At 48.2% G+C, this 57,671-nt stretch carries 51 protein-coding genes, 1 tRNA gene and 1 other annotated feature (1 of these 53 running past the window's edge); of the genes, 9 read left to right on the top strand and 43 right to left on the bottom strand.

All coding sequences use genetic code 11. From position 1 onward, the window contains the following. Positions 1 to 949: the 5' portion of an MATE family efflux transporter gene (locus tag FYJ51_RS02385; RefSeq protein ID WP_154502788.1), read on the bottom strand. 422 nt of this gene lie to the left of the window's left edge; only the first 949 of its 1,371 coding nucleotides appear in the window; the start codon lies at positions 947 to 949; the stop codon falls past the left edge of the window. After that, complete coding sequence (locus tag FYJ51_RS02380) at positions 946 to 1,605, bottom strand: HAD-IA family hydrolase (protein WP_167836450.1); 660 nt, start codon at positions 1,603 to 1,605, stop codon at positions 946 to 948. Before FYJ51_RS02380 ends, FYJ51_RS02385 begins: the two co-directional genes overlap by 4 nt. A gap of 106 nt (positions 1,606 to 1,711) precedes the next feature. Here FYJ51_RS02380 and FYJ51_RS02375 point away from each other — a divergent pair, with 106 nt between their 5' ends. Then, complete coding sequence (locus FYJ51_RS02375) at positions 1,712 to 2,263, top strand: hypothetical protein (RefSeq protein ID WP_135358151.1); 552 nt, start codon at positions 1,712 to 1,714, stop codon at positions 2,261 to 2,263. Between the two features lie 36 nt (positions 2,264 to 2,299). Here FYJ51_RS02375 and FYJ51_RS02370 read toward each other — a convergent pair whose 3' ends face one another. Continuing rightward, positions 2,300 to 3,589 (bottom strand): glucose-6-phosphate isomerase, encoded by a 1,290-nt coding sequence (locus FYJ51_RS02370; RefSeq protein ID WP_154502785.1) that lies wholly within the window; start codon positions 3,587 to 3,589, stop codon positions 2,300 to 2,302. Beyond that, on the bottom strand, positions 3,583 to 3,954 hold the full coding sequence (locus FYJ51_RS02365; RefSeq protein ID WP_105303046.1) for a CvfD/Ygs/GSP13 family RNA-binding post-transcriptional regulator: 372 nt from the start codon (positions 3,952 to 3,954) through the stop codon (positions 3,583 to 3,585). Before FYJ51_RS02365 ends, FYJ51_RS02370 begins: the two co-directional genes overlap by 7 nt. 75 nt (positions 3,955 to 4,029) lie before the next feature. Here FYJ51_RS02365 and FYJ51_RS02360 point away from each other — a divergent pair, with 75 nt between their 5' ends. From FYJ51_RS02360 to FYJ51_RS02350, 3 genes are all read left to right on the top strand, one after another. Continuing rightward, positions 4,030 to 4,485 (top strand): divergent PAP2 family protein, encoded by a 456-nt coding sequence (locus FYJ51_RS02360; RefSeq protein WP_105303045.1) that lies wholly within the window; start codon positions 4,030 to 4,032, stop codon positions 4,483 to 4,485. A 24-nt stretch (positions 4,486 to 4,509) separates the two neighbouring features. Beyond that, positions 4,510 to 4,860, top strand: coding sequence for a NifU family protein (locus FYJ51_RS02355; RefSeq protein WP_105303044.1), 351 nt, complete (start codon positions 4,510 to 4,512; stop codon positions 4,858 to 4,860). A gap of 235 nt (positions 4,861 to 5,095) precedes the next feature. Beyond that, complete coding sequence (locus FYJ51_RS02350) at positions 5,096 to 7,192, top strand: glutamine synthetase III family protein (RefSeq protein ID WP_154502782.1); 2,097 nt, start codon at positions 5,096 to 5,098, stop codon at positions 7,190 to 7,192. A gap of 67 nt (positions 7,193 to 7,259) precedes the next feature. On the opposite strand, the gene FYJ51_RS02345 is transcribed toward FYJ51_RS02350, so the two are convergent. From FYJ51_RS02345 to FYJ51_RS02270, 16 genes are all read right to left on the bottom strand, one after another. Then, positions 7,260 to 8,354, bottom strand: a complete 1,095-nt coding sequence (locus FYJ51_RS02345) for an aminotransferase class V-fold PLP-dependent enzyme (RefSeq protein ID WP_154502779.1) — start codon at positions 8,352 to 8,354, stop codon at positions 7,260 to 7,262. A gap of 10 nt (positions 8,355 to 8,364) precedes the next feature. Further along, positions 8,365 to 9,339, bottom strand: a complete 975-nt coding sequence (locus FYJ51_RS02340) for an amidase family protein (RefSeq protein WP_154502776.1) — start codon at positions 9,337 to 9,339, stop codon at positions 8,365 to 8,367. Next, entirely contained in the window at positions 9,339 to 10,496 is a 1,158-nt protein-coding gene (locus FYJ51_RS02335) for an alanine racemase (protein ID WP_154502773.1), read from the bottom strand. The genes FYJ51_RS02340 and FYJ51_RS02335 overlap by 1 nt, the downstream gene beginning before the upstream one ends. Positions 10,497 to 10,501: 5 nt before the next feature. Then, positions 10,502 to 11,419: a phosphotriesterase family protein gene (locus FYJ51_RS02330; protein ID WP_105303040.1), complete on the bottom strand. Its 918-nt coding sequence runs from the start codon at positions 11,417 to 11,419 to the stop codon at positions 10,502 to 10,504. Positions 11,420 to 11,496: 77 nt separating this feature from the next. Further along, a complete protein-coding gene (locus FYJ51_RS02325; RefSeq protein WP_105303039.1) occupies positions 11,497 to 11,871 on the bottom strand; it encodes a DUF2620 family protein in 375 nt (124 codons plus the stop codon). 19 nt (positions 11,872 to 11,890) lie between these two features. After that, on the bottom strand, positions 11,891 to 13,231 hold the full coding sequence (locus FYJ51_RS02320; RefSeq protein ID WP_105303038.1) for a YhfT family protein: 1,341 nt from the start codon (positions 13,229 to 13,231) through the stop codon (positions 11,891 to 11,893). A gap of 33 nt (positions 13,232 to 13,264) precedes the next feature. Further along, positions 13,265 to 13,609 carry a PRD domain-containing protein gene (locus FYJ51_RS02315; protein ID WP_205946126.1) on the bottom strand — a complete coding sequence of 115 codons (345 nt, stop codon included), beginning with the start codon at positions 13,607 to 13,609 and terminating at the stop codon, positions 13,265 to 13,267. Positions 13,610 to 13,656: 47 nt separating this feature from the next. Further along, on the bottom strand, positions 13,657 to 14,022 hold the full coding sequence (locus FYJ51_RS02310) for a hypothetical protein (protein WP_154502767.1): 366 nt from the start codon (positions 14,020 to 14,022) through the stop codon (positions 13,657 to 13,659). A gap of 150 nt (positions 14,023 to 14,172) precedes the next feature. After that, positions 14,173 to 15,267 carry a dipeptide epimerase gene (locus tag FYJ51_RS02305; protein ID WP_154502764.1) on the bottom strand — a complete coding sequence of 365 codons (1,095 nt, stop codon included), beginning with the start codon at positions 15,265 to 15,267 and terminating at the stop codon, positions 14,173 to 14,175. Further along, positions 15,264 to 16,499 (bottom strand): phosphopentomutase, encoded by a 1,236-nt coding sequence (locus FYJ51_RS02300; protein WP_105303034.1) that lies wholly within the window; start codon positions 16,497 to 16,499, stop codon positions 15,264 to 15,266. The genes FYJ51_RS02305 and FYJ51_RS02300 overlap by 4 nt, the downstream gene beginning before the upstream one ends. 160 nt (positions 16,500 to 16,659) lie before the next feature. After that, a complete protein-coding gene (gene yhfZ / locus FYJ51_RS02295) occupies positions 16,660 to 17,583 on the bottom strand; it encodes a GntR family transcriptional regulator YhfZ (RefSeq protein ID WP_154502761.1) in 924 nt (307 codons plus the stop codon). 14 nt (positions 17,584 to 17,597) lie between these two features. Beyond that, on the bottom strand, positions 17,598 to 18,383 hold the full coding sequence (locus FYJ51_RS02290) for a tyrosine-protein phosphatase (protein WP_154502758.1): 786 nt from the start codon (positions 18,381 to 18,383) through the stop codon (positions 17,598 to 17,600). A 9-nt stretch (positions 18,384 to 18,392) separates the two neighbouring features. Further along, a complete protein-coding gene (locus FYJ51_RS02285; protein WP_154502755.1) occupies positions 18,393 to 19,163 on the bottom strand; it encodes a hypothetical protein in 771 nt (256 codons plus the stop codon). Then, positions 19,160 to 19,633: a metallophosphoesterase family protein gene (locus FYJ51_RS02280; RefSeq protein WP_105303030.1), complete on the bottom strand. Its 474-nt coding sequence runs from the start codon at positions 19,631 to 19,633 to the stop codon at positions 19,160 to 19,162. Before FYJ51_RS02280 ends, FYJ51_RS02285 begins: the two co-directional genes overlap by 4 nt. Next, complete coding sequence (locus FYJ51_RS02275) at positions 19,618 to 20,358, bottom strand: YwaF family protein (protein ID WP_235897202.1); 741 nt, start codon at positions 20,356 to 20,358, stop codon at positions 19,618 to 19,620. The genes FYJ51_RS02280 and FYJ51_RS02275 overlap by 16 nt, the downstream gene beginning before the upstream one ends. A 31-nt stretch (positions 20,359 to 20,389) precedes the next feature. After that, positions 20,390 to 21,526, bottom strand: a complete 1,137-nt coding sequence (locus FYJ51_RS02270) for an AI-2E family transporter (RefSeq protein ID WP_154502751.1) — start codon at positions 21,524 to 21,526, stop codon at positions 20,390 to 20,392. Between the two features lie 278 nt (positions 21,527 to 21,804). Between FYJ51_RS02270 and metK the strand changes: the two genes are divergently transcribed. From metK to FYJ51_RS02255, 3 genes are all read left to right on the top strand, one after another. Next, positions 21,805 to 22,896: a methionine adenosyltransferase gene (gene metK, locus FYJ51_RS02265; protein ID WP_154502749.1), complete on the top strand. Its 1,092-nt coding sequence runs from the start codon at positions 21,805 to 21,807 to the stop codon at positions 22,894 to 22,896. Positions 22,897 to 22,956: 60 nt separating this feature from the next. Next, positions 22,957 to 23,757 (top strand): endonuclease/exonuclease/phosphatase family protein, encoded by an 801-nt coding sequence (locus FYJ51_RS02260; protein WP_154502747.1) that lies wholly within the window; start codon positions 22,957 to 22,959, stop codon positions 23,755 to 23,757. A 134-nt stretch (positions 23,758 to 23,891) separates the two neighbouring features. Beyond that, positions 23,892 to 24,575, top strand: a complete 684-nt coding sequence (locus FYJ51_RS02255; protein ID WP_105303022.1) for a TetR/AcrR family transcriptional regulator — start codon at positions 23,892 to 23,894, stop codon at positions 24,573 to 24,575. A 10-nt stretch (positions 24,576 to 24,585) separates the two neighbouring features. Here the strand turns inward: FYJ51_RS02255 and FYJ51_RS02250 are convergent, their stop codons facing one another. The 13 genes from FYJ51_RS02250 to FYJ51_RS02185 all read right to left on the bottom strand — a co-directional run bounded on the left by FYJ51_RS02250 (position 24,586) and on the right by FYJ51_RS02185 (position 42,386). Next, positions 24,586 to 24,984 (bottom strand): PaaI family thioesterase, encoded by a 399-nt coding sequence (locus FYJ51_RS02250; protein ID WP_105303021.1) that lies wholly within the window; start codon positions 24,982 to 24,984, stop codon positions 24,586 to 24,588. A 23-nt stretch (positions 24,985 to 25,007) separates the two neighbouring features. Beyond that, complete coding sequence (locus tag FYJ51_RS02245) at positions 25,008 to 26,606, bottom strand: acyl CoA:acetate/3-ketoacid CoA transferase (RefSeq protein WP_154502745.1); 1,599 nt, start codon at positions 26,604 to 26,606, stop codon at positions 25,008 to 25,010. A 1-nt stretch (position 26,607) separates the two neighbouring features. Next, the gene (locus FYJ51_RS02240; protein WP_205946125.1) at positions 26,608 to 28,209 is read right to left on the bottom strand and encodes a class I adenylate-forming enzyme family protein; all 1,602 of its coding nucleotides are present in this window, start codon (positions 28,207 to 28,209) and stop codon (positions 26,608 to 26,610) included. Positions 28,210 to 28,273: 64 nt separating this feature from the next. Further along, on the bottom strand, positions 28,274 to 29,512 hold the full coding sequence (locus FYJ51_RS02235) for an OFA family MFS transporter (protein WP_154502741.1): 1,239 nt from the start codon (positions 29,510 to 29,512) through the stop codon (positions 28,274 to 28,276). Positions 29,513 to 29,612: 100 nt separating this feature from the next. Beyond that, positions 29,613 to 31,994 (bottom strand): FAD binding domain-containing protein, encoded by a 2,382-nt coding sequence (locus FYJ51_RS02230; RefSeq protein WP_105303017.1) that lies wholly within the window; start codon positions 31,992 to 31,994, stop codon positions 29,613 to 29,615. 17 nt (positions 31,995 to 32,011) lie between these two features. Continuing rightward, positions 32,012 to 34,342, bottom strand: coding sequence for a xanthine dehydrogenase family protein molybdopterin-binding subunit (locus FYJ51_RS02225; RefSeq protein WP_154502739.1), 2,331 nt, complete (start codon positions 34,340 to 34,342; stop codon positions 32,012 to 32,014). Between the two features lie 14 nt (positions 34,343 to 34,356). Continuing rightward, positions 34,357 to 34,971 carry a (2Fe-2S)-binding protein gene (locus FYJ51_RS02220; protein ID WP_105303015.1) on the bottom strand — a complete coding sequence of 205 codons (615 nt, stop codon included), beginning with the start codon at positions 34,969 to 34,971 and terminating at the stop codon, positions 34,357 to 34,359. Between the two features lie 448 nt (positions 34,972 to 35,419). Next, on the bottom strand, positions 35,420 to 35,632 hold the full coding sequence (locus FYJ51_RS02215; protein WP_105303014.1) for a hypothetical protein: 213 nt from the start codon (positions 35,630 to 35,632) through the stop codon (positions 35,420 to 35,422). 1,013 nt (positions 35,633 to 36,645) lie between these two features. Then, complete coding sequence (ileS, locus tag FYJ51_RS02205) at positions 36,646 to 39,369, bottom strand: isoleucine--tRNA ligase (protein ID WP_154502735.1); 2,724 nt, start codon at positions 39,367 to 39,369, stop codon at positions 36,646 to 36,648. A 40-nt stretch (positions 39,370 to 39,409) separates the two neighbouring features. Next, positions 39,410 to 39,606 (bottom strand) — a binding site (T-box leader). Then, positions 39,594 to 40,076, bottom strand: coding sequence for a DivIVA domain-containing protein (locus FYJ51_RS02200; RefSeq protein WP_105303011.1), 483 nt, complete (start codon positions 40,074 to 40,076; stop codon positions 39,594 to 39,596). Its footprint overlaps the feature before it by 13 nt. After that, positions 40,073 to 40,804, bottom strand: a complete 732-nt coding sequence (locus FYJ51_RS02195) for a YlmH/Sll1252 family protein (protein ID WP_235897198.1) — start codon at positions 40,802 to 40,804, stop codon at positions 40,073 to 40,075. The genes FYJ51_RS02200 and FYJ51_RS02195 overlap by 4 nt, the downstream gene beginning before the upstream one ends. 16 nt (positions 40,805 to 40,820) lie before the next feature. Beyond that, positions 40,821 to 41,249, bottom strand: a complete 429-nt coding sequence (locus FYJ51_RS02190; RefSeq protein ID WP_105303009.1) for a cell division protein SepF — start codon at positions 41,247 to 41,249, stop codon at positions 40,821 to 40,823. Between the two features lie 81 nt (positions 41,250 to 41,330). After that, the gene (locus tag FYJ51_RS02185; protein ID WP_154502732.1) at positions 41,331 to 42,386 is read right to left on the bottom strand and encodes a M42 family metallopeptidase; all 1,056 of its coding nucleotides are present in this window, start codon (positions 42,384 to 42,386) and stop codon (positions 41,331 to 41,333) included. Between the two features lie 96 nt (positions 42,387 to 42,482). On the opposite strand from FYJ51_RS02185, the gene FYJ51_RS02180 reads away from it, so the two are divergent. Beyond that, positions 42,483 to 42,845 carry a DUF1622 domain-containing protein gene (locus tag FYJ51_RS02180; protein WP_205946124.1) on the top strand — a complete coding sequence of 121 codons (363 nt, stop codon included), beginning with the start codon at positions 42,483 to 42,485 and terminating at the stop codon, positions 42,843 to 42,845. Positions 42,846 to 42,903: 58 nt separating this feature from the next. Here FYJ51_RS02180 and FYJ51_RS02175 read toward each other — a convergent pair whose 3' ends face one another. The 9 genes from FYJ51_RS02175 to FYJ51_RS02135 all read right to left on the bottom strand — a co-directional run bounded on the left by FYJ51_RS02175 (position 42,904) and on the right by FYJ51_RS02135 (position 56,459). After that, complete coding sequence (locus FYJ51_RS02175; RefSeq protein WP_328597260.1) at positions 42,904 to 43,926, bottom strand: ATP-binding cassette domain-containing protein; 1,023 nt, start codon at positions 43,924 to 43,926, stop codon at positions 42,904 to 42,906. Next, the gene (locus FYJ51_RS02170; RefSeq protein ID WP_154502726.1) at positions 43,916 to 44,995 is read right to left on the bottom strand and encodes an ABC transporter ATP-binding protein; all 1,080 of its coding nucleotides are present in this window, start codon (positions 44,993 to 44,995) and stop codon (positions 43,916 to 43,918) included. Before FYJ51_RS02170 ends, FYJ51_RS02175 begins: the two co-directional genes overlap by 11 nt. A 14-nt stretch (positions 44,996 to 45,009) precedes the next feature. Further along, positions 45,010 to 45,945, bottom strand: coding sequence for an oligopeptide ABC transporter permease OppC (oppC, locus tag FYJ51_RS02165; protein ID WP_154502723.1), 936 nt, complete (start codon positions 45,943 to 45,945; stop codon positions 45,010 to 45,012). After that, the gene (locus FYJ51_RS02160; RefSeq protein WP_154502720.1) at positions 45,945 to 47,429 is read right to left on the bottom strand and encodes an ABC transporter permease; all 1,485 of its coding nucleotides are present in this window, start codon (positions 47,427 to 47,429) and stop codon (positions 45,945 to 45,947) included. Before FYJ51_RS02160 ends, oppC begins: the two co-directional genes overlap by 1 nt. 231 nt (positions 47,430 to 47,660) lie before the next feature. Then, positions 47,661 to 49,778, bottom strand: a complete 2,118-nt coding sequence (locus FYJ51_RS02155; RefSeq protein WP_154502717.1) for a peptide ABC transporter substrate-binding protein — start codon at positions 49,776 to 49,778, stop codon at positions 47,661 to 47,663. A 153-nt stretch (positions 49,779 to 49,931) separates the two neighbouring features. After that, positions 49,932 to 51,752 (bottom strand): ABC transporter ATP-binding protein, encoded by a 1,821-nt coding sequence (locus tag FYJ51_RS02150; protein ID WP_154502714.1) that lies wholly within the window; start codon positions 51,750 to 51,752, stop codon positions 49,932 to 49,934. A gap of 2 nt (positions 51,753 to 51,754) precedes the next feature. Beyond that, on the bottom strand, positions 51,755 to 53,521 hold the full coding sequence (locus tag FYJ51_RS02145; protein ID WP_235897197.1) for an ABC transporter ATP-binding protein: 1,767 nt from the start codon (positions 53,519 to 53,521) through the stop codon (positions 51,755 to 51,757). Between the two features lie 143 nt (positions 53,522 to 53,664). After that, positions 53,665 to 54,945 (bottom strand): metallopeptidase TldD-related protein, encoded by a 1,281-nt coding sequence (locus FYJ51_RS02140; protein WP_154502708.1) that lies wholly within the window; start codon positions 54,943 to 54,945, stop codon positions 53,665 to 53,667. After that, on the bottom strand, positions 54,945 to 56,459 hold the full coding sequence (locus FYJ51_RS02135) for a TldD/PmbA family protein (protein WP_235897196.1): 1,515 nt from the start codon (positions 56,457 to 56,459) through the stop codon (positions 54,945 to 54,947). The genes FYJ51_RS02140 and FYJ51_RS02135 overlap by 1 nt, the downstream gene beginning before the upstream one ends. Before the next feature lie 32 nt (positions 56,460 to 56,491). Here FYJ51_RS02135 and FYJ51_RS02130 point away from each other — a divergent pair. Next, positions 56,492 to 56,580 (top strand) — tRNA-Ser (locus tag FYJ51_RS02130). Positions 56,581 to 56,644: 64 nt separating this feature from the next. On the opposite strand, the gene FYJ51_RS13450 is transcribed toward FYJ51_RS02130, so the two are convergent. Continuing rightward, positions 56,645 to 57,454, bottom strand: coding sequence for a hypothetical protein (locus FYJ51_RS13450; protein WP_205946123.1), 810 nt, complete (start codon positions 57,452 to 57,454; stop codon positions 56,645 to 56,647). Positions 57,455 to 57,671 lie beyond the last annotated feature (217 nt).

The following is a 57,671-nucleotide window of genomic DNA, read 5'->3' as shown; positions in this document are numbered from 1 at the left end:
TGCTGTAAAGCTTTGCGCCGAAATTGAAACCGCTGACCGGCTGGAAACCCTGACCGATGCCGATTGCGATGCAGAACAGGAAATTCACAAGGCGAGTACAGATCGAGATTGCCGCAATTGCCGCGTCTCCGTAAATTCCAGCATAGTTGTTCAGCACCATCGTGGAAACAGAATTAAGTCCCTGGCGAGCAAGGGAAGGCAGACCATCCTTGACGATTGTTTCCACCACGGAGAAACGATGAGTGAAATACCAGATGCTGAAACTGCTCTGTGTCTTTTTCTGCAGATACGGAATCAGCAGGATTCCCATCGAAATATACTGGGAAATCGTCGTGGACAGACCTGCTCCGGCAATGCCCATGCCGCATACTCTTACAAAATAGGCATCTCCGAAGATATTCAGAATTCCGCCCGCAGTAAGGCCGATCATCGCATAGAATGCTTTTCCTTCATAACGCAGGATATTATTCATGACGCAGCTTGATGTCATTGCCGGTCCGGCAATGAGAATATAGAACGCATACGTTCTGGAATACGGAAGAATCGTATCTGTGCTGCCCAGCAGTCTCATCAGCGGATCCATCCAGATCAGACCGACTGCCATGAAGATCAGCCCGGCAAGAATAGACAGATAGAAACTTGTGGAAGAAAACTCTCTGGCTTCCTTGATGTTCTTCGATCCGAGTCTTCTGGAAATATTGGAACCAGCTCCATGTCCGAACATGAATCCGAAGGCCTGGAAGATCGCCATGAGCCCGAATACTACCCCGGTTGCACCGCTGGCTGACGTTCCGATCGTTCCGACAAAGTACGTATCAGCCATGTTGTAGATATTCGTCACCATCATTGAGATGATCGTCGGAATACTGAGACCAAGGATCAGCTTTCCCACAGGCGTTTCCGTCATCCGGCGAAATTGTTCTTCTGCCTGCTTCTGATTCGTGCTCATCTGCTGACCCTCGCCCACGCTCTTGTTTCAAGCAGGTTCTTCAGCTCTTCCATTGTCCTTGCAATGCGCTCTGCTTCGCCGAGCGTTTCTTCTGCTCCATAGCCCCAGCTCACGGCAATGCATGGAATATCAATCGCATGAGCCCCGCGGATATCAGACAGCGTATCTCCGACCATGACTTCACGTCCGCTGCTGCCCGTCTGCTGCAGCAGATACCGCAGCACATCTGTTTTGCTTTCGCGGGAATGATCAAGACTCGCCCCGGCAATGCGGATAAAGTAGCGGGAAAGATCAAACCGATCCATAATTTCCTTTGCAAGAACTTCTGGCTTCGAGGTTGCCACATACAGCTGATACCCCTCGTTCTGAAGTTCTGAAAGCAATTCCGGAATGCCCGGATATACCTGATTCAGAAACTTTGACCCGTGTTCATTGTAATCAATCCGATACTGCCGGATCGCTTCATCTATCTGATCAGCCGGAATGCCGAACTGCGGGAACGTGACTGCCAGCGGCGGGCCGACAAACAGCCGCAGATGCTCCTCATCCGGGGCAGGTACCTTCATCTGCTCAAATGCATATTTCACGCTTTTCATGATTCCTTCCCCGGAATCCGTCAGCGTTCCGTCCAGATCAAACAGCACCGCGTCTTTCATGACAAGTCCCCTCTCTTCTGATGCAGAAACGATAATACAGCCCGCCTGAACATGCAAACAGAATTGCACGATTTCAGAAGACTCCCGATATAATAGGAACATGCCAGTGAAAAAGCAATCCCGGAATTTCTGGATCTATGTCCTGCTTGCATTCATTGCTGCAGTCGTTCTCCTGTTTGAGGTTTACTATCACTCAAGCCATACTGTCACCATGCATGCAGCGTGCGGTGCGGAAAATGCGCAGGAAGGAGATACCTATTATGTGTATCACCTCTACGGAAATCAAAGCCACATCAATGAGATCAGACTGGAAATCACAAGAAAAATCTCAGAAGAGGTCAGCAGAGATGAAGCTGCTGCTGCAGAACAGGCTATGGAGATCTCCGGGGAGAAGATCGAAGAAATCCGGAACTCAGAAGCTGTAACTGTTTCTTATGAAGTCACCAGCAAGGAGAAGGACCATCTGCTGCTTGTCACGATCACGATCCTGCCAGAGTATCTGGCTTCTTCTGATTACGATTATCTCAATGCCAACAACCTGATCCTGTTCGGAACCATCAGGTGGAATACCGTTACCATGCAGGAAGCTGCCGGAATCCTTTCTTCGGAAGATTCCCTCAGCTGCACCTTTGATTCCGATCTTTCAGAATACAAATAAAAGAGTTCCGGAATCCGGAACCCTCTGATCATTTCATTATTTCTCGTAGCCAGGCTTGCCGAGCAGATGGAACATATTCTTCTTGTAGATCTCAACACCAGGCTGGTTGAACGGATTGATATCCAGCATGTAGCAGGTCATTGCTGTTGCGATGAAGAAGAAATAGCAGAGATATCCGAAGCTGTATTCCTTCATATCCGGAACCGTGATGATCAGGTTCGGAACATTGCCGGACTCAACATGAGCCTGAAGCGTTCCTTCGCATGCCATCTTGTTAACCCAGTCTAGATTCTTCCCGGCCAGATAATTCATCTGGTCGCCATTCTGCGGATCACTCGGAATCGTGACATCCAGAGTGGGCTTCTCAACCTTGAAGATCGTCTCATACAGGACTTTGCTGCCCTGCTGGATGAACTGGCCCAGGGAATGCAGATCGGTAGAGAACGTTGCAGAATCCGGCAGGATGCCCTTTCCGTCTTTGCCCTCAGACTCACCGAGCAGCTGCTTCCACCACTCGCTGAGCATGCTCAGCTGCGGTTCATAGGTCACGAACATCTCGACATTGTAGCCCTGATTCTGCAGAATTCTTCTCGCAACTGCATAGCGGTATGCGGGATTCTTTTCCAGATCATCGGTATTCAGTTCCTGATAAGCAGCCAGCAGTCCTTCCATGACCTTGCGGATATCGATTCCCATCAGAGCCATCGGAACCAGGCCGACCGGAGTGATGACAGAATAGCGTCCGCCGATATCATCCGGAATCACGAAGGATTCATAGCCTTCCTGATCTGCCAGTGCCTTCAGCGTGCCTCTTGCCTTATCTGTTGTGGCAATAATGCGCTCCTTAGCACCCTCCTTGCCATACTTCTGGTCCATGAACTCTCTCAGCATGCGGAATGCCAGAGCAGTTTCAGTCGTGGTTCCGGACTTGGAGATGACATTGACCACAACATTCTTATCCTTGATGTGGCTGAGTACCTGGCTCATATACGTGCTGGAGAACGTGTTGCCTGCAAAGATGACTTCCTTGCCATTATCCGGATACAGACCATTGATCATCTCGATGGCGGCACGGGCGCCCAGATAAGAACCGCCGATTCCGCATACCACCAGCGTATCGAACTTGCCATCCAGCTTTTCAGCAAGCTTAACGATCCGTTCAAACTCATCCTTGTCATAATTCACTGGCCAGTCAACCCATCCGAGAAAGTCATTCCCGGCACCGGTCTTCTCGTGAATCATCTTGTGAATTCTGCTGACTTCATTCTGATAGGAACCGATATCTTCTTTCAGAAATCCGTGTGAAGCATCAAACTGCATTACCATCTGGTATCTCCTCCTTCTGCTTCTCTGATCCATTCCGGCATCTTTGCCGCAATTGAACTGAATCCCAGTTTCATCGGCGGCAGACTTGCCCGNCGGTTCATTGAACGATGATGTCCCCTCATCCTGGTACGATGCAAAGCTTTCAGAGAAAGCCTGGTCTGATTGGTCTTGGGATCATAATCTATGATCTTGACCTTCACGATATCTCCGACTTTCACGAATCGGCTGATATCGCGCACATATCCATCACTGATTTCTGAAATGTGAATCAGGCCGCTGGTATTCCGATCCAGTGCAACAAATGCACCATAAGGCTGAATGCCAGTGATCTTTCCTTCCACAATCTGTCCGGTCTGATAAGTCATCTTGCGTCCTTTCAACGAAGCCATTGTACCACACTGCATTTTTTCATGTGATATACTTCTCATGAGGTAATTCAGATGATCAAGACGATGTATCCTTTCTGGTCTGCAATTCTGTCGGCTGTGATTGCGCAGGTTCTGAAGCCGATTATTCATTATATTTCAAAGCATGAATGGAAACTCTCCCTGGTCAAAGCCAGCGGGGGCATGCCCAGTTCCCATTCCGCTCTCGTCACAGCCCTTGCGCTGTCCGTAGGCATCCAGGAACACTTCAGCTCCACGATCTTCGCAGTGACATTGACCTTTGCGGTTGTCGTAATCTATGATGCTGCAAATGTCCGCTACTACAGCGGCCAGAACATCAAAGTCACGCAGCAGCTGGTCAAAGATGTTCAGGACAACCTGCACACCAGGTTCCAGAACCCGATTTACAATATCAAGCTCAAAGACGTGCTCGGCCACAAATGGGTAGAAGTCGTTGCCGGCATGTTTCTGGGCGCAATGATTGCATTGCTGTTTCATTTCGGGTTATAAATGTGTGGTGAAAGAGGCAGAGCAATGAGTGAGAGCAAAACTGAGATAGATGAAACGGCAGCAGCGAAAGAATCTGCGCCGGCAGAAACAGCACCATCTCCGGATCTTCTGGAGAGAATCGAGAAAGTGATCAATAAGATCCGTCCGTATATCCAGCAGGATGGCGGCGACGTCCAGCTCGTTGATTATAAAGACGGGGTCGTGACAGTTCGCATGCTTGGCGCATGCGCCGGCTGCATGTCCATTGATTCCACGCTGACCGATGGCATTCAGGCAATCCTGATTGATGAGATTCCGGAAGTCAAAGAAGTCAAGCTGGATACCACATTCACTGGATATGGCGGCTTCGGCGGCGGCGATTATTCCTGGTACTGAACAGAATGCCTGCAGGAAAAACCTGCAGGTTTTTTTCCGGTCTTCCAGATTCTTTTCCCTGTTTCCGTAAAATCCGGAAATTTCCTCGAATTCCGGAAATTTCTCCGAAAAATGTAATAATTTTCCTGTTTTTTTGTAATTATTTGAATTTTTTCTTACATCACATTCCTTTTCTGATTGACTCACAGACCAAGGAAGACTTTAATAATCTGCATAACAGGGAGGAATCGAAATTATGGAAGCACCGTTTGAAGAATTCGGATCACTGGTATTCGGCGAAAAACAGATGCAGGAGCGTCTTCCAAAGCCGGTATATACCGCCTGGAAGAAAACGGTATCCAGCGAAGGGACACTGGACCGGCAGACTGCTGATTCAATTGCACACGCAATGAAACGCTGGGCTCTCGAAAATGGAGCAACCCATTATACTCACTGGTTCCAGCCGCTGACTGGCGCAACTGCTGAAAAGCATGACGCCTTCGTAGAACCAGGACCTGATCATGAACCGATCACGCATTTCTCAGGCAAGAACCTGATCAAAGGTGAGCCTGACGCTTCCAGCTTCCCGAGCGGAGGCTTAAGAGCAACGTTTGAAGCAAGAGGCTATACCTACTGGGATGTAACCTCACCAGCTTTCATCAAAGATGGCGTGCTCTGCATTCCGACTGTATTCGTCTCCTATAATGGCGAATCGCTCGATAAGAAAGATCCGCTTCTGAAGTCCATCAAGGCTCTCAGCGATGCAGCAACCAAGGTCGTCAACCTGCTTGGCGAAAAAGACGTCCGTTCCTGCAAGCCTTATGTAGGACTCGAACAGGAATACTTCCTGATTGACCGCAAGTACTTTGAAGAACGTCCGGATCTGCGCCTGACTGGCAGAACTCTGTTCGGTGCTCCGGCAAGCAAGGGCCAGGAACTCAGCGATCATTACTTCGGATCCATCCCGACCCGTGTTGCGGAATTCATGAAGGATGTCAACAAGGAACTCTGGAAGCTCGGCATCTATGCCAAGACCGAACATAATGAAGTCGCCCCTTCCCAGTTCGAACTTGCCCCGGTATTCTCCGAAGCAAATACAGCTGTCGATGACAACCAGCTCACCATGGACATTCTCCGCAAAACTGCAGAGAAGCATGGACTTGCATGCCTGCTCTATGAAAAGCCATTTGATGGCATCAACGGATCCGGCAAGCATAACAACTGGTCCATTCTGACCGACAATGGATCCAACCTGTTTGCACCTGGTGAAAAGCCAGCTGAAAACATCCGTTTCCTGACCTTCATCTGCGCATTCATCCGGGCAGTTGATGACAATGCTCTGCTGCTCCGCATGAGCGCAAGCTCCGCAGGAAATGATCACCGTCTCGGTGCGAACGAAGCTCCGCCGGCAATCATCTCCGTATATCTCGGCTCTTACATTGAGCAGATCCTCTATGGTCTCTATATGGAGCATCCTTCCCAGAGCAAGAACCGCGAAGCTACACCGACCGAGTTCAACCCGATCAGCGGTCTGTCCTACATTCCGCATGACAACACCGACCGCAACCGTACTTCCCCGGTTGCCTTCACCGGCAACAAGTTCGAGTTCCGCATGCTCGGCTCCTCGATGTCTGCAGCAGTACCGAACATCGTTCTCAACAGCATCATGGCAGAATCTCTGAATGAGATTGCTGAAGAACTCGAAGGCATCAAGTATCTGCAGGATGTCCGTGCAAAGGCACTTGATATCTGCCGCAACATCATCCACGATCATAAGCGCATTCTCTTCTCCGGTGACGGCTATTCCTCCGAATGGGTCAAGGAAGCGAAGCGCCGCGGACTCCCGAATGTACGTTCCTTCGTGGAATCCATCGAAGTCCTCGAAGACAAGAAGACCGTGAAGATGCTGACAGACCTCGGTGTCTATACCGAGAAGGAACTGGCAGCCCGCGAAGAAATCTATCGTGAGCAGTACATCAAGCAGATCGGCATCGAAGTCCGCACGCTGCTCTCCATGACCAGAAAAGATATTCTGCCGGCAATGACTGCAGATCTGAAGTTCTACTCTGACGCTGACGCTGCAGCAGGCAAGGCTGCTCCGGCTTACCTCAAAGCAAGAGTCACAGAGCTCAGCGAGCTCATCGATGAAACCTACAAGGCTTCTGAAATGCTGGAAAAGGACTTCACCGAAGTCAATGCAGCAGGCATCACCAAAGAAGCAGGCAAGAAGATGTACTATGACATCTGCCCTGAAATGGAAAAAGTACGCTCCTTCATCGATAAGTATGAAGTCATCGCTACTCCTGATAACTACAAGCTTCCGACTTACGAAGATATGCTGTTCTCTCTGTAATAATGATTCTTAATGACCTCCCTCCTGAGAAAAGCCGTGCGATCATCCGCACGGCTTTTCCTTGTTATTATTTAACTGATGCTGCTGCCTCTTTCAGAATTCTGATTACTGTATCAGGACCGCTCCTGTTAGGATTGATCCGGATCATCCGCTCTCCTAAAGAAGGATCACTCTTCAGAACAGTACCGCTGCAGCGATAGAACATCGGCGCAAGCTCATACTTTGACTCTGCGCCAACCGGATTCGGAAGTGCTCCGAGCTTTTCAGCTTCCTTCAGTACCGCATGTGCAATTGGCTGATCAAATTCCACCAGAAGCACCTTGGACTGAGAATTTGCAATGAATGCATTCCTCACTTCCGGAACTTCATGATTCTGGAGACGGCGGAGAATTTCTTCGTCGCTTTCCGCCTGCACTGCCAGCAGAACCGGCGCAGTTACAAGTCCTCTGAGAACATCCATTGCTTCATGTCCCTGCGTCTGTGAGCCGCCGGAATAATGCATCTTGCGGATGATGCGGATATACTTCTCACGCCCGACAATGCAGCCGATTCCTTCCGGCCCCTGCAGCTTGAAGGTAGAGAAGCAGGAAAGGTCACTTCCCAGTTCTGCTCCGATGGAATGAACTTTCATCACTGCATAGTTATCATCGGTGACAATCGGAATGTCTTTCTCTTTCCGGATTGCCTTCAGTACTTCCGCAATGTCATAGGAATCATCCAGTTTCTGACGCGAATACTGAACCAATGCAGCATCGATATCCGGATTAGCTTCCATGACTTTGTGAATACTGCCCAGATCATTGAAATCAGCTTCAACCGGAACAAGGCCGAACATTTCAAACGAGGTTGCGGTTGTGGAATAGACCGGTGCTTTATGAACCAGAATCTTTCCCCCAGGATGAATCACCGAAGACAGTGCATAGCGGATTGCATTCGTGCCGCTGCCTCTGACCAGGATGCAGTCTTCGGTATGAAAGAACTCTGCAATTGCCTGTTCTGCCTTCCGGGTTGTAACCGGCATGTTGTTCTGCTGATTTACTCCCAGATCTCCTCGTGAGAGACTTTCTGTTCCCGTGAAATGATGCGTGATGCATTCCACCATGCGGAACTGTTTTTCTTCTGCTTCACGCAGACTGATACTTTCCAGTGGATAGGTTTTCATTTTGCCTCCCTCAGTCGATCTGGTATTCATCCAGGAAATAGTTGTTCAGATTCAGGAAATAGCGTTCAATCAGTTCATCATGAATCTCCGGGAAAGATTCTGCTGCCTCTAGCATGCATGCAATCTTCTCCGGCACGGATTCGCACATCAGAAGCACTGCCATTCCAAGCCCCTTCTGAGGAATCGCCAGCGCAGTTGCCCCGGCAATATTGCAGACCCGGACATATCCTTTGCAGGACTTCTTCTGAATTTCTCTGGTGCGCTCATCGAAATGTCCGAACAGAGAGTCTCCGAATCCTTCCAGATCAATCGGTCCCTCTGTAACAACCATCACATCGCACTTCGAAAGCTGTTCTCTGAGATAAGGGACAAGCTCTGATCTTGGAGCGAGCGGATCCATGACTGAAACCACTTCCGACTCCAGTCCTTCATACTCCTGATCCGAAAGAACTTTTCCGCAATGAGCCCCAGCCTCAATACCGATGGAACAGGATATAGCCTTCAGAAGAATCTCTCTTCTCCTTGCCATGAAACCGATGGAAGAAGGCGCAGTCATTCCATCCGTATTGGGCTTCAGAGGGCCGCACACCCGATCTTTTTCAATCAGTTTAGAAATGAACCCATAAATATTCACGGAGATTGCAGGTGCAAGAACCGAGCCTCCGCCATCATTTCCGATGCCAAGATCATTGATTCCTGCAAATACATTCACTGCAGTTCCGGAACTGGAGCCAGACATCACATGTCCGGAGATCGGATTGATCAGCTGCGTGTCCACAGCCCGGCCGGCTAATTGCGACTTCTTATCGATCGTATGCAGACCGAATCCATACTTCTCAAGCTTGTGCATGAGAGAATTCGGAATCGTCGCAGTATTCTTGATGCCCGTGAGAATCGAATCCGGAGAAGGTTCCAGAACCCGGACGACTGAACCATATGGATTCAGCAATGCCACCCGATGCTGGAGTTCATACGTCTCTTTCATCAGTCTTCGCGCTCTCCGAGATGATTGAACTGCCCGATGATTCTCGGATTTCCCGAAGACAATCCTTCCACCACTGCAACTCTGCTTCTGGTCACAAAGATCTGCGTCCGGAAGCACATGATTGCAGTATCTCCGACTGCTGCATTTCTGCCTAATTCAAAATGATAATCAATAGAATCATTATCAGGTGCAGAAACAGGGATCAGCTGTGCATTCTCAGAAGAAATACCTACCAATGCCGAAGCAAGATGGCCTCTTCTGTAATGTCCACCGCCATAGCAGTATGCATGGTCTTCATAGTTATGAGAAACTTCTGTCACATAAGCATATCCGACCCGCTCCGGCTGATTGCTTGCAGCATGCAGCGGAGTAGTACCGGTCAGACCATGACCTGGCTCTGCATTGTTTCCGCCCAGTTCATGAACAAGACTCATTGATGCACAGCAGTTTGCACTCGGAACATTCACCACATAATCTTTCAGCCCATGTGCCTCAGCAATCGCTCTGGCACGATTCATTGCTTTCATATTTGCGGTCGGGACAATCGCATGCTGTTCTGCATCATAGAGCAATGCAGGAAATACCGTGAGCCCTCCGAAGCAGACATGATCCAGGGAATCAATTTCCTTCAGAACATCTTCCAGACGATCTGAATGGAAGCCAGCAATCTGTCCGCTGTAAAGTTCGCTGTCATCATCGGTGATCCGGATCAGCAGAGGCTGTACCATGTTAAGTCTTTCAGCCGCCTCATTGATTTCACGGATTTTCTCCAGTGAATAAACAGTTACCACACGAGGATGCGAAGCAAGAATCTCAGGCAGTGCAGCCTTAGGCGTCTGAACCAGATGGCCGACATTGCCGATCGGAATCTGGTTTCGGATCATCGTTATTGCCTCGATGAAGTCTACGCATACCGCCCCTTCATACCCGATCTCCATCAGCCGTTTCGCAACGATAGGATTTCTCCCGATCTGCTTCAGCATGAAGAACAGATGTACCTGATTCTTCTGTGCTTCCTCCAGAATCTTCTGAGCATTGTCCGTAATCGTATCAAGATCCAGGAGATAGGTATCCGGAAGAATCAGACCATTCTGATGTGCATAGAACCCATAATCCAGAAGTGCCGGGTTATTTTCTTTCAGTTTTGTCAGAAACATCCGGATCACTTCCAGTTCTTGTTATTCAGAATTCTGGCAGGATTCTCCGTCAGAAACTTATGGAGCACTTCATCCGTGACTCCAGCCTGCTTCATCAGCGGAACGACGGAATTCATCACCGCAGTATATCCCCACTGCCCCGGATAGGTAGAAAAGTAAGTCCGGCGGGAAACATCATTTGAGAATACGAGATGATCCGCATAGCCCTCATCCGCAATGATCTTTGCGTTTGCGGCCCGCTTCTCATCCGGCATATAGGCAGATTTTCCGCATGTATCAAAAGCAATATTCACACCGCGCTTCAGAAGATTGCGATGATATTCCGGATCATCCACTAGATCCTGATGACCGATCACCACTTTATCCGGGTCCATTCCTTCAGAAAGGAGAATATCAACAGTCTCCTGTGCTGTAACCGGACCGGTATGCGTGGATACCGCACAGCCGGTACGCACAGCAGCTCTTCCGGCAGCGATCAGGCACTTTCTTTCTTCCTCCGTGAATCCGTCTTTCGAAGAAGCAATCTCAGCGATGATGCCTGCTTTCACGCCTGTATCTCCGATGCCTTCAGTCAGTTCCTTCACATAGATGTCTGCGATTTCATCCGGAGTGGCATCTCTGAGAAATGCCGGGTGAAACGGCTGCAGATAGAAACCTGTTGAGCAGACAATCTTCAGACCTGTATCTTCGGAAATCTGCTTCAGCTTTGCTGCATCGCGGTCCAGATCAATCGTGGAAACCTCAACTGCCGCTTTCACGCCGAAGCCCATCATCTTCCGGATCTCCGGTTCCACTTCTTCACACGTATCGATACGTGAGAATCCATCATGGCGAACTTTATCCAGGTTGACGATGAAATGCTCATGCATCATTGTCAGTCCAAGATCTTCTTCAGGAATATCTCCCAAAACGGTACGAATCATTTCAAATCCCTCCTGTAGTCAATAAACGGCATCTTCCGGACAAGCAAGCCATCAGATGCCGTTTCTGCTGAATCTGTTTATTCCGGCTTACCGGATGTCTTATCTACAAGTGCCTGTACAATTACCGGGACAACCTTCTCGGTATGTGACTGCACATACCCGAACGCCTTATGATTTCCAGCGTAGATCAGATGCCGGATCTGCTCAGGCTTCGGCATGTTTCCCTGCCGGGTAACAACGAGGCAGTTTCCATAGCCGAGCACTGCAATTGCAGTTGCCAGCGATCCGCCGCCGCCAGTCATGCAGGAGCCAAGATAGAAATCAACTTCTCCCTTCTTTACCTTCCGGGCAGCGATGGAATCAGGATCTTCAAGCACTTCTACTTCCGGGAACTTCTGCTTGATAATGTTCGCAGTTTCCTTGCTGGATAATCCGCAGCATTCAATTTTCATAACATTCTCCTTTCAGGATTCAGGCAGCTAATACGATCCACCCGAATGCGATGAAGATATTATACAGAATACCTACACAAGCTGCAGACAGCGGCCCGATAGCCGTACGCGGAATCTTCTGGCCAAGCAGTTCATTCATCAGATAAGCACCGCCGACCATCATGATGCCGATGCCGCCCCAGGTAGCATTAGCAGCAAGGAATGAGCCGCAGAGAAGAGCAAGATTCAGAGTTTCTACCATTGCATTCCGGATATGATCGCCAGATCTGGAAAGTTCCGGATAACGGGACAGCCATTTGCCAAGCAGGCCGAGCAGCTGGAGTTCAATGAATTCAACTGCAAATCCGAAGATCGGAGCAAGCCACCAAGTCGGTGCAAGACGTCCGACCAGCATGCAGGTTGTAAGACCAACAGCCTGATAGACACCAGTAGAAAGAGCAGTGGAGACAATCAGCGGAATGAAAGCGATGATGACACCGACCATTGCGATATAGAATGCACTGTAATCACCGCCGATGACACACGGAGCAAGAATATACGGCTGATAAGCCATTGCCAGAGTACGGATGCCAAGTGCGTTCAGAGCACCCTGGATGCAGAGATATATCCAGTTGCTCTTGATGCGTTCAGCATTCTTCGAAAAGATGTTTTCCTGCTCTTCATCATTGATGGTTTCCTGGTTCTTGCTTGCCTTGACAGAGTAGACAACCAGGAAGATCATGCCAGCCAGCATAGCGAAGGAATACGGATACAGAGAAATGCTGACAGTGCCGATCGTGAGTTTGCCGATCAGAGAGCATGCAACATAAATCACTGCTTCCCAGATAGCCGTCTGCAGACCCTTCTTAGCTTCGAACTGATTTGCAATTGCAATTGCAGGATACAGAGCGAAGATCGGAAGAACCGGAGTCGTGATCTGAGTCAGATCATTGAGGAAGTTATACGGCAGCGCAGCAAATGCATTGTTGATCATGTTGGTGCCGAATGCAGCCAGGGCACCATATGCAGCACCGAGAATAATTGCTACGAAGCGATTCGGGGACCAGGCGCCGATGATATCAGTTGCAATCAGGATCAGATGTGCAGCGATCAGTCCGGTACCGATCCACTGAGTGAATCCGGCCAGAACCCATCCGACACCCATGCCGGTGACAACCGCCGCAAATTCCGGGCGGGTCATCCGTCCTTCAATGAATTCCGGGAATACCGGGCGGGCGCCATCGTTGAAGTTAGAAATTCCTTTATGAGCAAGAAGACTTGCCCATGCTGAGATCGCGATCAGAATGATTGCCCTGGTAGCTACCGGGAAATCGAAATTCTGAACAATCGTTGATGCTTGCTCTGCAAGTAATGGATACATGGATTATTTTCCCCTTCCTTTGTTATCAGATTCTTAAGCTGTTTCCGGCCACTCCCCGAGGTCTTTCAGTTTCTGAATCAGATTGTTCAGATGCAGAAGCACATAGTTTTTCTCTGTGCTGCTCAGAGGATTGACCATCACTTCCTGCATCTTATTGAGAATCTCCAGTGACTTCTGATAAGTCGGGAGCGCTGCAAGCTCCGCAAGGTTGTCTTCAGTCAGCGGAGGAACCTCCTCTTTTGTTGTATTGCGCATGCATGCCATGCAAAGATGTGCAATAAACGTGTCCGCATTTTCTTCACAGAGTTTCACGCCATACTCCTTCCGGAACATCTGAATGACATTCTTCACATCCTGAACATCCTGATCTTTTATCATATCGGCATCCCGATACATCTGGAGCCTTTCAGAAAAATCTGTTCTGCTCATTTCTTTTTCCTTTCTGTGCTTCTTTTCCGAAGAATCTGATCCCGTTCTTCTTTCGTCATTGCCCGATACGTCAGAGGTTTTCTCCATGCGGTCAGGCGAAGTGCAAGACCGTTAATGTAATTCAAGAGAATAATGGCGGCTGTAACAGAAATGAACATAACCAGAATCTTCCCGTTTTCTGACCAGTCCCACAGTCCGTAGCCCATTGCCGTAGCTATCACAAAAATAAGAAACGCTCCGCTGTGCTTCAGACGTTTTTCAGCTGCATCATCCAGAGTCATCATCTGCTGGCAATGCGGACACGTCTCAATTCTCTTCGGCTTGTCCGTCTGCCACTCAGTACCGCATCTCACACATTTCATATCTCAAAATACATTTTTTTGTATAATTAGATTATACATATCTGGAGTCCCAGAACAAGTACTTGAAGACGCTTTAACCGAAAAAATAACGATATTCCCGAAAAAAATCATAATTTCTTTCAGAAATCACGAATTTCCGCAAAACATGGCTCAGAATTCAGGCACATGCAGTCCATCAATTTTCCGTATTCCTGATCCAGGTTCCCTGCTCAGATAAATTTCCGGTCCTTTGAAAACACTTCCGCCATGTACCGGATCTTCTGCACAGAGTAAAGGACCATCAAGATCAATCTTGGTAATGCATGTTCTGCTGCATGCAAGATGCACAGCTGCATTCACTGAAACCTTGGCCTCAAGCATGCATCCAAGCATGCATGAAGCACCATATTTCTCTGCAAGATCCGTTATTTCCAGCGCATGATGAATTCCACCGGTCTTCATCAGTTTGATATTCACAAGATCCGCACAGTGATTCCGGAAAATATACTCTGCCTGATCTGGCGAAAAGCACGATTCATCCGCAGCAATCGGAATAGGCGAACGTGCCGTAACAAATGCCATTCCATCCAGGTCATCAGCTTTCACCGGCTGTTCTGCCAGTTCCAGATTGATTCCCTTCTTCTGCATTTCTTCCAGAATTGAAACTGCCTGTTCCGGCGTCCATGCCTGATTGGCATCAATCCGGATCGCAATATTGCTTCCGACAGCATTGCGGACAGCTGCCAGTCTCTTGGTATCAAGTTCAGGATCAATCCCTGCTTTTACTTTCAGTGTCCGGAAACCGCGTCTGATTCCTTTTTCTGCATCCTCTGCCATAGTCTCCGGATCATTGACGGAAATCGTGAGATCTGTTTCCAGCATCTCCCGCTTCCTGCCGAGGATCTCAGCAACGGATTTTTCTTTCAGCTGGCCATAGAGATCATACAGAGCAATATCAGCACAGGCTTTGGAACTGGTATGATGTTCCATGCATGCATCAAGCGCCCGGAAGCACCCGGATAAATCCTCAATCTCCCGTTTCATCAGAGCACTTCTGATCGGGCCATTCAGATCCGCGCAGATCGTTTCCAGGGTTTCGCCTGTGATGGCTTTTGTCGGAGGCGCTTCTCCATAGCCGACATTTCCGGTATCGGTATGCAGTTCCAGAATCACATCCGTGAGCTGATCCACTCTGCGAAGGGCCGTGATAAACGGTGTTCTCAGAGGAACATCAAGAAGATATATTTTCAGGTCAGTGATTTTCATTCTTCGTTTCCGGATGCGTAACCGCCGATCAGATTCAGGTAAGACGTGCCATTTTCAGGTGCTGCTGCATGGAAATAATCGCAGCAGGTTGCGCCATTATCCGACATGGTCTTCCGGGTTCCGACATGCGCATTCTTCAATCCCTTCCGGTAAATCAGAAGCGGAACACACTCTCTGGTATGCCGGCTCGTACCAATATCAGGATCATTGCCATGATCTGCCTGAACGATGAGGATATCGTCTTCTCCAAGCAGAGGCAGCAATTCCGCAAGGCCTGCATCTGCCTGCTCAAGAACTTCTTTATAACGCGTGCTGTCCTGCGAATGCCCGGCAAGATCTGTTTCCTGGACGTTCGTGCAGATAAAGCCGCGGTCCATTTTCTTCACCGCATCAATCGTCAGCTGCATGCATTCCGGAGTCGGAACACAGGAGATACTTGTTCCTCCATCATTTGCCACGATATCCGCAACCTTTCCGATCAGAGTAACCGGAACACCTGCCTTCGTCAGAATTGTCGGAGCCTGAACGTTCTTATCAACCCCGTAGCCGAGGTGTCTGCACTGATACCCGTGTTCATAGCTCTTGGATTTGGCACTTGCAATTCCGATGAACTTTCCCTGGCGGATTTCTTCTGCATTGAACAGATCCTGCATGTTATTTCCGGTTCCGCCGAACACAATCACTCTTCCGACCGTAACAACCTGACGGACGAGTTCTGCGATCTCGCATTCCTTTTCAAACGAGATATAGTCAAGCGGTGCCGTGACGTTGTAGCACATACCGAGGTCTGCTTCGAGATTATCCGCAACCGTCACATAATCATCCGCAACAAGATAGCTCAATCCATGATGTGTGATGATCTCAACCTTATGCCCGTGGTCCTTCAGAATCTTTGCGACTGCATTTACGTGAGTCTGAAAAGGATCTACCGTCGGCTTCTTCGGAAGCGTCCCCATGATTTCCTGATGACCCATGAAGGTGTCTGCACCGAAATGCATCAGCTCGCTCTTTCCGTAATTGGCCTCCGGAGAAAACTTCATGAACTCACTTTCACTGCCATATGCATTCATCAGACCCAGTTTTTCCAGAGTAGGAAGCTTCAGATCCGGATGGTCCTTCAGAATACTGCGAAGCGTATTCGCCTTTTCATCGCCCGGTCTTACCACAGCCGCGTCAGGCATTGCTCCGATTCCGAATCCATCCAGCACGATAATGATAAATCTCTGTTTCATACTGATCCCCCATTTCAAGAAACCACTAAATACATAATTTTGTATTTTCATGACGATCATATTGCAGGTTCCATGAATTGTCAATTTTAAATAGTGCCTGGAATCCTTCCGGACCCCAGGCACTGGCTTTCAGAATTATGATTGGACAATTTCTCTTAGATCAGTAGCTCGGTGTCAGCGTGCCATTCTCAACCATTTTCTGCGTTGTGAGCACATCATCCACACTGACCATCTTCTTCAGAATGGAAACCATTTCCTCTCTGGCAGCATTCACGATCATCACTGCATTGGTATCTGAATCATGCATCTCAGAGATTTTGCGGTAATTGATCTTTGCCATCCGGTCTTTCACTTCATCCAGATTCCAGACTGTAGCATCAATTTCACCGCTCATCACTCTTCCCAGAAGAGAATTATATTCAACCGGAACAAGCTGAACCTCTTTATCTCCGCACGCCAGACGGACCATATTCTCCTGGTCAATGGAAGAACGATCGATTCCGATCTTCATTCCATCCTGGATAACATCGGCATCCGGATCATGGAAAATGATCACATGCGAACTGCAGTACGTCCCATTTCCGAATTCCACCACGATCCGCATATCTGGATCTTTCTTCTGGTACTCTTCCGCTGCATATTTCGAAACAATCGCGAAATCATAGCGATTTTCCATCACCATGCTGATCCGGTTCTTTGCACCGCGCATAAAGGATAGCGCAGCAGGAATGCCATACTGGTTCTCAAGACTTGAAATCAGTCCGGTAGCCAATCCTTCATACTTTTTTGAATAGGGCAGCGGCATCGCCCCGACAATTCCATTTACTCCGATAATCTGCAGCAGAAGGACAGTATTTTTCTGTCTCAGAAATGATCCCAGATGCCCCCGGTTCTCGAGGGTGATCGCATCTGAAGACTCCAGCGTCCTCATTCCATTCTGAATCGTTCCCCTGGCAATATTCAGCCGCTCGCTCAGCTCAGAAATTGTTGGTACTCTTTCACCCGACTCATAGCAGAGAAATACCCGTGAGAGCGCAATCGCGGCCTGTCCGTTCTTTGAAAGCAATTTATCGAAGTATTCCATAACAACCTGCCTGACTACATCTTAGCATTAAGAAACCGATTTTGAAAGGCGGTCAGCTGTTCTTCCGTGATTCCATATTGGTCCAGGAAAAAGGCATTCCGATCAGCGTACTCTGCTTTAACCTTTTTCAGCATTGCTCTTCCCATGGACTCTTCAACACCATTCTCCATCTGCAGTTCATGGGCCAGAGAAGGATTCTTCTTCAGCTCTTCTTCATGGTCCATGAATGCATGTTCAATCCGGCTGCGGAATGATACATTAGAGTAGAGATAATCTTCCATCAGTTCATCTTCTCTGATTCCGAGCGCCATCAGCAGCAGAAAGCTCAGAGCACCAGTTCTGTCTTTTCCGGTTGCGCAATGAAACAGCAGCGGCAGATGCCCTCCCTCCTGCAGCAGAATCCAGAGAAACTCGAACGCCTGGTTATGAAACATCATATTCAGATACAGATCCTTCATATGATCTGAAAGATCCTGGTCTCCATGAACCATGCGACGGATCCCTTCCGGAGAATAATCCACTCCGGCATCGTTCACATCACGCATCCCGCTTACCCGGAAATATTCCATCTCATCCGAAGGAATCGGGTCAGGATCCTCATATACTTCATAATCCGTTCTGAGGTCCAGAATCGTATGTACATTTAAGCATGCAAGCTCATGAAGCTCCTGCTCATTCCAACGAGAAAGATTCGAAGAGCGATAGAAAACTCCGCTCCGGAGGACTCTCCCGTCTTCCGTCTGATATCCCCCGAGATCTCTGAAATTGATCTCAGGCCTCATTACTTTATCCAGTATCATATTTTCCTTCTACATTTTCTGAATTTCCGGATCATAGTCCACGACCCGATCCGTTTCCCTGCATACCGCAAACCAGATCTTCGTGCCGTCTTCACCTGGCTCCGGACTTGTTTCTTCCAGCTGCAGCGGACGGAAGCCGAGGTGCTTCATGATCTCTGCATTTCTCAATCTGGCCGGTTCGTCCTTTTCCATCGAATAATGATATTCTTCCTCTTTAGCATCCGGACCATAGCAGGCAATATCCGGATCCAGAGAAATCACCTGATAGAGAGATGTACTGCCCTCTGAAGTTCTGAGAGCCGCTTCCTTCATCATCTCCATCATCGTCCGGAATATGCCATTCCTTCTGATTTCCTCTGTCACGTACGCATTACAGAACAGAAGAACTTCTCCATTTTTTTCAGACGGAGTTCCACCCGGAGGATACGGGCAGTCATCAAAGAACATCTGCGACACAATATAATGCTCCAGATACATCCAGTCCGACTCCTCGCTGCAGAAGTCATAGAGTTCTCTGCTTTCTAGCAGAGAACCGACGGTACAATGCAATGCCGAGCAATCCGCAAGGATCTGATTCCGGCGGAAAGCTAAGAGAACCATCCGTTCAAGATCCTCTCTCTCCTGCCAGCAGAACAGCAGATAGTCGAGGTCTTCTCTGCTCTCGAGCACAGAATACAGAACTCCTTCCTGATACTTCTTCATCAGAGTCTGAATCGGTTCCGGTCCATAAGAACCAAGCAGATCCATTGCCTGCTGAAGCAGTTCTTCCTTACGATTCATTTCTGCTCCTCATGCGGAATCTCGATCTTCTCAATCCGGAGCTTTCCTTTCTTCACATACCCGACTGCCATCGTGATCGGCTGCGAGAACCTCCGCGGTCCGCAGCTGCCCGGATTCAGAAAGGTCTGATGTTTCTTCTCAATCAGTTCATACTTATGCGAATGCCCATAGATGATCAGATCAAAGTCTTTCAGATCTTCCGGAAGGTCTTTCTTCTTATGCGCTATGCAGATGGAAAGACCGGCAATCCGGAGATTCAGAATCTCCGGCATTCCTTCTGCCCATTCTTTGTCATTGTTTCCTCGTACCGCATAGACCGGTGCGATTTTCTGCAGCTCCTGCAGAATTTCCGGTTTTGAGATATCTCCGCCATGGAGAATGACCTGGCAGGAAGACAGTTCTGCCAGAACTTCCTTGCGAAGCAGGTTATGCGTATCAGAAATAATGCCGATCTTCAGTTCTTCCGCCATGTCCGAAGTTTCCTTTCTGCACCATATACTGCAATGAGCCATACCAGCATCAGCAGACACAATCCCGGAATATAGCCCTGTGGTCCGAATACTGCCGTGATCTGATCCAGGGGCGGAACAGGTTCATTGAGAAACATGAAATTCGTTCCGAAGTGCACATTGAAATAGTAAAGAGGAATGCACACTGCAGCCAGATACACTGCCTCATACCACATATGCCTAAACGCCAGATGAACCTCTTTATGGCGGTAGATCAGAAGCGGATACAGCACGAACGTGAAGTGCGTGGCATAATTCATCAGATTCATGAAGCTGAACAGCGGATATTCCGTCCAATCCGGAAACAGCACTGCCGCAATCGCTCCTGGAAGATTCAGCGTGACTGCAATCTCCCCGAGAAATGCTTTTCCTTTCTTCCCGCAGCAGAATTCCCGGATCAGATAGATGAAGATCGCCTGCCCGCAGAGATGAAAGGGAAGATGCTCGATCCGGAAGACTCCGATGGAGACCAGATAGAAATCCCGGGTTCCTTGCATGCATGCGCAGGCAATTGCCGCCCTTCGGATCATCTTCTGTTTCTGTGCTTCGGTCTTCTGATCAAAGTGATGGCAGAACACGTATTGCAGCGAAAAGAAAACAATCAGACACAGCAGATGCGCCAGGCTGTACTGCCCGTATCCGCTGCCCTCGGTCAATTGCGTTTCATAAGTCCAGAAGTCTTCCATACTTTGCAAAAAGAGCAGACCTCATCTGCTCTTACGATATTCTCAGTTTTTTCGAACGCAGGCGGTTATTCACATGATCGCGGACAAGAACATAGATCACCGAGAACAGCGGCACGCCTAAGAACATGCCGAGCACTCCGAATAACGAACCGCCCAGAATAATGGCAAACATGACCCACAGAGCCGGCAGGCCGACCGAATCGCCGAGGATGCGCGGGCCAAGGATGTTGCCATCGATCTGCTGCAGAATCAGAATGAAGATTCCGAACTCCACTGCCTTATACGGACTGATGATCAGCAGGATGAAGATGCACGGAATTGCCCCGAGGAACGGACCGAATACCGGAATCATATTCGTCAAGCCGACGACAAAGGCAATCAGCGGCGTATACGGCATCTGCATGATTCCGCAGACGATGCCGCAGGCAATGCCGATAATCAGCGAATCAAGTGCCTTCCCGAAAATGAAGCTGTTCAGCATCCGGATGGTCAGTCTGCCTACATAAGCGAGGTAGTCTGCATGATCCTTGGACCAGATGGAATAAGTTACCTGCTTCAGCTGACGCTTCCACCGTTCCTGATCGGCAAGCAGATAAATTGCAATAATCATGCCGATGAAGAAATTGCCGATGCCTTTGACAACGGATACCGAATAGGACAGCAATGTCGCAATCAGGCCGCTGGAGCCATCTACTGCTTTCTTCACCGCATTCAGAACTGAATTCATGATGCTGTCAAGGAGTGCTCCGTACTGAGAATTGGCATTCAGTCCATTTGCCCAGTCTTCCGCAGTCTTCAGATAGGAATCCATAGAATCCACCAGCGTTTTCGCACTGCTGATGATCTGCGGAGTCAGAATGCTGAAAAACAGTACCAGCACTGCTGCAAAGATCACAAAGGCAATCGCAACTGCAGCTCTCCGCTTCGTCTTCGGCTTCAGCTTTGTATTCTTCAGCCATTTTTCTTCGGCAGTCCGCCGGATCGGAACGAGGATGAATGCAATCGCAAATCCCCAGATAAATGGCGATAAGGTGCTCCATAACTTTCCTAAGAACGATGCTACACTATCCCATCTCTGAAAGAAAAACCAGATCAGCAAGATGATCGCGCCGCTAGCCGTATATGTGAGGACATTGTCCTTCATTTCTTCTTTCCAGTTGATTTTCATATGGCTTCATTATATCAGACGAATTCCGGATCTTTGCGTCTGTTTACATTCTGACCGATCTGTATACGGAACCGCGTTGACTTCAAAAAAACAGAATGCCAGAATAACATTGTCTTTTATCAAGAATGAGGCAAGAGGGTCAGCTCGTCGGCCTCATACCAACCTGCGAAGAGACAAGAAGCGTAAGGTGGTAAAGCTGACAACGATAAAGAAAGAGGACGCAGGAGACTCTTTCTCAAAGTTCGTTGAAAAGACAAACATTGAAAGGAGCTTTTTTTATGAGCAAGATGTTTTTCACCTCTGAGTCCGTTACCAGCGGACATCCTGACAAAGTCTGCGACCTCATCGCAGACTCCATCCTGGACGAAGCGATCCGTCAGGATCCGGAAAGCCACATGGCCGTTGAAGCAACCATCAAAGACGATCTGATTCTCGTATACGGCGAAGCCGGCACGAAGGCAGACATCGACTATGAGAAGATTGCCCTCGGCGTCATGAAGGAAATCGGCTACGACGAAGAGTACCATGTAGAAGTCAAGGTCAACAAGCAGTCCTCTGAAATCAACAGCGCTGTCGCTCATGATCAGATCTCTGCAGGCGACCAGGGCATCATGTTCGGCTATGCTTCAGATGAAACTGAAGATCTGATGCCGTTTGCTATTGACGAGGCTCATAAGCTTGCAAAGAAGCTGGAAGAAGTCCGCAGACAGACTCCGTTCCTGCGTCCGGATGGAAAGACCCAGGTCACTGCAGAATATGATAATGGTAAACTGAAGCGCATCGATACCATCGTCGTTTCCACCCAGCACACTGCTGACGTTTCCCAGGAAGAAGTCAGAAAGTGCGTCATGGAAAAAGTCATCAAACCGGTTGTCGATCCGAAGCTGGTTGATGAAAACACCAAGTATCTGATCAACCCGTCCGGTTCCTTCGTTCTCGGCGGAAGCTGGGGCGACTCCGGAACCACCGGCAGAAAGATCGTCGTAGACTCGTATGGCGGATATGCCCCGATCGGCGGCGGCTGCTTCTCTTCCAAGGATCCGACCAAGGTTGACCGTTCCGCAGCATACTATGCTCGTTATGTCTGCCGCAACGTCGTTGCCAACGGACTTGCTCATAAGTGCCAGATCCAGCTGAGCTACGCAATCGGCGAACCGAAGCCGCTGTCTGTCAATGTCGAGACTTTCGGTACCTCGAAGTATTCCAACGAAGAGCTCGAAGCAATTATCGATAAGAACTTCGACTTCTCTGTTTCCAACATCATCAAGGAACTCGACCTGCGCCGTCCGATCTACACGAAGACCACGAACTATGGCCACTTCGGAAAGAAGGACCTGCCGTGGGAGCAGTTCAAGAAGATCAATCTGTAATTGTTCTCTGGGAATTACTTCGGTGATTCCCTTTTCTTTTCTCTGAAATATAATAATGTCATGACTGTTTACAGGATACTGACCCTGAATCTGAAAACAGATCTTCCGTTCACCCGCGGACAGCGTCTGTTCTCTCACCGGATCCATTCAATTGAAGAAATGATCCGCTGGCACGACCCGGACCTGATCGGCGTGCAGGAACTCACGGAAGAGATGCTGCCGCACATGGACAAGCTCATGGAGACGTATACCTTCTACGGCCGCGGCCGCAACCGGGACGGCATCCATTTCGCTGATGAGCGCAACTGCATTCTCTATAAGAAAGACAGATTCGAATTTCTCCATGGCGGAACCTTCTGGCTCTCCGATACCCCGGATGTCCAGGGCTCCCGCTATCCGACCAGCATCTATCCCCGCATCGCAACCTGGGCAGTGCTGAAAGACAGGGAAACCGGAGAAGTATTCACCTTCGCCAACACCCATCTCGACCACCTGCTGACCAACACGAAATTCAAGCAGGTCATCGTGCTCAAGAAGCAGATGATGAAGAAGAATGAAGGATCGTTCCTGGCAATGACCGGCGACTTCAATACGTATCTCTCGTCCAGTGCCCTGCAGGCACTGCTGGATCGCGACAACCCGCTTGATCTGGAAGATACCGACCCGGAAAATGCCGGCTCCACCATCCGGGGCTTCGTGGAAAGCACGACTGCCCACTATCTTCCGATTGACCACATCTTCCTGTCCCGCAGCTGCCATGTCATCAACTCCAGAGTGCTGAAGAGCCTCTACATGGGCAATTATCCAAGCGATCATGCCCCGGTCCTGACCGTCTTCGACAGTCCCGGTGCTTCAAAGTGACCCTTCATGGTCGCTTTTCTTTTTCTCTCCCCCGAAGAAAGCATTTGCCGTATTTACGTTTTGGGCCTAAAAACGAAATAGTTCAAGTATTATATAGTTTGAAAAAACAAATAATGTAGATCAGGAGGAAAAGAATGAGCAACAACAAACTTAAGATCAATCTGAAAGATTGCACCACAACGAAAGAGAAGCTGGTTAAGGTGACACAGCATCTCCTTGCTTCTTATGGATATGAAGCTACCTCAGTTCGCCTGATCGCAGATTATGCAGATGTAAGTCTTTCTGCAATCAGTTTTCATTTTGGATCTAAAGAAAAACTTGTCCACTCCGCTGTCCAAAAAGCAGCTGATGATCTTCGGATCAGCTTCGGCACTTATACAGAAGAAATTAGAAGTTTTGCCAATGGAACTGATCAGGATAGGGATCAGGCTTGGCAATATCTTGATCGATTTCTGGAGGAACACATTAATCATATCTTTAATCCAAAATATAGCTCACTTTATATTGGGCTGGTAAGTCAGGAAAATGGGTTCCCTAAAAGCTGTCAGGGGATTCTTTCAAAAGCAGTTGTGGAGCAAAGTGAAAAAGTCCTGGTACAATTAATCGCACTTGTAATGCCAGAGCCGAATATGTTTCAAGCCGCAATTGCTGCTCGATGCATTATCGCCGCAATCATGAGCTATATGGAAAAACCTATTCTAAACAAAGAATTAGAAAAAGCCGTAGGCGTCAACTTGGAGGATTCTCATGAAGTTGCAGTATTCATGCACCATTATTTCATGAGCAGCCTTCACAGCTTCGTTGAGTCCGCGGCTTAATACACAATAACTACTTTGGATAGACGATCACATTAATACCAGAAGCCTCAGCAATTAAAGTATTATCACAATATAGCTTTGCCTCAGCAAAGACTTTTCTGCTTCCAGGCTCGTTGGAGACCATTCTTCCAAATCCGGAAAGATGGTCACCAACATGTGCAAAATGACGATAATTAACATTAAGATTTGCAGTCACAAGATCCAGCTCCATCTGACTTCTGCAAGCAAATATCATCAGATTATCAAGGATTGACGCAATGATTCCGCCATGAAGTATTGTGTCATACCCAACAAAATTCTCCGTGACTGTCCATTCGCAGGAGGCTTCTCCATTTCTGGCAGAGATTGGAATCTTCAATCCAATCGGATTCTTGACCCCGCATATTAAATCGTGATCATAATTTAACATCTTTTCTCTGCCCCCTAATCCAACTAGAAGATCTCTTTTAGTTTACCCCAATCTTCAAAGAATAGATCAGAATTCATTACTTTCGGACCACCTTCAGGGATAATAGGCTTGAACCCCATATGACCAATAATATCACGTTCAACATCAATTCCTGGAGCAATTTCTGTCAGCACCATACCTTCTTCGCAACGTTCAAAGACACAGCGTTCTGTGATGTATGTAATTCTATTTCCACGATGCAGACATTGTTCAGCATTAAAGGAGGTCTGGACGCAAGTATCAACAAACTTGTTGAATTTACCTTCATGGTCAATAACCAGTCGTCCATTTTCAATGTGACACTGGAACCCTGATGCTGTAAATGTCCCCATAAAAATGGAATGTTTAGCATTTGCAGAAATATTAGGGAAGCCACCAACTCCCGCAATTTTTCCATTCAGATTCGTTGTATTCACATTTCCAAGTTTATCTACTTCCGGCAATCCGAATACGCCAATATCAAGTCCTCCCTGGTCGAAGAAGCTGAAGAAATCTGTCTGATTAACCATTGCAATCGGGTTGAAGTGAGCGCCGAAATCGCCACCCTGAGCAGGAATTCCTCCGACGAGTCCAGACTCAGAAAGCATCATCACCTGAGTATCAACTCCCTCTTCCATAAGGATATTCGGAACCAAGCCTGGCATTCCGATGCCAAAATTGCACTTATTACCCTTACGGAATTCCATTGCCGTTCTTCTTGCAATAACCTTTTTGAAGTCAAACGGAACAGTCTGTTTTGCGCCTTCCATTGGGATCCGAATCTCGCCAGTAAAGGCAGGATTGAAGTGCGTAATATGTGTCTGCATAATCCTTTCCGGGTGCTCAGCAACAACCACATAGTCCACCAGGAAACCAGGAATCTTCACAGTGCGAGGATCAAGGGATCCCGTTTTTGCCACTCTTTCCACCTGGGCAATTACAATCGCACCTGCAGCCTTTGCCGCCAGAGCCAGATCCAGCGGTTCGCAGGGCATGCATTCTTTTTCATAAGTAAGATCGCCATCTTCATCCGATGTCGTAGCTCTGAGCAGCGCGACGTTTAAAGGAGGAAGAGTATAGAGCAAGTATTCTTCTCCATTCAGATCAGGAATATATTTAATGATCTGTTTTCCTTCCTTTTTTGTTTTTTCATTAACCCTTGCGCCATCTACACGCGGATCAATAAATGTTCCTAACCCAACTTTACTTAACAATCCTGGGAATCCTCTTCCCTGTTCTCTCCAGATCTGTCCAACGACTCCAAGAGGAATGTTATATGCTAAGATTTTATTATCATGAATCTGCTGAACCATTTTAAAGGAACATCCAACATGTCCATGAATACTGCATGACAATAAACCATCATGTGCAAGGACATCTTCTCCACGGGTCTTCTTTCCTTCAGGATCCATTCTTCCGAAGTCACCTTGTCCAGCACCATGAATATGCGTAATATTTGCTGGATGACCGGTTTCCAGGAATCGTTTTTCAATTGCCAATCCAATTTCTTCAGGCCATCCGGTCATGCCTTGTACTGCTGACCCTAATACTGCGCCATCCTGAATAAGTTCTGCAGCTTCTTTTGCAGTAATGAATTTTGCCATATTATCCTCTTTTTCTATTTGCCTCTGCCATTTGTTTTAATTCTTCTCTCGCAATTTTACCTGATGCTGTCAAAGGAAAACTCTTAACATTTGCAACTTCAGTTGGTATTTTAATCGTTGCTATTCTCCCTCGGCACAGCTTCATCAGATCTTCTGCTGTGATAGAGATATTTCCCTCAGTGATTAGAAATGCATATACAGCTTCTCCGAATTCCTGATCTTTTACTCCAACTACAGCTGAAGCACTAATTCCAGGAAGCTGGTCCAAGAATTGTTCGATTTCTAGAGGGCTGATATTTTCACCTCCGCGAATTATGATATTTTTACAGCGTCCGCAAAGGGTCAGATATCCTTCTGGAGACACTTTGCCAATATCCCCCGTTTTCAGCCATCCATCAGCAGTAAATGCATGTTCTGTACTTTCATTGTTTCCGAAGTATCCATTCATCATGCATGGGCTTTTAATTACAATTTCGCCTGCTTCGCCTTGATGCAGTGGCTTTCCCGTCTTTAGATCGTGGATTTCCCATTCAACAAACGGCCAGAATCTTCCAACGGTATGCGACACCGCACTGATTGGGTCTGATAAGCACGTACTGCTGATTCCAGGCCCAGCTTCTGTCATGCCATACATCATCATAAAATGATCAACATGCAGCTTTTCGGAAGCTTGCAGAATCAGGCCTTCAGGGCATGCTGCTCCTGCTAAAGCCCATAGCCTCAAATGAGTGCAACAGGATTCAGAAGACTGTTCTGCGCTAGTAAGCACTCTAGTCAGAATCGTTGGAACCGAAGAAATTACAGTGCATTTTTCATGAGCAAGCACCTCAAGGACTCTATCTATTGAGGAAATATCTGATAATACTGCCGTCCCTCCACTGAGAAATATAGAGAGGAAACTTCCAACAGAGCCGAGTGTATGGAACAACGGGGCGGTAATGCAATAGACATCATCCCGCGTCAACTCCATAAAGTGAATATGGGCTGCTGCATTTAGCAGAAGCTTTTCGTGGGTTAGCATGACTCCTTTTGGTGTTCCTGTAGTTCCGGAAGTGTAAATAATAGTTGCCGTATCTTTTGATGAAATCAGCTTATCTCTTTCGGCTAAAATAGAGTCAGGAAGTTTTTTCCCCGCTTCAATTAATTCTTCGAATTGCCAAGCACATGATTGAGGTCTGCTCGCATCTGTTAAAATCAGATGTTTCAAATTTGGCAGCCGTTCGCTATGTAGTTCACCAGGTTTTTGATTTTTGAATTCCGGGCAGATGTTAAACAGCATTTCAAGATGTGAACGATTCTTAATGCCTTGTTTGATAATCAAGAATGAGCATCCTGAATCAGCCAAAAGTTTTTCGAGCATTCCCTCCTTTTCATGAATATTTAAGTTAACTTGGATTGCACCAGTTTTTGAGACAGCTATTTTTGAAATGATACTCTCCCAGCTGTTATTGACTATGATTGCAATTCGATCTCCAGGAAGAATCCCCAGATGAATCAGTTCTTTCGCCAGAGCATTGCTGAGTATTTGAATTTGAGAAAAGGACAATCTCTTATTTGCTGCTGGATCGATCAGTGCAAGATGATCACCCTCTTCTTCAGACATTTCTCTGCAGCATCTTCCAAGCGTTAATCCTGGTGTCCGAAGAATATATGACCATTTATCCATATCATTCCGAGGTTGACATCGCTTTCCGGAATTTTACTAACAGAATAACTAAGATCGTTGCAGCGATTCCAAAAATTCCAACAATAGAAAGAGGAAGACGGAACGAACCAGAAGATTCCATTAATCCAGTGAAAATCTTAGGACCGATAAAACCTCCAAGAGCAAATCCTATAAACATGACACCATAATTGATTGCATTGTTTTTTGGGCCAAAGTTTTCTGCAGTAAGTGCAGGATAGACTCCCATCGATCCCCCATAGCAGGCAGCTATCAGCATTGCTAATAAGATAAATGAAACATAGGAACCATTAACCATTGAGAGTAAAAATCCGCTGATTGCAACAATCACACCCATGATTTCTAGTGCACGATACCGACCGATTTTATCTGATACTGAACCCCAGAGGAGTCTGCCTCCGGAATTCGCAATGCCAATAAAGGAAACAGTATAAGCAACCAATGGAGAATTTTCCCCCAATCCTCCAATCATTCTAGACATCCCCGTTGCGGATTGAATTACAAACAGCCCGGTAGAAGCAAAACATAAGAAAGCAATAACTGCCGGATAGTACCTCTTATCAAGTATCATTTCTTTCCATGTATAGTTACGAATACTTCTGTCTGCCTTCTTAGGAGTAAAGCCTTCTGGAAGCCATCCTTCCGGAGGAGCAGAAATGAAATGACCGCATACAAATGCTACGGCTCCAATCAAAACAGCGAGAACAATAAATGTGCGGGAAATACCGATACTCGCAATCATGGGACGAAGGATAAACGGGAAAATAATAGAACCAAGTCCGAAAAAAGCCGTCGTTAACCCAGCGATCATCCCACGCTTTTCTGGATACCACAAGCCAGGATTGGTAGTCGTAATTCCATTAATCATTCCGATGCCAAATCCAGCTATAATACCAAATCCGAGCCAGATCATGCCAAGGTTTCTAGCAAAACCGACGCATAAGAAGCCAAGCAGCGTAAGAACTGCTCCTATTTTCACGACTCCTCCGACTCCGAATTTTTTCTTCATGGCTCCCCCTGTAATCATGGTAATCGGCCCGATTCCGGTATGGAAAGTAAAGGCAAAAGCTAGAGAAGAAGCAACTACTGCTTCGCCGAAGAGGTTCTGGGATTCAGCCATAAAACTACTCTGGAAAATACTCCAGCAATATGCGATCCCGATAAACATATTTACGATACAGCTGGCAATTAGGACTGTTTTTCTCTGTTTCATGAGATCCATAAAGTTCTCCTACTTGTTATTTTTTTTAACATATTATTGTAAAAATCAGGTAGCAGGTCATGAGTGAATGATACCCATGGCCCGCCACTTCTTTCACCTTTTACTGGAGCGACATACGCTCAACGAGGTTTCCTATCAGAGCTTTAACTTCAGCAACTTTATATTCATTATCTCTAAGAGGAACAGCATCACTTACAGCAAGTTCTCCTGCCTCTTTTGCAAGTTCTTTAGTCGGTTTCTTCCCAATCATGAACTTAGCGACATCGTCTTTAATTACCGGGACAGGAGCAACTGCTCCAAGAACAAGCCGAATATCATCAATTACGCCATCTTTTAGCTTATAAGCGTACGCAAGAGATACAATTGCAAAATCAAGCGAATCTCTTACTCTGAATTTATCATATCCAGTTGTATACCCCTCCATCGGACGAATGCGAACTTCTTTGATCAGTTCGCCCGGCTCAAGCATTTCATATGCTTTCAGCTTCCGAGTAAAGAAATCCTTTGCAGGAATAACCTTTTTCGTCGTGACAAGCTCTGCATCCATCATCACCATTACCGGTGACATATCTGAAGCATTTACAGAGTAGCAGCCACAGTTCATGCACCTCTCGGCTTCTTTAACTGCAGTAGCAGGGTCGAAAGACATCGTATCTTCTTCGGTCAATGACCTTTCTTCCAGAGGCTTTTCAGGAAGTTTATTCGATACGTGATCTGTCACCCGATCTTTTTCAAAGAAGATTCTCTTATTATCAGGAACAGGGATTCCTTCTTTGCTTACTCCTAAATCTCGATTAATGCTAATCGCTGCAATTCTACCTGCATGGATAGCCTGGATAGCCAGGTTCGGGCCGGTAACTGCATCGCCACCTGCATAAATCTTTGGATTATCTGTTTTAGATGACTCAATATCAGCATTGATCAAGCCCCTGGAGGATTTTAACTGGGCGCTGAACTTATCACCAAGGAAGGAGATATCAACACGCTGTCCTGTTGCAAGAATAATGTAGTCGGAGGAAAAGACTTTTTTCTCATTATAGTCGTACTTAGGATCGAATCTGCCAAGCTCATTTCGCACCGAAGTGCACTTCATGGATTCCAATCCAGTCACCTTTCCGCTTTCATCAGTAAGGACGCGTGACAATCCCCATCCGTTGATTACTTCAACACCCTCTTCTTCTGCACGTGCAACTTCTTCAGGAGAAGCAGGCATTTCATTTCTCTGCTCCAGGCAGATAAGGCGAACTTTCTTAGCTCCTAGACGAACAGCAGTCAATGCAACATCCATTGCAACATTTCCGCCACCGCAGACAAGAACCTCATTGCCAATTGCCTTCTTCAGGTACGTATTTACATCAACCAGGAAGTTAAGTCCGAACTCAGTAAGGTTTTCTCCCTCAAGGCCCAAAATCGGCTGTTTCCATGCACCTGTTCCAAAGTACAGTGCATCATATTCCTTGTCCAGTTCCTCAACAGTAATGTCTTTTCCGACTTCGGTGTTCATCTTGAAGACAACACCCATTTTCTTCAGAGCATCATTATAGTCATCGATATATTTCCTAGGAAGACGATAATGAGGAATACCATACTGAAGAACACCGCCTGGTTTTTCCATTCGATCATAGACGGTTACATCATTACCTTCTTTCCGCAGATAATATGCAGCAGTCAGTCCACCAGGACCAGCACCGATAATTGCAACTTTCTTTCCTGTTTCCTTTTCGGGTGCAGGGAAGAAACGGTCCATATGCTCCAGAATATAATCACCAACAGACCGTTCCACCGCATGGATATTAACTGGTTCCCCATGATGGTTCTGATTGCACCTAGTCTGGCAGTTATGAGGGCAGATCCGGGAAGTAATCATCGGCATAGGGCTGTACTTCATGATAAGATTTGCAGCTCCATCCCAGTCATTTTTCCTTAGCAGTTCCATGTAACCAGGAATATCTGTTCCGCCAGGACACTCTCTGGTGCACTGCGACAGGCCAGTTTTCATCCCGCCGAATATCGAATGATATCTGTTTTCCCCCTGAATGGCATAGCATTCTTCTCCGCCTTTACGCGCACAATCCAACCGTCCGCCAACTCCATGAGGATATCTGTAAAACCAGCATCTTACGTCTTGGCAGAGATTGCCTCCAACTGTACCGATATTACGGATCAATGGTGAAGCAACTGAATGTGCCGCTTCCGCAACAGCTGCAGCTTTTTCTTTCAGCAGATCAGACGAAGCTGCATCAGATAATTTTACAAGCGCACCAATTTCAATGGTTCCATTAGTTTCTTTAATATCTTTTCCTTCATCAATGCCTTTTAGATCGACAACTTTAGCTGGATAATCCGGAAGAATAGATTCTTTCATGACTCCTAACAGATCAGAGCCACCCGCCAGAGCAACTGCTTTCCCATCAGAATTTTCACGAATCAGCTGTGATGCTTCTTCGAAGGATGATGCTGTCTCATATTCAAAATTTCTCATTTTTTTCTACCTCCTTCTCAAAGCTTTCCAATTGCTTTCAGGATTACCGCAGGCGTTGCAGGATATTCCTTAATATCAACCCCGGTAGCATTGGATACCGCCATCAAAACTGCTCCTGCACCTGCCGCTCCAGACACTTCGCCAATTCCAAGTGCACGGAACATATAGGAATCAATCTGAGACTCCATAACATATGCATCGTAGGTTGGGAACTCATTAAATGTCCGCCACTTATAATCAAGCAGATTAGACGTAACCAACCGGCCTGTTTCGTGGTCCTGGATGCACTCTTCAAATGAAGCTGTATCGAAGCATGCTGATCCGATTCCACCTTCAAGCTGCATCTCTAAAGCCTTCGGATCCAGAACCTGTCCGATATCAGTTCCTGCTCCAATATGAAGCAGTCTCTGTCTTCCTGTTTCCAGATCTACTTCAACATCAGCAAACACTGCAATACAGCTAGGAATATTGAATAGTTCCATGTGCTTTCCATAACCAACGATACTGAGCTCTTTCGGGCACAATTTGAACATTGGAACCTTCAGTTCAGGAGTATCTCTGACATAGACCATGAAGTCCTTTGTCTCCATCTGGTCAACGGACCGCTTGAAGTAAGTCGCAGCAAGTTCAAGTGCTTTCTTCTTGCATTCTTCAGCCGCAAGAGTAGCAGCCTTTCCTGTTGTAATGACGCCGCGAGATCCGCACAAGCCATAGTTTGAAGGATTATACTTGGAACCTGGTTCCGTAATATAGACACGATCAACCGGCACATTGAGTACCTCAGCGACCTGCTTCACAACATTACTTCTCGTACCCATACCAGATTCGGTAATATCCATTTCGATAACAGCACGGGAAGCTCTCGGATTTCCGACCAGATCAGGGATAATGCGGACAATAGCTTCGGTATTGTCTTCATTGATGTCAGCATTGCCGATGACACCCATACCAACGCCTCTTGCACGCTTTCCATCTTCGCTGACCCAGTAAGGCTTGTTCCAGCCAACCCACTTCTTATCCCATCCGAAGCGATCAGCAGCACCCTGCATCGCTTCAGGGAAGAACATAGAAGAACGGCTCTGCCACCAACGGCCATCACGCCAGATAAAGCGATCACCTGGAGCAATATAGTTCTTCTTGAAAACATCAAGCGGATTGAAATTGCCTGCTTTCATTGCAGTGCACATTAGGCGTTCCAAGCAGCTGTTAAGCTCCTGACCACCATATCCGCGAACAATGCCTGCAGCCTGACGGTTTGTAACCGCAATTTCGCTATCCATGTTCCAGTTAGGGCACTTAGCACAGACGAGCTGAGCTTCGCCAAGACCAACGCCAACCTGTCCCTGAACAGAATCTGCAATTGCTCCAGTATCAACTAACCATTTTCCTTCGACCGCGTTTACGATCCCATCTTTTGTCATCCCGATCTTGGCATTCATTGTGCTTCCAAGCCGGACTTCGTAGCACATCAGCTGCTCAGACTTAGTCATGATGATCTTTACAGGTTTGGCAGTAACCTTTGACAGCATGCATGCAGATAACACTGTTGTCATCATTGACTGCTTATTTCCGTAAGATCCGCCGACATTGAAGGTCCTGACATCGAAGTTTGATTTCGGAATACGGCCTTCTGCCATCAGCTTAAGAATATGCGAGCTTTGAGAAGATGCCCACAACGTGAAATTCTCTTCGCCTGTCCATTTCGCAATTACACTAGGTGCTTCCGGTGCTCCCGGGAAAGGCATCTTGTTAAATTCAACCTTGTCTTCTGCAATATAATCAGACTCCTCAAAACCCTTTTTGACATCTCCGCGGATGATCTGCCACCATGGTCCATCCGGCTGGAAGTACTTAATTCCATTATCAACATGGTTTCCAGGAAATCTCTTATAAAGCTGAGGCGCACCCTCTTTCAAAGCCTCCTCAGCTGAATAAACAGCCGGCAGTTCCTCGTACTCTACATCAATCAAGTCAAGAGCTTCAGTTGCGATTTCAACCGTATCAGCAGCAACTAAAGCTACAAGGTCTCCAACATACCAAACTTCATCTTCCAGAAGATGGCGATGGACCGGCAAGCCCAATCCCCACTGTTCAGGAACATTTTTATAAGTTACAACTGCGCGTACACCTGGGTATGCTTCCGCTTTAGAAATATCAATGGATTTGATCTTTGCATGAGGATAAGGACTTCGCTTGGTCTTTCCATACAATTGACCCGGCACATTATAGTCATCCAGGAATGTTGCATGTCCTGTAACAATGTCTTTTGCCTCAATACGCGGCATATATTTACCGACATGCCTATAATTCGGCTGAACAATATCACGGAAATTCATTTTCTTACTCATTTCCTGCAACCTCCTCAATCTGGTGATGAATGATCATTTTCAGAACCATACGCAAACGGAGATGGGTGCTTGTTCTCACGGACGCAGATCGGATCTTCTACATCATCTTTTGCATAGTGCATTACAGCCGTGGTGTCTTCCGGATTTCCCGCAGCGCGATTCACAGCGCGAAGAACTGTATAATGACTGACGCATCTGCAATAGTTTCCGGACAACGCTTCTTTAATTTCATCCGGAGTCGGATGAGGATTTTTCATCAGAAGAGCTTTTGCCGCCATGATGATTCCAGGCGTGCAATAGCCGCATTGGAACGCATATTCATCGATAAATGCCTGCTGGATAGGATCTAGGCCTTTTTCAGGATCTTCTAATCCTTCAATCGTAGTAATGTCTTTCCCATCACATTCTGCAGTCAGGATCATGCACGAGGTAACTGCATCCCCGTCCATGATCACTGTGCAGCACCCACATGCTCCTTCATTACATGATGATTTTGTGCCGGTAAGTCCAAGCCGCTCCCTCAACGTCGTCAGTAACGTTTCAGAAGGCGGCACCTGACCAAAAGCAGTTCCAATTGAAAAACGATACTGCCTCTTGTTCACTGTCAGGCTTATGTAGTCTTTTTTCATTCCAAAACACTCCTTTCTTGTTTGAATGAAAATACCCTAGTATTGTGAAGACTAGTACGATCGTTCGTCTTAATATTCATGCATACAAGTTGATTTGTCAATACGTTCACGAATATTACTTTTTTAATAGTCGGTCTGTACTGTTTTGCAATTAGAATATGTCTCGCTTTGTTATGTTATGAAGCATAAGATCTTCACAATAAATTTGCCCTTTTATCCTGGCGCTAACAGTTTCTTATTATTTGTCATCTCCTTTATAAGCTTCAATAGGTATGCAACTTGTTGGAGGCTGCCGAAGACCCTATCCTAGAGAGAGGCTAAGGAGAAGGGTCACGGTAAAAGATATTCATACTCATGAATGGTAGCTTCCGTTTCTGAAAGAGTATCAGCATAGCGGGAAAACAATAAAGGATTACTGCAAAGAGAACGGCTTCAATTATGAAGCATTCTACGGCACCTTCGTCGCGATCAGAGAGAAGCCATCGATGATGGCGGTTGTGATCATTCTGAAGTGCTTCCGGTCACAGTAATAGAGCGCACCCCTGAGTTCATCAGGGTTGAGATCAATGGAGTTAATATCTGCGGAAGTACGGATGGCTGATGCAGGGATTGAAAATTGATCAGAAAAGGTCCATGGAAACAGTCTCGAAAAAGTATGCATGGAATCTCATAAAAAGGCTTAATTATAAGCTTTTCTGAGGTTCCCGTGATGTAATAATTACGTGGAAACTGAGGCAGAATTCAAACAGAAATACAGTTCACTCACTGCTGATCAGATGCTTGATGCAATGTATCAGATGTATCTGGCCAACAACATGGATTCCACAGACGTGATCGACAAATACCATGGCCTGTCAAGAATCGAAAACCAGTTCGAGGAAATGAAAGGACCGCTGGATACCAGACCGATGTATGTCCACAAGTCGGAGCACATCTATGCANACCTTCTCATATGCATGATCGCGCTCGTCATGATTCGGCTGATCCAGCGGAAGTACAAGCAAAAGTATCCGCCGGCCAAAGATGACAGACGCAACTGGACCTATGGGCTGACAGGTGAACGGGTACAGACAGCTCTTCAAAAATGGAAAGCAATACAGGTTGGCGAAGATTCCTACTGGTTTGCGGATATCGATGATGAGTAAATCACCAATGCCAGAGCCTAGGTGCGCTCCATTCGCGGTGACACGCGGGACAACAACAAAGGAAAAAAGCTGGAAGCGAAGAAGTCCAAAGAGAAGAAGGGCATCGTGATTCAGCCCCTGATAATTTTTGGCGGCCCGTTTTAACGATAAGGAAATGCATAACGAGCCTGGCAGCGACCCACACCTACTCAAAATACAAGAAAGAAATGAAGGCAAACGTGGAATGGGGCAAGCAGAGGCAGAAAGAGCTTCCTGGGAAAGAGTAATCCGCCTTTAAGCGCACAAAAAAACTATGCTTACGAGGTGGCATAACTCTTTTTGGTCAGGACTTCAGCGTTATTCCCCACCCGGGCCGGCATAATTCAGTGCAATTAATCTCTGCATCTCACCACACTGTCGCCTTATCTCAAATCATCTGGTACGCCGCTTTTCCCATACGTAAAAGGCGTCACCTAATTTCAGCAGTGAATTCATAAATAAAGGAAGACAGCCCATACAGACTATCTTCCATGGAAACATTAATGATTGCTTATGCCTTATGGCTCATCACCTCATGGCAGCGCGGGCAGAGACCATTCTCATCGGCCTCTGTGCTGTAATTCCAGCAGCGCGGGCACTTGGTTCCTTCGGCATGAGATATCGTGATCTTGCGCTCGCTTCCGGCAGTAACGACTGCCTTGGAGACAATCAGCCACTGGGCAGCAACCTCCGGCAGCGTGCCTTCGAGCAGGTCTTTATCTGCCTCTGTGCAGGTGATGGAAACCTGAGCTTCCTGACTCGAATGAATCATGCCGGCATTGCGGGCATTCTCGAGTTCACGGTTCACATCATCACGCAGGTTCATCAGTTCCGTGAAGGTATTCTTAACTTCTTCTGCATTGGCATAATGCTTCACTTCCGGGAACTCCGTATAGTGCACGCTCTCAGCAGAATCATCATTGAAGTGCATCCAGACTTCTTCGCACGTATAGACGAGGAACGGTGCCCAGAGCCTTACCAGGCTGTCGACGGCATTCCAGTAGACCGACTGCACCTGACGGCGGCGATGATCATTCTTCTCGGAGCAGTACAGGATATCCTTCGTGAAATCACAGTAATAGGAACTCAGCTCATTGACCATGAGATTCATGAGCGCCTTGGAAGCAGCTACATAGTCATAGTCCAGAACATCTTTTCTGACTTCTTCTGCCGTTTCATCCAGCAGCACCATGATGTACTGATCTACCGGCTCCAGCTCTTCATACGGAACCATGTCCTTCTTCGGATCGAAATCCTGCGGATTCACATTGCCGAGCAGGAAACGGAAGGTATTACGGATCTTGCGATACTGATCGCTGACCTGCTTGATGTTGGACTCGCCGAGCTTCAGATCAGCCTTGAAGTCGCTCGTCATCGCCCACAGACGGAATACATCCGCACCGTTCTTATTGATGATATCCATCGGGTTGACGACATTGCCCTGGGACTTCGACATCTTCTCGCCTTTGGAATCGACAACATAACCATGAGAGAGCACTTCTCTATACGGTGCAAAGCCATTGACGGCAGTCGAGACAATCAAGGAAGAATTGAACCAGCCGCGGTACTGGTCAGACCCCTCGAAGTACATATCGCACGGGAACTTATCACCTCTTGCGATCAGTTCATTCCAGGACGATCCGGAATCGAACCAGACATCCATGATGTCCTTTTCCTTCGTGAAGTTTCCGTTCGGAGACTTCGGATTCGTATAGCCCTCCGGCAGAAGATCCTTCGCTTCCCGCTCGAACCAGACATTGGACCCGTACTCATCAACGAGATCAGCCACATGGTCGAATACTTCCTTCTCCATGATCGGCGAACCATCTTCGTTGTAGAAGATCGGAATCGGAACACCCCACAGACGCTGTCTGGAAATGCACCAGTCGCCGCGATCCTGGATCATGTTATGCATGCGCTTCTGGCCGAAGCTGTTATGCCAGACGATATGATTGTCGATCTGGTCCAGTACCTGCGGCTTGATCTTGTCGATGGAGCAGAACCACTGCTTCACAGCCCGGAAGATGACCTTCTTCTTCAGACGATCATCATGCGGATATGCATGGACGATATTCTCTACCGCCAGCAAAGCACCAGACTCGCTCATATCACGAATCACTGCCTTCGAGCAGTCCTCGAAGAACATGCCCTGATACTTGCCGGCATTCTCATTCATATTGCCGACCGAATCAACCGTGTTGATCGGAGCCAGTCCGTACTTCGCGCAGACGAGGAAGTCATCGAGACCATGGCCGCCGGCAGTATGAACCACGCCGGTACCATCCTGGTCTTCAACATGATTGCCGAGGATGACCGGGCACTCGCGATCCGCAAAGACGACATGGTGATAGGTGATGCCTTCCAGTTCCTTTCCCTTGAACGTACGGAGGATTCCCTGGTTGGTCAGATTGAACTTGGCCAGCAGCTGATCGACGAACTTCGCAAGGAATACAAGCTTGCCCTTTTCCGTCTGCACTTCCGCATAATCAAACGCTTCATTCAGACAGACTGCCTCGTTGCTCGGGATGGTCCACGGCGTGGTGGTCCAGATCACGAAGTAATCATCTGAATCAAGGATTCCCTTTCCATCCGCAACCTGGAAGCGCAGATAGATGGTCGCATCCTTGACATCCTTATAGATGATCTCGGAATCCGCGACTGCAGTCTCATTGAACGGCGACCAGTAGACCGGCTTGAGTCCCTGGAAGATCAGTCCATCGAGTGCCATCTTCTCAAACGTGCGGATCTGGCGTGCTTCAAAGTGCTTGTCCAGCGTGATATACGGATGTTCATAATCCGCAATCTGACCAAGCCGCTTCTCGGTTTCCATCTGCTGGGCAATCTGGGTATGAACGAACTCATCACACTTCTTGCGGAATTCGCTTGCCGGGATCTTCTTGCGATCGACGCCGAGCTTCTGAATGGCATTCTCAGTCGGCAGTCCGTGCGTATCCCAGCCCGGGAAATACGGGGTATAATAGCCGCTCATGGCATGGGTACGGACGATGAAATCCTTGATGCAGCGGTTCATAGCAGTTCCTGCATGCAGGTTGCCGTTGGCATAAGGAGGACCATCATGCAGAACGAAGGACTTCTGTCCCTCATGATGCTTCAGGAGGTTCTGATAGTAGTTGTGTTCCTGCCACTGCTTCAGAATTCCCGGCTCCTTCTTGGCCAGATTTCCTCTCATCTCGAAATCGGTAGACGGCATGTTCAGTGTATCTTTATAATCCATAGTCTCCCTCCGGACGCACATAAGAAAAGCGCCCTTCTCTTCTAAGGACGCTTAATAGCGCGGTACCACCTTAGTTCATGGCTTAAGCCATGCCCTCTTGAAATCTCTCCTTAACGCGGTGAGAATGCGAATGCTCATGAGGTGATGTCTCCGATGCCATTGCGTACTGCCTTTCACCATACGGCAGCTCTCTATAACGACTTCAGACAGGAGCACGTCCTCAATCAATGCATTTTCTGTTCAGCTTCATTCAGCCAGCGCAGATCAGGCATCTTCGGAAGCCGGAATTCATCCAGTTCCTGAATCATTCCCTCCAGCTTCTTCTTCGTCGAATCTCTGACCGTGTCTGCATCACCATACAGCTTGGAAAGATCCGTCAGGATCAGACGAGCAGTCACCAGACTCTCATGAATAATCGAGTCAGCATTCTTCTGGGCAGTGTCGATGATCTCATTGGCTTCCCGAAGCGACAGCCTGGCAATATTGTCAGCCGCCTGCTTCTGAGCTTCCAGAGAATTCTCCAGTGCCTCATACTGCCGCTGAAGCTCTTTCATGCGGTTTTCCGCATCCTCGAGCTGCTTCTGATAAAGCTCAACCTGTTTCTGCAGCTTCTCCACTTCAGACGCATAGCGATCCATGGCATCATCCACCGCAAACCGATCATACCCATTGCGCATGACTCTGAATGTCGGTCTCGGTGCTGTCATGACGAACGCTCCTTTCCCTGGATGTCCTGCAGGAATTCTGCTACGATCCGATCCTTCTTCGTGTGATTCCGGACCCCCTGATACGTAAAACGGCCGGTCCCCCGGATCGAAATCGTATTGCCATTATCGCACATTTTATCGGGTGCTTCAAGAACGCGATGATTGATCTGAACCTTGCCCTGACGGATCATTTCCTTGGCTTCATTCCGCGAACAATGAGCCAGGGAAGCCACGATCGCATCAAGCCGCTCGCTGGCAATTACCGCTTCAACTTTCTTCGTATAGAACACCTGCACCGGATGTTCCTCAATCCGGTGAAACGACACATTCAGCCTCGAAATCCGGGTGAGATTATCTTCCAGGAACCTGCCCATCTGATCCGAGGTATACAGATAGATGCAGTTCTCCTCCATCCAGAAATCCCCGAAACTATGCCGGTCGATCTGCAGACTCATCAGTGAACCGAGAATATCCCGGTGACCGATCGTGCGGAAGCGCTGATCTGTCTCTGCTTTCAGGCAGACAATATCAGAAAAGTCATCCTCCTCATCTCTGAGAAAGATGACTTTCTTTTTCCGAGCTCCCTCATATCCGCCGTCATATCTGATCAATGCGGATTCGGGAAATTCTGACTGAACTGAGGCAAGTTCTTCTTCATTCAGGAAGAAGGATTCTTCATGCATGTGCCGGCGTTCGCTCTGCTTCTGCAGATCACGAAGACGGATCAAAGCATCCTCTCTCTCATCAGTCATCATCGCTGTCTAACGAAATCGCTCCATCCACTCCGACATTCTTCGGCGTGCAGAGAATCACGTTATGGCCGATCTTCTGAATCGTTCCATCCAGCGCAAAGACAACACCCGTCAGGAAATCAATCGTTCTCTGGGCATAGTCTCTCTGCAGACGATGCAGATTCACCACTGCGGCTCTGCGGCTCTTGAGATGTCTTGCAATCTCTTCAGCCTCTTCGAAGCTGCGCGGTTCAAACAGCACCATCTTGGTATCCGCAGATACCTGTCTGACATTCTGATTTTTCGTTCTCTCGTACTGGCTCACTGGTCTTGTCTCACTCTGCCTGTATTCCGGTTCTTCTTCAGTTTCTTCTTCTTCATCATCGTCTTCATCTTCATCGACAGGTGCGACGAAGTTGAATAATTTATCTTTCAGTCCCATAGTAAAGCCTCCTGCAACCGTGGTTATTATAGCATTCTATCAAGGTGCAGGCAATCTGCCGAATGGCTTTGCTATGCGGTTTCAGAGTGAATCAACTGTATTCTGATCCAGATGGGAAACCAGCGTCACCGCCAGATCTACCGCTGCCCGGTAATCCTGATACGTGCACCAGCAGTTGCCTGAATGAATATAGCGGACCGGGATGCCGATCACGATGGAAGGTACCCCTTCCGGATAGATTCTGCCGCCGTCTGTTCCGCCCCCGGAGCGTACGCTTTCCTGCACGGGAATGCCTTCCTCCACAGCAAGATCGAGTGCCAGCTTCTGAAAATGCGGGTTCGTGATCATTGAGACATCGAAGTGTCTCAGCATCGGTCCCTTCCTTAGCGCTGCCTGCACCAGATAAGGCTCCTGGAACGTATCATCTGCAGGGCATCCCTCAAAGGCAATCATGACATCCGGTTTCAGTGCCTTGTAGTTTGCATAGACGCCGCGTTCTCCTACCTCTTCCTGAACCGAGAAAGCTCCCTGCACGACACAAGGAAGATCTTTTCCCTGAAGCTCTGCCAGCGTCTGAATCTCCGCCGCAACTCCGATTCTGCAGTCAAAGGCTTTGCCTTCAAACAGCTGTCTTCCTTCATCATACGTGCATGTCACATCCGGAACGCCCGGGCTTGCGATTCCAAGCCCCATCCGTTCCGTTTCTTCTCTGCTGCAGGTGCCCGCATCAAGCACCATCTGATCGAAAGACACTGGCTGCAGACGCTCTGCCGCCGTCATGAAATGAGGCGGCTTTGCGGCAACAATCGCCGCATAATCCTTGCCATCACGGTTGCGCAGTCTGAACCTGCTGGAAGGGAAAGAGCTATCAGATATTCCGCCGATCTTCAGAAACTTCATGGTTCCGTCAGGCTTGACTGCCTGCACAATCACCCCGACTTCATCCAGGTGGCTGTCCAGCATGACTTTCGGCTTGCCGGAGTAATCCGGATTCAGCACGGCACGCACATTGCGCATATGATCTTCTTCCGGTTCCAGCCAGGACAGCTCATCTTTCACCAGGTCGCTGACTTCGTCTTCGAAACCGCTCGGGCCGAAGGCATTGGATAATGCGATAATCCGTTCAATCTCTTCCATAGTTTTCCTCCAGAACTTTTAAGCTATTATTGCACACCTAGGAATTCTTTGGGCAGATACGGTACAATGAAAACGAATACAGGAGTACAAACTGATATGGCTGATGCACTGAACGCTTTTCTCAGACAGCTGGTAGACATTTCTTCCGTCTGCCTTGAACTGACCGCAATCATCGTGATGCTTTATTCCGCAATCAACTCCCTGCTTCTCTGGATCCGTGAGAAAGAAGTAGGAGTTTCATTGGAAAAAGGAATTTCCACCGCCCTTGAATTTCTGATGTGCGGCGAAGTGCTGAAAACGACGATTGCCTATGATGTCGAAGACTACATCTCACTCGCATGCATCATCGCCCTGCGAGCTGCCCTCGGCTTTGAAGCAAGCATGGAGATGCGTCACAAGAAGAAAGAAAACGGAATCATGAACGAAGGTTCCGATGAGAAAACGTCTGTCATGAAATAGCTTTATCCGATTCGGTTTTTACTTGGGTATAAGAAAACGTCCGGATGGACGTTTTCTCTTACTCGATAATCGGTTCTTTCTCCATTTCCTCAAGCTTCTTCTCGTATTCAGCTTTCTCACGATCATTCATGAATACGTAATGGCCTGGGCGGATCTCGCGCAGCTTCGGTTTCTCGCCGGACAAATCGCGCTTTGACTCATCATAGATCACGATCTGCTTTGCCTTCTCGATTTCCGGATCCGGCATCGGGACAGCCTGAAGCAGAGAATGCGTATACGGATGCAGCGGATAGCGGAACAGCTCATCAGAAGGGGCGACTTCGACGATGCGTCCGTTATGGATGACAGCGATCCGGTCTGCGAAGTAGCGGACCACACTGAGATCATGCGCGATGAACATATAAGTCAAGTTGTGTTCCTTCTTGAACTGGTTCATCAGATTCAGAACCTGTGCACGAATCGAGACATCAAGTGCCGAAATCGGTTCATCGGCAATGATGAATTCCGGATCCATGACCATGGCTCTGGCAATGCCGACACGCTGACGCTGGCCGCCGGAGAATTCATGAGGATAGCGGGACTTGTGCTCCGGCAGAAGTCCGACCGAACGGAGAGCTTCATCCACCTTGCGTTCCCGGTCTTCTTCATCCTTGTATAGATGGAAGTTATAGAGACCTTCGGAAATGCAGTAGTCGATGGTTGCACGCTCATTCAGCGAAGCAGCCGGGTCCTGGAAGATCATCTGAATATTGCGGACCACCCACTGACGATCTTCCTTGGACAGACGGGTATTGATCTTCTTGCCCTTGAACAGGATTTCTCCGTCACTTGTCTCATTCAGACGGATGATGGAACGGGCGATGGTCGTCTTGCCAGAACCGGATTCGCCTACCAGAGCAAATGTTTCGCCTTTGTAGATCCGGAAGTTGGCATCCTTGACGGCCCGGAAGCGATGCTTGCGGTTATTGTGGAACGTGACTTCCAGGTGCTTGACATCAACCAGGATTTCTCTGCCGTTCTCGTCATACATCGGCTTCACATCAGCCGGAACATGAAGCTGTTCATGCTTATTATCGGTCACCGTAGATCCCTCCCTTCGATGTCAGTGCAAGCATGCGCTGATGAAGATTCTTCACCGCAGCCGGCGGTTCAACCTTCGGAGCTCTCGGATCCAGAAGCCATGTCTTGGCATAATGCGTATCCGAGATCTTGAAGAACGGAGGTTCTTCTTCATAATCGATCTTCATTGCATAGTTATTGCGCGGCGCAAAGGCGTCTCCCTTGATCTCTTCAAACAGAGAAGGCGGGGTGCCGCGGATCGCAAACAGTTCTTCACCCTTCTGGCCAAGCTGAGGCAGCGAAGACAGCAGACCCCACGTATACGGATGTCTGGAATCATAGAAGATCTCGTCGACGTTACCGTATTCGATAATCTGACCTGCATACATGACCGCGACCACATCAGCAACGTTTGCAACAACACCGAGATCATGCGTGATATAAATCGTCGTGAATCCGTACTCATCTGCCAGATCCTTGATCAGGCGAATGATCTGTGCCTGGATCGTGACGTCCAGAGCCGTCGTCGGTTCGTCGCAGATCAGGATCTTAGGATGGCAGGCGAGCGCAATGGCAATGACAATCCGCTGGCGCATGCCCCCGGAATACATGAACGGATATTCATCATAGCGAAGCTCAGGATCATGAATACCGACTTTTGTCATCAGCTCGATGGCTTCTGCTTTCGCTTCTGCCTTGGATTTCTTCTGATGCTTGATGATGACTTCAGAGATCTGGTCGCCGATCGTGCGGACAGGATTCAAGGAAGTCATCGGATCCTGGAAAACGGTAGCGATCTTGACGCCGCGGATGGTTTCCCATTGTGCATCGGTCGTGAATTTGGAGATATCCTTTCCCTCAAACCAGATTTCACCGCCGGAAACTGAGCCGTTTGCATCCAGCATGCCGGTGAAGGTCTTCGTGAATACCGACTTGCCCGAACCGGATTCACCGACAATCGCAACAACCTTATGAGCCTCGAAATCCATGGAGATATGACGGATTGCTGTCAGCACGCGGCCGCGCACCTGGAACTTTACCTGCAGGTCCTTGACTGACAGGATGATATCTTTTTCTTTATTTTCTGACATCGTTCCCTGCCTCCTCAGATCATATGCGTACGCGGATCACTTGCGTCCGCAAGTGTCTGGCCGACGATGTAAAGCGAAACTGAAATCACTGCGGAAATTGTGACCGGAATCCAGAACAGATACGGCGTAGACACCAGATATGGCGAATAGTCACGGATCATCTGACCCAGAGACGCATACTGTCTGCCAAGACCGACTCCGAGATATGAGAGAAATACTTCATAGGAAATAAACGAAGGAATATCACGGCTGATTTCCGTCATGATAACAGAAACCAGATACGGAAGAATGTTCTTCGTGATCATCGTCCAGGTCGAAGTGCCAAGACATCTGCTTGCAAGGTTATATTCGCGGTCGCGGATGATCATGACCTGCACGCGGATGAAGTAAGCAACGCTGACCCAGGATGTGATCGAAAGTGCGAAGATCAGAGACCCCATGCCGGAACCAAGTGCATATACCAGGACCATTGCAATCAGCGTGGTCGGAATATTCGCAAGGACGTTATAGACCTGGATCATGACTGCATCGACACGCTTCGAGAAGCCCCACCACATGCCGACGATAACACCGACAAGGACGGTGATCGCCGTCGCGGAGAAGGAAACGATCAGAGAATTGCGGGTACCTGCCCAGACGGCATCAAACAGAGAGTTCCCCTTATCATCAGTTCCGAACCAGTACGTGGAGTTCGGACGGATATATTTCATCGCCTGATTATTGATGTTCGGAGTCTTCATCGGAGAATATCCTGAAAACATCGGCTGGAAGATGGAAAGCAGGACAACTGCAATAACGACAACCAATAGCATGATCGCAAGCTTAGAACGGAAGAACTGGCGGAATACACTCTTCCAGTAGCTGTACTTCGGGGCGGAAATATGCTCGGAAGCAGAGTCATCAGCTTTCTGAAAGGTAAAGCGATCATCTTTTACATTCATTTCAGACATCAGTCTTCTCCTTTCGCAGTCAGCTGAATCCGCGGATCCACCAGCGTCATCAGAAGGTCACCAAGCAGTACGGCAAGAATGGACAAGGCAGTGAAGATAAACGTCAGTGTGATGATCATATTGTTGTTCATCTTCGTGATCGCATCCGGAAGCATCTTGCCCATGCCCGGAACTGCAAATGCTGACTCAGTGATGAATGCACCGGAGATGCAGAGAATCACTGAAGAAGGAATTCCATTCACAATCGGGATGATTGCATTTCTCAGAATATGCTTGCGGAAGATTTCCTTCTGGGAAAGACCTTTTGCCCGTGCAAACTTGACATAGTCCGCATTGACCTGGTCGATCATATAGCGTCTTACCCACATCATCAGGGAAGGCGTATTGAGCAAGGCCAGAATCAGCGTCGGCATGAGCCACGAACGCACATCCTGGAAGCCAAGCTGCGGGAACTTGTCGGGGAGTCCGAAAAGTGTGCCGATCGAACGCATGAAGAAGATGAAGGCAAGAGAAGGAACTGCAATCAGAATGTTGATATAAGCAATTCCGAGTTTGTCGCGGAATTTTCCTTTATGCTGGGCCATATCAATTGCCAGCGGAACTCCGAACACATATGCGATGATCAGGGAGATGATTCCCATGATGTAGGACGTCGCGATCATGGAAGGCTGCGTATAGCTGGACTCGCAGTCTGCATAATGGTCAGCGAATCTCTTGGCATCCAGACGATCCGGGGAGGCCTTGTAGCGGCAGGTTGTCTGAATAATAGCCGAGTCTTCCGAAAGTCCGGTTTCGAAGGTCTGCGTGACCGTCTTCAGCTCGCCCTGTCCTTCCGAAATCACCTGAATCGTATCAAGGCCCTGGTTCGTCGGATAGGAAGTACCGAAATTGAAGTGGAAGAAGTTCTGATGAATGAATGGGAAGCTCGCGTCAAAGTAGATCTGATACTTATAATTGCAACCGGAGCACGTAATTGCAGGAGTTCCATTATAGGGGTTGGTTCCGATCGAATATCCTCTTGCAAGATCCGGATTCTCATCGTCCTGAATATAACCAGGGTGATCAAACTCAAGCATCTGGGAATAATAATGTCCCAGCAGTTCCAGCCAGTTGTAATCATGGGTCACATACGGATCGCCATTCTTCTGCTTGGCAGTGACATATCCTTTCGCTTCCATCGCTGCGATAGCGTCTGTCTGCTCCTGGGAACCGTTCACTGAGCAAGCAGCAGCTTTCTCTGTACCCTCTCCGTATATCGTCTGGCAGAAATCGCTCTTCCGCTGATAATCCAGATAACCGAGCTGATCGTACTTCTGCAGCATGTACAGCGTCTTGGTTTCGCCTTTCATCTTAGTGAAAGCTGGATCATTGTCAAAAACCTTGCTGCGCGGAATCAGCGTGAAGATCATGACGATAATGATCGACATCACTGCAAATAAGGCCACAATGGACCTCAGCAGCCTCGATAGAATATACTTAGCCATACCAAATCCGTTCCTTTTCCTTGCAAATCATCTCATAATGTCTGATCCCCTCCTGAAACAGGCATTATTAAAGAAAATGTGCTTTGTTATTATATCATACCTGTTTCATAATGCCATGAACCGGTTGTCAGGTTTCATGAGATTGTCCACTCATTCTGAAAATACACTATGCATTTTCTGAAAAGAAAAGAGAGACATTTCTGCCTCTCTTTGTGCTTAATCAGAAGCTTCTCAGTTTGTGCCAGTCAGAACTGCTGCGGTTCCGCCTGTCTGGAAGTCTTCGTAAGCCTTGTCGTAATCATCAGTGGTTACAAGGCCTTCCTGGAGCTTGAGTCCCTTGTACTTGTACTCGGTAAGTCCGGTAGAAGAATAGACACGGCTGAACGGAACAACGTGCGTCACACGTACGGTTCTGGACTGCATCTGGCCCGGAATGAAGAAGCACTTGTCCACCAGTTCTGCATCTGCTTCCGCGAATGCCTTGTAACGAGCATCGAGATCATCATAGATCGCATCTGCTTTGCGGTAGAGCTCTTCATATTCCGCAAGACCTACCTGTTCCTTGATATCATCATCAGAGCCATAGACCGGATCGCCCTCATTTACTGCATCTGCAGTCTGAGAAGAATCGGTCAGACCCATGGACTTCATGTAGTAGCCGGAAACCGGGCTGTAGATATCAACGAAGGACTTCGGATCTGCATAGTCCGGAGACCATCCGGTGAAGGTGGAGATGTCATAATCTGCTTCTGCAGGGCTGTTGCTGTAGTAAGCAATGTTCTTGACCGTATCCTCATCTCTCATAACGAGTTCGATCACGATCTGACCATCAGTTGCAGACTCAACGGAATCCTTGAGAGACTGTGCCTGGTCAACCAGTCTCTTGTTGGTCTCAATTACAAGCATATCCAGGTGAATCGGCTTGTCAGCGCTGATGTCCAGACCATCTGCCTTTGCAGCTTCGAGATACTTCAGAGCTTCGTCCTTGTTATAGAACGGATCCTGACCATCGGACAGATCAATATCCGTACCAGTGCGAGCATCATAAGCCTGCGTTACCAGATCGCCATAGGCAGTTCCATCCGAAGTACGGGCGACATCCGGGAAGTTGTTCATATTGCGGAGCATGCCCTTAGCAAGATCTTCCGGAGCAGAAACCATCAGATAAGATGTACGATCCCAGGAAGCACGGAGTGCCTTGCGGAAGTTCTCATTCAGAATTGCATTGTGCGTACGCTCAGCTTCTGCAGTATCCGTTGCATAGTTCGTGTTGTCGAACGTGACACGGTTCATATTGAAGACAATTCCGAATACGGAAGAGTTCGGCAGAGATTCTGTGGTATATCCTGCATACTTCGTCATGTACTCATCGAAGTTCTCCCACTGAGCAGAGATCGGAGAATAAGCATAGATCCCCTGTTCGAAGGAACGGATAGCAGAATACGGATCAGAACCATCATCATAGATTCTCGTGACTGTCTTCATGTAGACATGATCAGCATCCCAGTAGCTGTCATTCTTCGTCATGACGATGGAAGATTCCAGATCATAGGAAGTCAGAATGTAGCCGCCATTGTAGAGAATGGAACCAGCATCCGTTGTTCCGAAGGAGCAGGAAGTCTGATCCGGAGCACCAAGCTTGCAGCCAGTTCCCTGGGATTCCAGGAATTCACGGTTGACCGGATAGAGAACTGCATAAGTTGTCATGGACGGGAAGTAAGGCGTCGGAGCTTCCAGCGTATATTCCAGAGTCAGGTCATCGACTGCCTTGACACCAACCTTGTCCCATGCCTCATCCGAGTAATCACCATTGGCCATATAATCAGAATAGCCCTTGATGACACCCTGCATCAGCCATGCGGTACCGCTGTTGAATTCAGCACCATGGCGAAGTCCGGCAACGAAGTCATCCGCCTTTACCGTGTCATATTCCTCACCAGTGTTGGTAACCCACTTGACACCATCTCTCAGATGGAATGTGTAAGTCAGACCATCATCGCTGACATCGTAGCTGGTAGCCAGGCACGGTGCCAGGTTGCCATACGTATCATTCTCGAGCAGACCATCCACAAAGTTTGCATTGTATTCATGGTCTTCAGCAAGTGCTGTAACCAGATAATCCATCGACTGGATCTGATACGACGTGTACTCGGTCAGATTGTCCGTGTCAGCCAGCTTGATGTCAGCGGCTGCAGTATCGGACATGTACTCCTCGGTGCCTGCGCTTGCACTTGCTGCTGCGGAAGCGTTTGCCGACGCTGTTGCTGTTGCTGCAGCGGAAGATCCGCCGCATCCAGCCAGAGTGACACCCATCATCGCAGAAAGCAGAACTGCAGATAATTTCTTCATAGCTTTTCCCTCCTGATTCAATTGCTATGGTTTGAGTTTAGCTTAAAGTGTTCAAGAAAACAACACTGTCATTTCACAGAATTTTCACGTTTTTCACATCTGCATCACTTTTTATCCGGAAATTTTCATTGCTTACAGAAAACACATTTTCTCTTATTCTGCCAGATCCGGTGCCGAAAGTTCAAACTGACGCGTGTAAAGACTATAGTAGTACCCTCTCTGTCTCATCAGTTCATGATGTGTTCCACGCTCAATGATCTTGCCATCCCTCACGACCAGGATCACATCTGCATCAACAATTGTGGAAAGACGATGAGCTATCACAAAGGAAGTCCTTCCCTTCGTGACTGCTGAAATGGCATTCTGAATTGCCTTTTCTGTCACGGTATCAATCGAAGAAGTAGCTTCATCCAGAACCAGGATCCGAGGATCAGCTAGCAATGCTCTGGCAAATGACAGCAGCTGCTTCTCCCCGGTTGAAAGCAGATCTCCGCCTTCGCCGACCTCACTGTCGAGGCCATGATCCATCTTGCGGATCACGAAGTCCGCAGAAACCATCTGCAATGCTTTCATGATCTCTTCATCACTCGCATCCGGTTTTCCATAGCGCAGATTGTCCCGGACTGTTCCGGAAAACAGATGCGGCGTCTGCAGCACATAGCCGATATTGGAATGCAGCCAGAGCTGGCTTCTCTCTCGGGCATCTCTTCCATCAATGAGCACCTGTCCGCTGGTCGGTTCATAGAACCTGCAGACGAGATTGACTAATGTGCTCTTGCCTGCTCCGGTCTCCCCGACAATTGCCACATTGGTCCCCTGCGGCACTTTCAGGTTGAAGTGCTCGAGGACATTCTCCGTTCCGTCCGGATACCGGAATGTCACATCACGGAACTCAACATCACCATGCAGCGGTTCCCAGTTTTCCTTCTTCGGATGGAACGTATCTCCGTACTTCTCAATCACTTCCGGAGAATCTGCGACATCAGAAGCGGTATTCATCAGTTTCGTGAACCGCTCGATATTCACCTGGGAAGCAACCAGTGCAGAGATCGTCTGCACAATTGCTTCAATCGGATCCATGAGATTCAGCGCATAGCTCATAAACACTGACAGCGTTCCGATCGACATCACCTGCTCTGCTGTGATCATGCCGCCTCGCCACAGCACAACTGCAAGTGCCATGGAACTCATCAGCACCATCGTTGCTGAAAGCAGTGCACTGTAATGCACCGCATGCACGGACTCTTTCCGCATGCGCTCGGAATCCTTCTGAAAGTCCGAATTGATCACCGACTCCACTGCCATCGTCTTGATGGAACGTACGCCGGTGATGCCCTCATTGAAATTCCCGGTAATCGTCGAATTGATCTCCCGGATCCGCCTGTTCAGAGTCACAATCCGCTTCTGGAACCAGCTGATCAGAAGTACTGCAATCGGTACCAGCAGCACGATCCACGCCGTCAGCCTTGCATTCATCTTCAGCATGATCACAAGCACGAAGATCAGATACGATCCATTCCAGATCAGATCCATGAACCGCCAGGCAACGATTTCTCCGATCCGGCCGGTATCGCTCATGACTCTTGCATGAATGTACCCGACATTATTCTGATTAAAATAAGAGAAAGACAGGGTCTGCAGATGGCTGAAGCTTGCATCTCTGAGATCATGGTCCACACTCATTTCAATCTGGCCTGCCCAGAAAGTGCTGATCAGATTGATGATGACCTGCACTGCGAGAATAGCAATATAGAGCCAGATGAACTGCGGCATCGTATCGAGCGTCTTCAGCGTGATGAAATGATTCAGTGCATACTGATTGAACAGCGGATACACCGAGTCAATTGCCGATGCGGCAAGTCCGAGAATCATCATCGCAATCAGCTTCTTCCGGTAAGGACGCACATAGGGCATCAGCTTCGGAATTCCGAAGAACGGAAGAGAAACCTGCTCTTCTTTTTTCTTCTCGCTCATGATCAGCCCTCCTGTCCCTGCATCTGCAGATCATAGATCTTCCGGTAGATGCCGTTCTTCTCCAGCAGCTGCTCATGCGTTCCCTGCTCGGCAACTCTGCCCTGATCCAGCACGATGATCTGATCTGCCTGCATCAGCGTCGTGATCCGATGTGCAATCAGAATCACGGTTGAAGTATCGCTGCTTTCATGAATCGCGGTACGGATCTTCGCATCCGTCTCCGCATCGACTGCGGAAAGCGAATCATCGAAGATCATGATCGGAGGCTTCCGGATCAGCATCTGCGCAATCGCCGTCCGCTGCTTCTGTCCACCGGACAGCGTCACGCCTCTTTCTCCGACGAATGTCTCATATTTATCTGTGAAGTGTTCCACCGTATCATCCAGATCAGCAATCTCAGAAGCCTGTCTTACTTCTTTCAGATTCGCGGTCGGCTTGGCAATCCGGATATTCTCAAACAGCGTGCGCGAGAACAGATACGGCTCCTGCAGCACCATTCCGATCTGGGTTCTGACCCAGGATGCCTTCATATCAGCAATATCCACTCCGCCAATTGTGATCTTCCCCTTCGAGAGCGAATACATGCGATCCAGCAGATACATCAGCGTCGACTTTCCGGACCCGGTGCCGCCGAGAATGCCAACCGTAGAACCAGCCTTCACAGTGAAAGACACATCATCCAGAATCTCTCCGGCTCCGTTCTCATACTGATACGAGACATGATCAAAGACGATATCCTGAAGCAGATCCGGAGTCAGTGCATCTGGTTTATCCTGTTCTTCTTCCGCATTCATGATCTCCCGGATACGGTCGATGGAAACTCCGGTCTTGGAGAGATCTGCAATGATTCTGCCGAGCATACGCACCGGCCACGTCAGCATCGCATTATAGGATAGAAACGCAATATAGCTGCCCGCCGTCATCTCGCCATGCACGCAGAACACCGCACCAGCCGACAGCACCGTCAGAATCTGCAGATAGGAAAACAGATCGCCGCAGGACCAGAACACCGAAAGATACTTCATCAGTCTGATCCAGAACTTCGTGTACTGATCATTCTGATTCGCAAATCTCGTCTTCTCATACTGCTCTCTGCCGAAAGCCCGCACAACCCGGACGCCCGTCAGATTCTCCTGGGCAATGGCTGACAGCTTTCCTTCTTCGATGTCTGCTTTTTCAAATGAAGCACCGATCTTATAGTAGAAGAAGATACTGTAGCCGATGATCACTGGAATGAAGAGACCCGCATAAAGCGTCAGCCGGCCGCTGATTCCCGCCATGAAGCAGAGCGACATCACGATCATCAGCACGATCCGGAACAAAGAGGTCAGCTGCTCCTGCAGGAACATCTTGATCGTCTCCACATCTGAGGTGCAGCGCTGGATGATATCGCCGGTCTGATGATCCGAATACCAGCTCACCGGAAGATTCAATAGATGTGCGAATACCTGATCCCTGATCCGTTTCACAAACCTTTCCGAGCCCTTCGAATTCATCAGCCGGAACACATACCGGAACATGGACCTTAATAGTGCCAGCACCACGACCAGACCCGCAACAAGAATCAGCACATGCGGTCCATGCATGCCTGCTTTCTCCCAGAGCTGCTCCAGAAACGTCGGCAGCGAAGCCGGCTCGTCACCGATCACCGAGTCAACCGTAAAACCGATGATCTTCGGATTGACCATGTCAAGCAGAGTTACCAGACATGCTGAAATCAGACTCGCGGCAAAATACTTTCCCGAGCCTGACAGAAAATACAAGACCATGCTCCGCTTATTCGGAAAGCGGAGCTTTTTCCCCTCACTTTTTTTCATAGCACCTAATTTAGCATAATCTGCACGATCAATACAGAATCACTTCCCGCAAAGCAAAAAGTCAGACACGAAGTCTGACTCTGTCAACCTGATGGTTACTCTGCACCGGCAATCTGCACATGGCACAGCCGCGTGACTGCCGGAATCACCATCGTATCGTACTGACGCTGTTCTTTCGAACCATACATCTCCTTCATCAGCACATGCATATTTCCGGAAACCGAGCCCCCGGTGACAATCTTTACTTTGCCATCCTGATGCAGGTAGCCAAGTCTGATCTCACCAGCAAGATCACCAGTCATCGGATTCACCTGGAAATCAGAGAACTCCGCAACCTCCAGATAATTCCCGCTCCGCAGTTCTTCTGCCGACCTGCTTCCGCCGCAGATTTCATAGTTCTGAGCCCGGAAACAATCCTTCAGCCCGAGATAATATGCACATTGCTGACTGCCGCAGTACGCCTCAGGCACATTGTTGTTCATCAGCACCAGATCTCTGACGGTTGCACCCTCGCTGTCATATCCGGTATTATGCGAAGAGTTCTTCAGATGAGCTACCGATTTCACCGTGAAACGATCTCCCTTTACTTCCTTCACTGCTTCGGTTCCGATCGCCCAGTCTGAGAACCTCCGATAGATATAATCTGAAGAAAGATGAGCCGTCATATACTCATAGATCTTTGCTGCATCCGGACCAGCCAGCACCAGATCGCCAGATCCAAGAGCAGGCGTCGATACTGCATTCAGACGATCTCTGCCCATCTGCATCGTCTCTGCAAGATCCTTCTTCAGCATCTCTGCATCGCACGTTCCGGACGTATAGTTCCGGTACAGTTCGATTTCATGTCCGTCTTTTCTGGCATTGACAACTACTTCGATCATTGACTCCGGATACACCGAAGTCACATCAATTCCATTGGAATTGATGAATCTCCGCTTCATCGAGCTCGTGAAGATCTCATAGGAATTGATATCCTCACTCTCCGTCTCCGGAAGTTCTGTCATCGTGCGGATGAAATCCTCTGCAATCACCGCAGGATCTATCGCTTTCTGAGATTCCGGTACACCAGAACCAGGATGATGAAGCTCATAGTACGGATTCTTCACCAGCGATGCTTCTCTGCGCAGCTGCGCGATCATATCTCTGACTTCTGATTCTTCCGAACCAGCCGGAATCTCCATTCTTGCAGAACCAACTTCTTTTCCATCTCCGATTGATTCATACACACATACCGTTACATGCTCGGTATCCACAATCCGGTTCTGATCCAGTTCATGACGGATGAAATAGAACTCCCATCCTTCTTTCACCGTATCCGTGACTTCCCAGCCAGCTGCACCGGACTCTTTCAGCAATTCCAGGATTTTCTCATCCATCAGCCTAACCTCGCTTTCGCCTTCAGATAAGGACCGCCGTCAGAAACCTTGACGAACTCCTTATAGCCCTTGCCGCAATAACCCGAACCGAATGCCTGCACATCATGCGCAGCCATTGAGATCGATCCGAGCAGATCCGGTACATATCCGGTCAGCACAATCGGTCCGCATACCTTGCCGGTCAGCTTTCCATCTCTGATTTCATATCCTCTCTGCACAATACACTGAATGCCCCAGTGCTTCGGATCTTCCATGCCGGAATACATGCCAGAGAGAAGATAGCCATGAGAAATCGAATGGATCATATCTTCCATGGAATCATTTCCTCCCTCGAAGATCGTATTCGTCATGCGCGAATAAACCTTATGTTCGAAGTTCTGCCGCTTTCCGTTTCCTGTCGGCTTCGTATGAAGACGCAGTGCACTCAATACATCGCATACGCCGGTCTTCAGAATGCCATGATCAATTTCCACCACATCTCCAGCCAGCGTTCCTTCATCATCAAACGCATACGAAGAAACTTCTTCCAGAACCGCAGCTCCTTCATGCATGGTAACCAGATCAGAACCTACCCGCTTCCCGATATAATCCTTGCCAAGCGCCCGGTTCTTCACAAACATATCCATCTCAACCCCATGGCCGAATGCTTCATGCGCAATCAGCCCGGATACCTCCGGAGACAGGATCACATCATACATGCCAGGCTTCACCGTTTCAGCTCCAAGCAGTTCATCTGCCTGCTTCAGCGCTTCCTTCAGGCACTGATCCATGCCTCTGAAAATCTCCGGTCCTTTTCTTCCGCTGACCGCAGAATAGCCCTGAACGCTCTTTCCATCTCTCATGCCGATTGCAGCAACCATGCCTTCTGAAATCACATAGCTCTGCCGCATATCCCGCTTCTGGCTCATGAACATCTTCGAGATATGGGTTGAAGAAGCATTTGCCACGCATTCGACAATATCCGGATGAGAAACACCTTCCTCACTCAGCTTGCTGAAGAACTTCACCAGTTTCTCAAGATCGCAGTTCTCCGGCATTTCTTCTGTTTCCATCTCTGCAGAAAACTGCAGCGGTTCTTCTTCCATCACCGGTGTCTGATAGACAGCAGTTCCCGTCTTCTGCAGCAGTTCCAGCTGCCGATCCAGATTCCTGCAGATCTTCTCTTCCATTACCTCCGGATGTTCCGGATCAAAGTCGTTGAATGCATATTCGCTGTACAGGCCATTCCTGCATACCCGTACCGTATTTCCCCGCTCCGTCGTCAATGTCTGGTGGCTGATCTGCTTCGATCTCTGCATGATCGATGCCTGAAACCCGACAGAATCAGACGAAAGCACGCTTACATAGTCATAATGTTCCTCCAGAAGGCTGATCAGCTTGTGGATCCCCGGAGCTATCCGGGTAAGATAATCTGAAAAATGAACTTTCATATTCAATCCTTTCAGCAGTGATCTTAACATATATTCCAGGATCTGTTCTGACTCAGGATCCGGATTGAAAACTTGTACCTCCATTCCTCCAGCTATGGTATAATCAACAGGCACACGGAGAAGTACCCAAGTGGTTGAAGGGACTGGTTTCGAAAACCAGCAGACGTGCAAGCGTGCGAGGGTTCGAACCCCTCCTTCTCCGCCATTTAAAAACCGTTCAGAATTCTTATTCTGAGCGGTTTTATTATAGAAAGACTTTCCTTATATTTTCACGGATTGCATCTCTTGCATGGGACATATCCGGAATTTACTGCATCATCCCGGCTGTAGAATTCCACTCGATTAGATGGCTTCATATCAGAGACGCTGCTGCACCAGGAATAATGGAACTTCCTGGAATTGGCATTACCGATATACGGAGCACTTCCAGCATACGGATCATCATAGGTCTGGAAATTGCTTGTACCGCCTCCGGATTGCTCAGTATAAGTCTCCGTCTGAACCCGATCCGCATCGGAATACCATTCCGGGTGATAGGAACAATAGCCTCCCTGAACATAGGATGCATCTGATACCCATCCGCAGTCATCCGGGGTCGGAGTCTGTTCCGGAGTAGGAGTTGGTGTCGGCTCTGGGATAGGAGTAGGTGACAGTGTGGGAGTCGGGGTAGGTGCAGGGGTTGGTGTTGGAGTCGGCTCTGGCGTAGATGCTTCAGCAGTTTCAGGCGTCGGAGTTTCTAATGTGTCAGAAGCTGGTTCAGCGTTATTCTCTTCAGCTGCTAAATCCTGCGAAATTGCTGTCGCGGCAGCAGTGCTTTCCGGTGCAATCGCTGCGGATGCATCAGCCGCCTGCCCTGCACATGCCATGGTAAAGAGGCAGGTAATGCAGAGAACCGATTTAATCAGTCTGCTGCCGTCTGGAATACGATGATGCTTTCCACCAGATAACAGCAATAGTAATGTTCCCAGGATCCCGAGGATTTCTTCTGACAAGGAACCATTGCTGAATCCTGTCATTCCGAGAACGAGAAAACACAATGCAGCTATCCAACGCAGTTCTTTTCCGATACTCAATTTCATTGTCACATTTCCCCTCTATGACTACCTTGATCTTACAACATTACGCTTGACCATGCATGATCATTAAAAACAGAACCATTTCATTTGTAGGTGTTACGCCTCTAATATGATGTCAATCTTCAGCTCAGGTTGTTTGTCCCTGGGCTGCTCTTTATAATGGGCATTAATTGAGAAAGGAAAAGTCCCGGAGTGACCTTTTATCTGGGCGATAAACACT

Origin of the sequence: Stecheria intestinalis, from assembly GCF_009696165.1 — a bacterium.
GTDB lineage: Bacteria > Bacillota_I > Bacilli_A > Erysipelotrichales > Erysipelotrichaceae > Bulleidia > Bulleidia intestinalis.
The sequence above is the reverse complement of the archived record's forward strand: the minus strand, read 5'-3'. Positions and strand labels throughout refer to the sequence as shown.

Bases quoted from the DNA above. Each gene is read 5' to 3' on its own strand.
- FYJ51_RS02380 (WP_167836450.1), bottom strand. From the start codon at position 1,605: ATGAAAGACGCGGTGCTGTTTGATCTGGACGGAACGCTGACGGATTCC.
- FYJ51_RS02370 (WP_154502785.1), bottom strand. From the start codon at position 3,589: ATGGTAATGCAGTTTGATGCTTCACACGGATTTCTGAAAGAAGATATC.
- FYJ51_RS02360 (WP_105303045.1), top strand. From the start codon at position 4,030: ATGATCAAGACGATGTATCCTTTCTGGTCTGCAATTCTGTCGGCTGTG.
- FYJ51_RS02355 (WP_105303044.1), top strand. From the start codon at position 4,510: ATGAGTGAGAGCAAAACTGAGATAGATGAAACGGCAGCAGCGAAAGAA.
- FYJ51_RS02350 (WP_154502782.1), top strand. From the start codon at position 5,096: ATGGAAGCACCGTTTGAAGAATTCGGATCACTGGTATTCGGCGAAAAA.
- FYJ51_RS02345 (WP_154502779.1), bottom strand. From the start codon at position 8,354: ATGAAAACCTATCCACTGGAAAGTATCAGTCTGCGTGAAGCAGAAGAA.
- FYJ51_RS02340 (WP_154502776.1), bottom strand. From the start codon at position 9,339: ATGAAAGAGACGTATGAACTCCAGCATCGGGTGGCATTGCTGAATCCA.
- FYJ51_RS02335 (WP_154502773.1), bottom strand. From the start codon at position 10,496: ATGTTTCTGACAAAACTGAAAGAAAATAACCCGGCACTTCTGGATTAT.
- FYJ51_RS02330 (WP_105303040.1), bottom strand. From the start codon at position 11,419: ATGATTCGTACCGTTTTGGGAGATATTCCTGAAGAAGATCTTGGACTG.
- FYJ51_RS02325 (WP_105303039.1), bottom strand. From the start codon at position 11,871: ATGAAAATTGAATGCTGCGGATTATCCAGCAAGGAAACTGCGAACATT.
- FYJ51_RS02320 (WP_105303038.1), bottom strand. From the start codon at position 13,231: ATGTATCCATTACTTGCAGAGCAAGCATCAACGATTGTTCAGAATTTC.
- FYJ51_RS02315 (WP_205946126.1), bottom strand. From the start codon at position 13,609: ATGATAAAAGATCAGGATGTTCAGGATGTGAAGAATGTCATTCAGATG.
- FYJ51_RS02310 (WP_154502767.1), bottom strand. From the start codon at position 14,022: ATGAAATGTGTGAGATGCGGTACTGAGTGGCAGACGGACAAGCCGAAG.
- FYJ51_RS02305 (WP_154502764.1), bottom strand. From the start codon at position 15,267: ATGAAAATCACTGACCTGAAAATATATCTTCTTGATGTTCCTCTGAGA.
- FYJ51_RS02300 (WP_105303034.1), bottom strand. From the start codon at position 16,499: ATGAAACAGAGATTTATCATTATCGTGCTGGATGGATTCGGAATCGGA.
- yhfZ (WP_154502761.1), bottom strand. From the start codon at position 17,583: ATGGAATACTTCGATAAATTGCTTTCAAAGAACGGACAGGCCGCGATT.
- FYJ51_RS02290 (WP_154502758.1), bottom strand. From the start codon at position 18,383: ATGATACTGGATAAAGTAATGAGGCCTGAGATCAATTTCAGAGATCTC.
- FYJ51_RS02285 (WP_154502755.1), bottom strand. From the start codon at position 19,163: ATGAATCGTAAGGAAGAACTGCTTCAGCAGGCAATGGATCTGCTTGGT.
- FYJ51_RS02280 (WP_105303030.1), bottom strand. From the start codon at position 19,633: ATGGCGGAAGAACTGAAGATCGGCATTATTTCTGATACGCATAACCTG.
- FYJ51_RS02275 (WP_235897202.1), bottom strand. From the start codon at position 20,358: ATGGAAGACTTCTGGACTTATGAAACGCAATTGACCGAGGGCAGCGGA.
- FYJ51_RS02270 (WP_154502751.1), bottom strand. From the start codon at position 21,526: ATGAAAATCAACTGGAAAGAAGAAATGAAGGACAATGTCCTCACATAT.
- metK (WP_154502749.1), top strand. From the start codon at position 21,805: ATGAGCAAGATGTTTTTCACCTCTGAGTCCGTTACCAGCGGACATCCT.
- FYJ51_RS02260 (WP_154502747.1), top strand. From the start codon at position 22,957: ATGACTGTTTACAGGATACTGACCCTGAATCTGAAAACAGATCTTCCG.
- FYJ51_RS02255 (WP_105303022.1), top strand. From the start codon at position 23,892: ATGAGCAACAACAAACTTAAGATCAATCTGAAAGATTGCACCACAACG.
- FYJ51_RS02250 (WP_105303021.1), bottom strand. From the start codon at position 24,984: ATGTTAAATTATGATCACGATTTAATATGCGGGGTCAAGAATCCGATT.
- FYJ51_RS02245 (WP_154502745.1), bottom strand. From the start codon at position 26,606: ATGGCAAAATTCATTACTGCAAAAGAAGCTGCAGAACTTATTCAGGAT.
- FYJ51_RS02240 (WP_205946125.1), bottom strand. From the start codon at position 28,209: ATGTCTGAAGAAGAGGGTGATCATCTTGCACTGATCGATCCAGCAGCA.
- FYJ51_RS02235 (WP_154502741.1), bottom strand. From the start codon at position 29,512: ATGGATCTCATGAAACAGAGAAAAACAGTCCTAATTGCCAGCTGTATC.
- FYJ51_RS02230 (WP_105303017.1), bottom strand. From the start codon at position 31,994: ATGAGAAATTTTGAATATGAGACAGCATCATCCTTCGAAGAAGCATCA.
- FYJ51_RS02225 (WP_154502739.1), bottom strand. From the start codon at position 34,342: ATGAGTAAGAAAATGAATTTCCGTGATATTGTTCAGCCGAATTATAGG.
- FYJ51_RS02220 (WP_105303015.1), bottom strand. From the start codon at position 34,971: ATGAAAAAAGACTACATAAGCCTGACAGTGAACAAGAGGCAGTATCGT.
- FYJ51_RS02215 (WP_105303014.1), bottom strand. From the start codon at position 35,632: ATGCATACTTTTTCGAGACTGTTTCCATGGACCTTTTCTGATCAATTT.
- ileS (WP_154502735.1), bottom strand. From the start codon at position 39,369: ATGGATTATAAAGATACACTGAACATGCCGTCTACCGATTTCGAGATG.
- FYJ51_RS02200 (WP_105303011.1), bottom strand. From the start codon at position 40,076: ATGACAGCACCGAGACCGACATTCAGAGTCATGCGCAATGGGTATGAT.
- FYJ51_RS02190 (WP_105303009.1), bottom strand. From the start codon at position 41,249: ATGGGACTGAAAGATAAATTATTCAACTTCGTCGCACCTGTCGATGAA.
- FYJ51_RS02185 (WP_154502732.1), bottom strand. From the start codon at position 42,386: ATGGAAGAGATTGAACGGATTATCGCATTATCCAATGCCTTCGGCCCG.
- FYJ51_RS02180 (WP_205946124.1), top strand. From the start codon at position 42,483: ATGGCTGATGCACTGAACGCTTTTCTCAGACAGCTGGTAGACATTTCT.
- FYJ51_RS02170 (WP_154502726.1), bottom strand. From the start codon at position 44,995: ATGTCAGAAAATAAAGAAAAAGATATCATCCTGTCAGTCAAGGACCTG.
- oppC (WP_154502723.1), bottom strand. From the start codon at position 45,945: ATGTCTGAAATGAATGTAAAAGATGATCGCTTTACCTTTCAGAAAGCT.
- FYJ51_RS02160 (WP_154502720.1), bottom strand. From the start codon at position 47,429: ATGGCTAAGTATATTCTATCGAGGCTGCTGAGGTCCATTGTGGCCTTA.
- FYJ51_RS02155 (WP_154502717.1), bottom strand. From the start codon at position 49,778: ATGAAGAAATTATCTGCAGTTCTGCTTTCTGCGATGATGGGTGTCACT.
- FYJ51_RS02150 (WP_154502714.1), bottom strand. From the start codon at position 51,752: ATGAGCGAGAAGAAAAAAGAAGAGCAGGTTTCTCTTCCGTTCTTCGGA.
- FYJ51_RS02145 (WP_235897197.1), bottom strand. From the start codon at position 53,521: ATGGTCTTGTATTTTCTGTCAGGCTCGGGAAAGTATTTTGCCGCGAGT.
- FYJ51_RS02140 (WP_154502708.1), bottom strand. From the start codon at position 54,945: ATGGATGAGAAAATCCTGGAATTGCTGAAAGAGTCCGGTGCAGCTGGC.
- FYJ51_RS02135 (WP_235897196.1), bottom strand. From the start codon at position 56,459: ATGGAGGTACAAGTTTTCAATCCGGATCCTGAGTCAGAACAGATCCTG.
- FYJ51_RS13450 (WP_205946123.1), bottom strand. From the start codon at position 57,454: ATGAAATTGAGTATCGGAAAAGAACTGCGTTGGATAGCTGCATTGTGT.